50 protein-coding genes and 1 riboswitch are annotated in these 51,138 nt (G+C 71.9%); of the genes, 18 read left to right on the top strand and 32 right to left on the bottom strand.

The window, feature by feature from the left end; genetic code table 11:
* Positions 1 to 1,389 (bottom strand): ATP-binding protein (locus G3I54_RS03405; protein ID WP_164610926.1); only part of this gene is annotated, 1,389 nt, incomplete at its 3' end.
* 422 nt (positions 1,390 to 1,811) lie between these two features.
* On the opposite strand from G3I54_RS03405, the gene G3I54_RS03400 reads away from it, so the two are divergent.
* Complete coding sequence (locus tag G3I54_RS03400) at positions 1,812 to 3,257, top strand: glyceraldehyde-3-phosphate dehydrogenase (RefSeq protein WP_137228475.1); 1,446 nt, start codon at positions 1,812 to 1,814, stop codon at positions 3,255 to 3,257.
* Positions 3,258 to 3,327: 70 nt separating this feature from the next.
* On the opposite strand, the gene G3I54_RS39250 is transcribed toward G3I54_RS03400, so the two are convergent.
* The 4 genes from G3I54_RS39250 to G3I54_RS03380 all read right to left on the bottom strand — a co-directional run bounded on the left by G3I54_RS39250 (position 3,328) and on the right by G3I54_RS03380 (position 5,637).
* A complete protein-coding gene (locus G3I54_RS39250) occupies positions 3,328 to 3,519 on the bottom strand; it encodes a hypothetical protein (protein WP_239144213.1) in 192 nt (63 codons plus the stop codon).
* A gap of 62 nt (positions 3,520 to 3,581) precedes the next feature.
* On the bottom strand, positions 3,582 to 4,511 hold the full coding sequence (locus G3I54_RS03390) for an oxidoreductase (RefSeq protein ID WP_164610924.1): 930 nt from the start codon (positions 4,509 to 4,511) through the stop codon (positions 3,582 to 3,584).
* A gap of 94 nt (positions 4,512 to 4,605) precedes the next feature.
* Complete coding sequence (locus tag G3I54_RS03385) at positions 4,606 to 5,034, bottom strand: pyridoxamine 5'-phosphate oxidase family protein (RefSeq protein WP_164610922.1); 429 nt, start codon at positions 5,032 to 5,034, stop codon at positions 4,606 to 4,608.
* Between the two features lie 132 nt (positions 5,035 to 5,166).
* Positions 5,167 to 5,637: a hypothetical protein gene (locus G3I54_RS03380; RefSeq protein WP_164610920.1), complete on the bottom strand. Its 471-nt coding sequence runs from the start codon at positions 5,635 to 5,637 to the stop codon at positions 5,167 to 5,169.
* 120 nt (positions 5,638 to 5,757) lie between these two features.
* Between G3I54_RS03380 and G3I54_RS03375 the strand changes: the two genes are divergently transcribed.
* Entirely contained in the window at positions 5,758 to 6,255 is a 498-nt protein-coding gene (locus G3I54_RS03375; protein WP_164610918.1) for a hypothetical protein, read from the top strand.
* Between the two features lie 114 nt (positions 6,256 to 6,369).
* On the top strand, positions 6,370 to 7,131 hold the full coding sequence (locus G3I54_RS03370; protein WP_164610916.1) for a MerR family transcriptional regulator: 762 nt from the start codon (positions 6,370 to 6,372) through the stop codon (positions 7,129 to 7,131).
* Positions 7,132 to 7,193: 62 nt separating this feature from the next.
* Here the strand turns inward: G3I54_RS03370 and G3I54_RS03365 are convergent, their stop codons facing one another.
* Together G3I54_RS03365 and G3I54_RS03360 are read right to left on the bottom strand one after the other, a co-directional pair.
* Positions 7,194 to 8,411, bottom strand: coding sequence for an MBL fold metallo-hydrolase (locus G3I54_RS03365; RefSeq protein WP_164610914.1), 1,218 nt, complete (start codon positions 8,409 to 8,411; stop codon positions 7,194 to 7,196).
* Between the two features lie 102 nt (positions 8,412 to 8,513).
* Positions 8,514 to 8,954, bottom strand: coding sequence for a PPOX class F420-dependent oxidoreductase (locus tag G3I54_RS03360; RefSeq protein ID WP_164610911.1), 441 nt, complete (start codon positions 8,952 to 8,954; stop codon positions 8,514 to 8,516).
* Positions 8,955 to 9,069: 115 nt separating this feature from the next.
* Between G3I54_RS03360 and G3I54_RS03355 the strand changes: the two genes are divergently transcribed.
* Entirely contained in the window at positions 9,070 to 9,726 is a 657-nt protein-coding gene (locus G3I54_RS03355) for a TetR/AcrR family transcriptional regulator (RefSeq protein WP_164610909.1), read from the top strand.
* A gap of 61 nt (positions 9,727 to 9,787) precedes the next feature.
* Here the strand turns inward: G3I54_RS03355 and G3I54_RS03350 are convergent, their stop codons facing one another.
* Positions 9,788 to 10,789: a DUF6745 domain-containing protein gene (locus G3I54_RS03350; RefSeq protein WP_164610907.1), complete on the bottom strand. Its 1,002-nt coding sequence runs from the start codon at positions 10,787 to 10,789 to the stop codon at positions 9,788 to 9,790.
* A gap of 103 nt (positions 10,790 to 10,892) precedes the next feature.
* Entirely contained in the window at positions 10,893 to 11,219 is a 327-nt protein-coding gene (locus tag G3I54_RS03345; RefSeq protein WP_007449868.1) for a hypothetical protein, read from the bottom strand.
* Positions 11,220 to 11,394: 175 nt separating this feature from the next.
* Between G3I54_RS03345 and G3I54_RS03340 the strand changes: the two genes are divergently transcribed.
* Genes G3I54_RS03340 through G3I54_RS03315 form a run of 6 tightly spaced genes read left to right on the top strand, consistent with a single transcriptional unit; the run spans position 11,395 to position 17,665 of the window.
* Complete coding sequence (locus tag G3I54_RS03340) at positions 11,395 to 12,357, top strand: STM4015 family protein (protein ID WP_164610905.1); 963 nt, start codon at positions 11,395 to 11,397, stop codon at positions 12,355 to 12,357.
* An 11-nt stretch (positions 12,358 to 12,368) separates the two neighbouring features.
* On the top strand, positions 12,369 to 13,328 hold the full coding sequence (locus G3I54_RS03335; RefSeq protein ID WP_164610903.1) for an STM4015 family protein: 960 nt from the start codon (positions 12,369 to 12,371) through the stop codon (positions 13,326 to 13,328).
* The gene (locus G3I54_RS03330) at positions 13,309 to 14,466 is read left to right on the top strand and encodes an STM4014 family protein (protein ID WP_164610901.1); all 1,158 of its coding nucleotides are present in this window, start codon (positions 13,309 to 13,311) and stop codon (positions 14,464 to 14,466) included. The genes G3I54_RS03335 and G3I54_RS03330 overlap by 20 nt, the downstream gene beginning before the upstream one ends.
* A gap of 43 nt (positions 14,467 to 14,509) precedes the next feature.
* Complete coding sequence (locus G3I54_RS03325; protein ID WP_164610928.1) at positions 14,510 to 15,355, top strand: STM4013/SEN3800 family hydrolase; 846 nt, start codon at positions 14,510 to 14,512, stop codon at positions 15,353 to 15,355.
* Positions 15,352 to 16,734 (top strand): STM4012 family radical SAM protein, encoded by a 1,383-nt coding sequence (locus G3I54_RS03320; protein WP_164610899.1) that lies wholly within the window; start codon positions 15,352 to 15,354, stop codon positions 16,732 to 16,734. Before G3I54_RS03325 ends, G3I54_RS03320 begins: the two co-directional genes overlap by 4 nt.
* A 7-nt stretch (positions 16,735 to 16,741) precedes the next feature.
* Complete coding sequence (locus G3I54_RS03315) at positions 16,742 to 17,665, top strand: STM4011 family radical SAM protein (RefSeq protein WP_164610897.1); 924 nt, start codon at positions 16,742 to 16,744, stop codon at positions 17,663 to 17,665.
* An 11-nt stretch (positions 17,666 to 17,676) separates the two neighbouring features.
* Here the strand turns inward: G3I54_RS03315 and G3I54_RS03310 are convergent, their stop codons facing one another.
* Complete coding sequence (locus G3I54_RS03310; RefSeq protein ID WP_164610895.1) at positions 17,677 to 18,504, bottom strand: SGNH/GDSL hydrolase family protein; 828 nt, start codon at positions 18,502 to 18,504, stop codon at positions 17,677 to 17,679.
* Between the two features lie 161 nt (positions 18,505 to 18,665).
* Positions 18,666 to 19,622, bottom strand: a complete 957-nt coding sequence (locus tag G3I54_RS03305) for a LysM peptidoglycan-binding domain-containing M23 family metallopeptidase (RefSeq protein WP_164610893.1) — start codon at positions 19,620 to 19,622, stop codon at positions 18,666 to 18,668.
* Between the two features lie 3 nt (positions 19,623 to 19,625).
* A riboswitch (cyclic di-AMP (ydaO/yuaA leader) is annotated at positions 19,626 to 19,786 on the bottom strand.
* A 443-nt stretch (positions 19,787 to 20,229) separates the two neighbouring features.
* On the opposite strand from G3I54_RS03305, the gene G3I54_RS03300 reads away from it, so the two are divergent.
* Entirely contained in the window at positions 20,230 to 21,042 is an 813-nt protein-coding gene (locus G3I54_RS03300; protein ID WP_164610891.1) for a tyrosine-protein phosphatase, read from the top strand.
* A gap of 19 nt (positions 21,043 to 21,061) precedes the next feature.
* Here the strand turns inward: G3I54_RS03300 and G3I54_RS38835 are convergent, their stop codons facing one another.
* The 17 genes from G3I54_RS38835 to G3I54_RS03220 form a co-directional block, all read right to left on the bottom strand.
* Positions 21,062 to 21,235 (bottom strand): DUF6126 family protein, encoded by a 174-nt coding sequence (locus G3I54_RS38835; RefSeq protein WP_203685451.1) that lies wholly within the window; start codon positions 21,233 to 21,235, stop codon positions 21,062 to 21,064.
* 64 nt (positions 21,236 to 21,299) lie between these two features.
* Complete coding sequence (locus G3I54_RS03295; RefSeq protein WP_030623236.1) at positions 21,300 to 21,908, bottom strand: XRE family transcriptional regulator; 609 nt, start codon at positions 21,906 to 21,908, stop codon at positions 21,300 to 21,302.
* A 66-nt stretch (positions 21,909 to 21,974) separates the two neighbouring features.
* Positions 21,975 to 23,372 (bottom strand): aspartate aminotransferase family protein, encoded by a 1,398-nt coding sequence (locus tag G3I54_RS03290; RefSeq protein WP_164610890.1) that lies wholly within the window; start codon positions 23,370 to 23,372, stop codon positions 21,975 to 21,977.
* A 90-nt stretch (positions 23,373 to 23,462) separates the two neighbouring features.
* Positions 23,463 to 24,482, bottom strand: a complete 1,020-nt coding sequence (gene hpnH / locus G3I54_RS03285; RefSeq protein ID WP_164610888.1) for an adenosyl-hopene transferase HpnH — start codon at positions 24,480 to 24,482, stop codon at positions 23,463 to 23,465.
* 5 nt (positions 24,483 to 24,487) lie between these two features.
* Positions 24,488 to 25,135 (bottom strand): 1-hydroxy-2-methyl-2-butenyl 4-diphosphate reductase, encoded by a 648-nt coding sequence (locus G3I54_RS03280; protein WP_164610886.1) that lies wholly within the window; start codon positions 25,133 to 25,135, stop codon positions 24,488 to 24,490.
* Positions 25,135 to 27,135 carry a squalene--hopene cyclase gene (gene shc / locus G3I54_RS03275; RefSeq protein WP_164610884.1) on the bottom strand — a complete coding sequence of 667 codons (2,001 nt, stop codon included), beginning with the start codon at positions 27,133 to 27,135 and terminating at the stop codon, positions 25,135 to 25,137. Before shc ends, G3I54_RS03280 begins: the two co-directional genes overlap by 1 nt.
* Before the next feature lie 107 nt (positions 27,136 to 27,242).
* Positions 27,243 to 28,346 carry a polyprenyl synthetase family protein gene (locus G3I54_RS03270; protein ID WP_203685450.1) on the bottom strand — a complete coding sequence of 368 codons (1,104 nt, stop codon included), beginning with the start codon at positions 28,344 to 28,346 and terminating at the stop codon, positions 27,243 to 27,245.
* On the bottom strand, positions 28,343 to 29,728 hold the full coding sequence (hpnE, locus tag G3I54_RS03265; protein ID WP_164610881.1) for a hydroxysqualene dehydroxylase HpnE: 1,386 nt from the start codon (positions 29,726 to 29,728) through the stop codon (positions 28,343 to 28,345). The genes G3I54_RS03270 and hpnE overlap by 4 nt, the downstream gene beginning before the upstream one ends.
* Before the next feature lie 118 nt (positions 29,729 to 29,846).
* Positions 29,847 to 30,788 carry a presqualene diphosphate synthase HpnD gene (hpnD, locus tag G3I54_RS03260; protein ID WP_164610879.1) on the bottom strand — a complete coding sequence of 314 codons (942 nt, stop codon included), beginning with the start codon at positions 30,786 to 30,788 and terminating at the stop codon, positions 29,847 to 29,849.
* Between the two features lie 8 nt (positions 30,789 to 30,796).
* Positions 30,797 to 31,708 (bottom strand): squalene synthase HpnC, encoded by a 912-nt coding sequence (hpnC, locus tag G3I54_RS03255; protein ID WP_164610876.1) that lies wholly within the window; start codon positions 31,706 to 31,708, stop codon positions 30,797 to 30,799.
* 407 nt (positions 31,709 to 32,115) lie between these two features.
* Positions 32,116 to 32,901: an ABC transporter ATP-binding protein gene (locus tag G3I54_RS03250; RefSeq protein ID WP_164610874.1), complete on the bottom strand. Its 786-nt coding sequence runs from the start codon at positions 32,899 to 32,901 to the stop codon at positions 32,116 to 32,118.
* A complete protein-coding gene (locus G3I54_RS03245; protein WP_030076413.1) occupies positions 32,894 to 33,823 on the bottom strand; it encodes an ABC transporter permease in 930 nt (309 codons plus the stop codon). Before G3I54_RS03245 ends, G3I54_RS03250 begins: the two co-directional genes overlap by 8 nt.
* Before the next feature lie 101 nt (positions 33,824 to 33,924).
* Positions 33,925 to 34,797: a glycosyltransferase gene (locus tag G3I54_RS03240; RefSeq protein WP_203685456.1), complete on the bottom strand. Its 873-nt coding sequence runs from the start codon at positions 34,795 to 34,797 to the stop codon at positions 33,925 to 33,927.
* Between the two features lie 8 nt (positions 34,798 to 34,805).
* Entirely contained in the window at positions 34,806 to 35,585 is a 780-nt protein-coding gene (locus tag G3I54_RS03235; RefSeq protein WP_164610871.1) for a CDP-alcohol phosphatidyltransferase family protein, read from the bottom strand.
* Entirely contained in the window at positions 35,563 to 36,624 is a 1,062-nt protein-coding gene (locus G3I54_RS03230) for an iron-containing alcohol dehydrogenase family protein (protein WP_164610869.1), read from the bottom strand. Before G3I54_RS03230 ends, G3I54_RS03235 begins: the two co-directional genes overlap by 23 nt.
* The gene (locus G3I54_RS03225; protein WP_164610867.1) at positions 36,612 to 37,349 is read right to left on the bottom strand and encodes a phosphocholine cytidylyltransferase family protein; all 738 of its coding nucleotides are present in this window, start codon (positions 37,347 to 37,349) and stop codon (positions 36,612 to 36,614) included. The genes G3I54_RS03230 and G3I54_RS03225 overlap by 13 nt, the downstream gene beginning before the upstream one ends.
* Positions 37,346 to 39,106, bottom strand: coding sequence for a DUF5941 domain-containing protein (locus G3I54_RS03220; RefSeq protein WP_164610865.1), 1,761 nt, complete (start codon positions 39,104 to 39,106; stop codon positions 37,346 to 37,348). The genes G3I54_RS03225 and G3I54_RS03220 overlap by 4 nt, the downstream gene beginning before the upstream one ends.
* 317 nt (positions 39,107 to 39,423) lie before the next feature.
* Here G3I54_RS03220 and galE point away from each other — a divergent pair, with 317 nt between their 5' ends.
* The 4 genes from galE (at position 39,424) to idi (ending at position 43,772) form a co-directional block, all read left to right on the top strand.
* The gene (galE, locus tag G3I54_RS03215; RefSeq protein ID WP_164610862.1) at positions 39,424 to 40,401 is read left to right on the top strand and encodes a UDP-glucose 4-epimerase GalE; all 978 of its coding nucleotides are present in this window, start codon (positions 39,424 to 39,426) and stop codon (positions 40,399 to 40,401) included.
* 180 nt (positions 40,402 to 40,581) lie between these two features.
* The gene (locus G3I54_RS03210) at positions 40,582 to 41,523 is read left to right on the top strand and encodes a cation diffusion facilitator family transporter (RefSeq protein WP_164610860.1); all 942 of its coding nucleotides are present in this window, start codon (positions 40,582 to 40,584) and stop codon (positions 41,521 to 41,523) included.
* A gap of 239 nt (positions 41,524 to 41,762) precedes the next feature.
* The gene (locus G3I54_RS03205) at positions 41,763 to 43,031 is read left to right on the top strand and encodes a bifunctional class I SAM-dependent methyltransferase/N-acetyltransferase (protein WP_164610858.1); all 1,269 of its coding nucleotides are present in this window, start codon (positions 41,763 to 41,765) and stop codon (positions 43,029 to 43,031) included.
* Positions 43,032 to 43,178: 147 nt separating this feature from the next.
* Complete coding sequence (gene idi / locus G3I54_RS03200; protein ID WP_030076395.1) at positions 43,179 to 43,772, top strand: isopentenyl-diphosphate Delta-isomerase; 594 nt, start codon at positions 43,179 to 43,181, stop codon at positions 43,770 to 43,772.
* A gap of 27 nt (positions 43,773 to 43,799) precedes the next feature.
* On the opposite strand, the gene G3I54_RS03195 is transcribed toward idi, so the two are convergent.
* Entirely contained in the window at positions 43,800 to 44,255 is a 456-nt protein-coding gene (locus G3I54_RS03195; protein WP_164610856.1) for an ATP-binding protein, read from the bottom strand.
* Positions 44,256 to 44,401: 146 nt separating this feature from the next.
* A complete protein-coding gene (locus G3I54_RS03190; protein WP_030076392.1) occupies positions 44,402 to 45,025 on the bottom strand; it encodes a DUF308 domain-containing protein in 624 nt (207 codons plus the stop codon).
* An 80-nt stretch (positions 45,026 to 45,105) separates the two neighbouring features.
* On the opposite strand from G3I54_RS03190, the gene G3I54_RS03185 reads away from it, so the two are divergent.
* Positions 45,106 to 45,870 (top strand): enoyl-CoA hydratase-related protein, encoded by a 765-nt coding sequence (locus tag G3I54_RS03185; RefSeq protein WP_164610854.1) that lies wholly within the window; start codon positions 45,106 to 45,108, stop codon positions 45,868 to 45,870.
* Between the two features lie 47 nt (positions 45,871 to 45,917).
* Here G3I54_RS03185 and G3I54_RS03180 read toward each other — a convergent pair whose 3' ends face one another.
* Positions 45,918 to 46,553 (bottom strand): DJ-1/PfpI family protein, encoded by a 636-nt coding sequence (locus G3I54_RS03180; RefSeq protein WP_164610852.1) that lies wholly within the window; start codon positions 46,551 to 46,553, stop codon positions 45,918 to 45,920.
* Positions 46,554 to 46,644: 91 nt separating this feature from the next.
* Positions 46,645 to 47,616: a GlxA family transcriptional regulator gene (locus tag G3I54_RS03175; RefSeq protein WP_203685449.1), complete on the bottom strand. Its 972-nt coding sequence runs from the start codon at positions 47,614 to 47,616 to the stop codon at positions 46,645 to 46,647.
* 126 nt (positions 47,617 to 47,742) lie between these two features.
* Here G3I54_RS03175 and G3I54_RS03170 point away from each other — a divergent pair, with 126 nt between their 5' ends.
* Both G3I54_RS03170 and G3I54_RS03165 read left to right on the top strand, forming a co-directional pair.
* Entirely contained in the window at positions 47,743 to 48,612 is an 870-nt protein-coding gene (locus tag G3I54_RS03170) for a hypothetical protein (protein ID WP_164610847.1), read from the top strand.
* Positions 48,613 to 48,826: 214 nt separating this feature from the next.
* On the top strand, positions 48,827 to 51,138 hold a 2,312-nt coding region (locus tag G3I54_RS03165), incomplete at its 3' end, for a Tex family protein (RefSeq protein ID WP_164610845.1).

Below are 51,138 nucleotides of genomic sequence, written 5' to 3'. Positions count from 1 at the left end.
CTGCCCGGGGCCGGGCGCGCGCGAGCCGTTGGTGGGCGGCTGGGCCGGGGCCGTCCGCCGGGGCGTTCCGCTTCCGTTCCCGGCCTCGACGGGCGGCCGGTGCACGGCGCCGGGGGGCGGTACGGGCACGGCGTCGGGCGACGGCGGGGCGTCCGGGTCGGTCCCGAGCAGCGACTGCGGAAGGACCAGCACCGCCTGCGTACCGCCGTAGATGTTGCTCTGGAGGCGGACGGCGATGCCGTGGCGGCGGGCCAGGGCCGACACGACGAACAGGCCGATCCGGCCGTCCTGGAGCAGATGGGCCACGTTGACCTGGTCGGGGTCGGAGAGCAGGGCGTTCATCCGCTTCTGCTCGTGGTCCGGCATCCCGAGACCGCGGTCCTCCACTTCCAGGGCGAGCCCGGCGGTGACGTGCTGGACCCGCAGCAGCACCTGGGTGTGCGGGGCGGAGAAGACCGTGGCGTTCTCGACCAGCTCGGCCAGCAGGTGGATCACGTCGGCGACGGCGTGGCCGCGCAGGGTGCCGTCCATCGGCGGGACCAGCTTGACCCGGGGGTACTGCTCGACCTCGGCGATGGCCGAGCGGAGCACCTCGGTCATGGTGACCGGGTTGCTCCACTGCCGCCGGGAGACGGCCCCGCCGAGTACGGCGAGGTTCTCCGCGTGGCGGCGGATCCGGGTGGCGAGATGGTCGACGTGGAAGAGGCCCTTGAGGAGGTCGGGGTCCTCGACCTCGTGTTCCAGCTCGTCGAGGATCTGGATCTCGCGGTGGACGAGGGATTGCAGCCGTCGCGCGAGGTTGACGAAGACCTCGACCTTCTGTTCGTTGCCGGTGCTGCTGAAGAGCTGGGAGGCCTGGACGACGGAGGCTACGGCGGCGTCCTGGGCCCGTGCCATCTCCTGTCCGAGCAGGTCGAAGGCGTCGGCCCCGGGCGCGGCTGGTTGCGGCGGCCGCCGGGCGGCGACGGTTTCGCCGTTGCGGAGCTGTTCCATCACCCGTTGCAGCTCGGCCTGGCCCTGGGCGCTGGCCCGGCGGAGCGCGAGGGCCCGGTCGAGGACCTGGCCGGCCACGCGGTTGGCGCCGAGGTAGGCGGCGGCGACGGCGGCGACGGCCAGGGCGGCCGATCCGCCGAGCGCCGCCCAGAGGCTGGGCGAGGAGCCGACGGCTCCGGCGCGGACGGTGAAGATGACGGCCGCGGCTCCGCTGAGCACCGCGGCGATGGCCGGGAGCAGCGCGGTCCGCAGCAGCTGGGGGCGTATGCGGGCGTCGGGGGAAGGCCCTGCGGCGCGCGGCCTGCTCGTGGCCGAGTGGGCGCGCGTGCCGGGGCGGCCGTGCCGCCCGCCCTCACGGCGGTCCGGTCGCGCTTCGGGTGCGCGAAGTTGAGACATCAGCGTCCTCGGTACAGGGGGCACCGGGGATCGGCGGTCGTGCCGGCGTTCATGAGGTGGCCCCTACGGTGGTCGGTCAGGCTCCGGTCATCGGTCGGGCAGGCCCGAACGTTATGAGCCCACCGTTGATCACCGGGCACACACGGTAGTCGTCAATGACGTATGCGCGACGGGCAGTTGTCGAACTTGCCCGCCATCCGTCCCACTCTGGTATGACCGCTCGCACGCGCGCCCGATTGCGCCGCGTTGACCCCGAATCGCCCCGCCCCGCAGACGGCTGCCCACATGCTGGACACATCGAGAGCGGCGAGGTCGCGCAAGGGCCGCCGGTTCCGGGTTTACGCGCAGGTAGGGCACCGCCCGAAGGGGCGGAAGGCGGTCCGGTTACCATATGAGCGCCGCCTAGCTCGAAAGATAAACTTGTGACTGTCAATGACGACTCGTTCACCAACTGGATGCACCGCGAGGAGATCGCGGAGTCGATGATCCCGATCATCGGGAAGCTGCACCGCGAGCAGGACGTCAATGTCCTGCTGCACAGCCGCTCCCTGGTGAACAAGTCGGTGGTCAGCATCCTCAAGACCCACCGCTTCGCCCGGCAGATCGCCGGTGAGGAACTCTCGGTCACCGAGACGATGCCGTTCCTGCGGGCGCTGACGACGCTCGACCTCGGCCCGTCCCAGATCGACATAGGCATGCTGGCCGCGACGTACCGGGCCGACGGGCGCGGGCTCTCCGTAGAGGAGTTCACCGCCGAGGCCGTCGCCGGGGCGACGGGCGAGAACAAGATCGAGCGCCGTGCGTCGCGTGACGTCGTGCTCTACGGCTTCGGCCGCATCGGCCGTCTGCTGGCCCGTCTGCTCATCGAGAAGGCCGGCTCGGGCAACGGCCTGCGCCTGCGGGCCATCGTCGTCCGCAAGGGCTCCGGCCAGGACATCGTCAAGCGCGCCTCGCTGCTGCGGCGCGACTCGATCCACGGCCAGTTCCAGGGCACGATCACCGTCGACGAGGCGAACAGCAAGATCATCGCCAACGGCAACGAGATCAAGGTGATCTACTCCGACGACCCGACAACGGTCGACTACACGGCGTACGGCATCAAGGACGCCATCCTGATCGACAACACCGGCCGGTGGCGCGACCGCGAGGGCCTCTCCAAGCACCTCCAGCCGGGCATCGCCAAGGTCGTGCTCACCGCGCCGGGCAAGGGCGACGTCCCGAACATCGTGCACGGCGTCAACCACGACACGGTCAAGCCGGACGAGCGCATCCTGTCCTGCGCGTCCTGCACGACCAACGCCATCGTGCCGCCGCTGAAGGCGATGGCGGACGAGTACGGTGTGCTGCGCGGGCACGTCGAGACGGTCCACTCGTACACCAACGACCAGAACCTGCTGGACAATTACCACGGTTCCGACCGTCGTGGCCGTTCGGCGGCGCTCAACATGGTCATCACCGAGACCGGTGCCGCCTCGGCCGTCGCGAAGGCGCTGCCCGACCTCGACGCGCCGATCACCGGCAGCTCGATCCGCGTCCCGGTGCCGGACGTCTCGATCGCGATCCTCAGCCTGCGGCTGGAGCGCGAGACCACCCGTGAGGAGGTCCTCGACTACCTCCGCAACGTGTCGCTGGCCTCGCCGCTCAAGCGCCAGATCGACTTCATCAGCGCGCCCGACGCGGTCTCCAGCGACTTCATCGGCTCGCGCCACGCCTCGATCGTCGACGCGGGCGCCACCAAGGTCGACGGCGACAACGCGATCCTCTACCTCTGGTACGACAACGAGTTCGGCTACTCGTGCCAGGTCATCCGGGTCGTCCAGCACGTCTCCGGCGTGGAGTACCCGACCTACCCGGCCCCGGCGGTCTGACCCCGGCACGCTCGTACGGTACGTCGCCCGGTGCCCGGCAGGTCCTCCTGCCGGGCACCGGGCGTTCGTCTCAGCGGGCGGCGGGAAGCAGCCGTGGTGCGCGGACGGCGTGAGGGGTGCGGACGAACTCGACGACCAGGCGCTCGCAGGCCCGCTCGGCGATCAGGCGGTCCAGCGGGGCCAGGGGGGCCAAGGGGGCCAGGGGGTCCGAAGAGTCCAGCAGATCCGGGGAGGCCGGCGGTTCCGGCGTATCGGTGTCCATCGCCTTTTCCTATCAACCCGCCCCGGGGCCGCACGACATGACTTCGGTGGCCCCGTCACGCGTCACACGGCGTCGGCGTCCAGTCCGGTCAGCCGGGCCGACTCGTCCCACAACGCCCGTGCCATGGCCGCGTCCTGGGCGCGCTGCGACTTGCGGGCGGGCGCGGGCGCTCCCCGGGACTCGCCGAGGTGGGCGGGGCCGTAGTAGGAGCCGCCCGGGGCGTCCGGCAGCGTCGCCGCGTACAGAACGGGCAGCGCCCCCACCGAGGCGGGCTGGGTGTAGATGCGCGAGGCCCGCTCCAGCTTCGCGGCCCAGTTCCGCCCGGCCAGACGCGGTCCGGCCTGCCCCAACTCCGTTGCCGACAGGCCGGGGTGGGCCGCGAGCGCGGTCAGGTCCCGGCCGGCGGCGCGGGACCGCCGGTCCAGTTCGTCGGTGAACAGCAGGTTGGCGAGCTTGGACTGACCGTAGGCCCGCCACTTGCGGTACGCGCGCTCGGCGTTGAGGTCGTCGAGATCGATGCGGCCGATGCGGTGGCCGAGCGAGGAGAGGGTCACCACGCGCGCCGGCCCCTGGAGGCCGAGGACGGGCAACAGCCGGTGCGTCAGGGCGAAGTGGCCCAGGTGGTTGGTGCCGAACTGCATCTCGAACCCGTCCGCCGTACGCAGTGGCGGCAGAGCCATCACCCCGGCGTTGTTCACCAGCAGATCGAGCCGCCCGTCGACCTCCTTCGCGATGGCCTCCGCGGCCTCGGCCACACTGCTCAGATCGGCCAGATCGAGGCGGACGAGCCGGGCGTCCGAGCCGGGAGCGGCCCGGCGGACGGCGTCCACGGCGCGTCGGCCGCGCTCCGGATCGCGGCACGCGAGAAGGGTGCGGGCGCCGGAGCGGGCCAGCACGAGAGCGGTCACCGCGCCGATGCCGCTGTTGGCGCCGGTGACCACGGCGGTGGTGCCGCCGAGGTCGGGCATGTCGTCGAGAGTCCAGGAACGCATGGGGCACGCCTCCCCCGTACCGGCGTCGCCACACGTGGAAGGCCCCCGCCGACACCGCGGCGGACGCGACAGCGGGGGCCGTGGCGTCCGCGGCTCAGACCTGGCCGAGGTCCGAGCTGACCCAGCGCTCGGGGCGCAGGGTGATCACGACCTGCTCGCCGTGGTTCTCCCAGGCGAACTCCACGTAGCCGGCGACCTTCTCGGCCGGAAGGTAGCGCGCCGACACCTCCTCCAGGTCCGCTCGGGTGGCGGGGCGGGTGTCGACGACGGGCCCCTCGACGGAGACGTACCGAATGGTCGGCTCCAGCCGGTCGACCAGCAGTGTGAACCGGCCCGCGGCCGCGATCAGTTCCGCCTTGCGCGAGGTGCGGCCGGTGAGGATCCGGACGTCGCCGCCCGCTTCGTACTCGTACCAGATCGGCACGCTGAGCGGGGCCCGGTCTCCGGCACCCGACGCGACGGCGAGTGCGGCGACATGGGGTTCGGCGAGGAACTGTTCGCGCTCTTCACGGGTGAGTGCCACTGCACGCTCCTTCGTACGGGGATTCAGGGGCTGACCCAGTGTGCCCCGCGCTCCGGGCGTGTCCGCCGTCACCGGCACCGGAGCGGGCGGCGTGTCGTGCGCGGGCCTCCGCCCGGCCGCCCGCACGTGTCGCTACGCGGCGCTCGAAGCGTTCTCGGACCGTCGCACCACGGCCGCCCCGCGCAGTGCGACGGCGCACCAGACGGCCACCAGCAGCAGCGCGACCGCGGCCAGACCGGCGACTTCCATGGGCTCCGGCCGCCAGCCGAGCGAGAGACGCGTACCGATCAGGACGGTCCCGATGAGGGCCTTCTCCGGTTCGTAGACCGGAACCCTGGCCGCCACGAACCGCAGCACGGCGGCGAGGACCAGGCCTATCGCGGTCCAGGCGAGCAGATAGGGCCAGAGCGGTCCCGGAGCGGCGGGCGGCAGACCGAACTCCTCCGGCCCGATGCGGAACAGGGCTCCCACCCAGCCGAGCGCCACTCCGGCGGCGGTGACGGCCGCCACCCACAGCGCATGGCGCCACCACGGGCCGGGGCGGACGCTCTCGTCGTCGTCGTCATAGCTGTCGGCCGGGTCCGGAGACTCAGGAAGATCCATCACGCTTGATGAGACGCGCACCGGGCGGTGATCGTTGCGTTGTCCCGGCGAAAAAGACCGCGCAGGTGCGTCGCGAACCGGCCCAACGGCCGGGAACAACCGACAACTAGGCTCCCGGACATGAGCAAGGACCATGACGACGAGCCGATATTCATCCGCTCGAACTGGGGAACCAGCCGCTATGTCTACAACCCGAGAAACCCGGTCGGGGCGGGCCTCATCATCGGATCCCTGCTGTTCGCCGCCGGAGGCATCTTCTACCTCTACGCGAGTTCTTCCTGGAGCGAGGGCGAGTTGCGCGACGCCGTGCGGGTGGCCGTGCGGAACCTGGAGTCGGAGCCGCAGACCCTCGGCTCCTGGACCGGCGGTTACGACAGCATGATCCGCGACGCGCTGGAGGAGAGCGGCGAAGGCCCCTCGAACGGCGGCGTGGTGTACGTCGAGGACGCGGACAACCCCTACGACGAGGACGCGGACCGCTCCGTCGACCGGTTCGAGGTCACGGCGAAGGACGTCGACGCCGCGTTCTGTCTGAGCGTGTCGCCGCCGGAACCGGAACCGGGACTGACGAGCATCCAGGTCAGCCTCTCCATCACCGTGGAAGAGGGCGATTGCTGAGCCCGTCCGGTGCGGATCCGGGCTTGAAATTGCCGCTGCGGCAGCTTCTACGGTCATGACCAGGGCCGGAGAGACCGGCCCGGTGAAGCGCTCGTGAGGGAGTGGGAAGTGGCGATGGACTGGCCGATCGCGGAGGTCGCCCGGATGTCCGGGGTGACCGCCCGGACCCTGCGGCACTACGACGAGATCGGCCTGCTGCCGCCGGCCCGGATCGGCTCCAACGGCCACCGCTACTACGAGGAGCACCAGCTTCTGCTGCTGCAGCAGATCCTCGTACTGCGCGCGCTGGACGTCGGGCTGCCGGAGATCGGCAGGGTCCTCGCCGACCAGGTCGACACGGTGGAGGCCCTGCGCGGACACCATCTGCGGCTGCTCGCCGAGCGGGACCGGCTGGACACCCTGGCCGCGACCGTCTCCCGCACGATCGCCGAACTGGAACAGTCCAGAAGGGACGGCACGCCCATGACCGCCATCAACCGACCGGAGAACCTGTTCGAGGGCATTGACGCCTCGCTGTACGAGGCGAATCTGCGCGACTTCCCGGGCCTGCACGAGAAGGCCGGCCGGCTGGCCGCCACCACCACACCGGCCGAGGCCGAGGCGGGGCAGCGCGAGCGCACGGCGCTGATGATCCGGCTGGCCGAGCACATGGCCGCGGGCGCCCCGGCCGACGCCGAGCCCGTGCAGGCCGAGATCGACGCGCAGTACCGGGCGCTGATGGCGCTGCACCCCGTATCCGCCGACGAGTACCGCGCGATCGGGCGGTCCTGCGTGGACAACGAGCAGTGGCGCGCCGCGTACGAGGCCATCGCCCCGGGCCTGGCGGAGTACCAGCGGGACGCGATCGAGGCCTACGCGGTGTCCCGGCTGGGCTGAGTCGCCGAAGGGCCGCCGCCGGGCGAACCGGCGGCGGCCCCGAGCCATGGGCCGGTGAGCGGTCAGCGCTCCCCGGCGAGGTCCAGGTCGCCCCGGGCCGCCGCCTCGGGGCCGGGACCGGGACCGGGGCCCGCCTGCTCCTCGGTGCGGCGCCACGGCCGGGCGAGCGTCGCGGACAGCGGTCGCCACCACGGCTCCGTGGGGAGGGCTCCTGCCGGTTCGAACGGTTCGCCCGGCCGGGGGAACGCCACCGCCTGGCCGGCGTCCTCGCCGGCGTCCTTCGTCCACTCGCCCGGCTCCGCCCAGGCGTGCGGGGCCAGGTTGAAGGTGCCCCAGTGGATCGGCAGCAGCACGCCGTGCGGGCTGCCGCCCTGGAGGTCCAGATGGGCGCGCATGCCTTCGGCCGGGGTCATGTGGATGTCCGGCCAGTACTCCGAGTACGCGCCGATCTGGATCATGGTGGCGTCGAAGGGCCCGTGCTCGGCCCCGATGTCCCGGAAGCCCGGGAAATAGCCGGTGTCCCCGCTGTGGTAGATCCGGTGCTCCGGACCCGCGACGGCCCACGACGCCCAGAGCGTGTGCTGCCCGTTGCGCAGCCCGCGCCCGCAGAAATGGCGTGCGGGGGTGGCGGTGAGGCTGATTCCGGCGACCGTCGCGGTCTCGTTCCAGTCGAGCTCGTGCATCCGGGCCGCGGGCACACCCCAGCGCTCCAGATGGGCGCCGACGCCGAGCGGCACGGCGAAGACCGTGTCCGTGCCGGCCAGGGCGCGGATCGTCGGCAGATCGAGGTGGTCGTAGTGGTCGTGGGAGATCACGACGACATCCACGGGGCCGAGCGCGGCCAGCGACAGCGGAGTGGGGTGCAGGCGCTTGGGCCCGGCGAACGGGAACGGGGAACAGCGCTCGCCCCAGACCGGGTCGAACAGGATCCGCCGGCCGTCGATCTCGGCCAGCACGCTGGAATGGCCCATCCAGGTCAGCCGGAGCCCGGAGGCGGGCGGTGTGGCCAGATCGGCGAGGGTCGTGGCGTGGACCGGCACGGTGCCCGTCGGCATCCGGCGGGCCCGCTGCTCCTTGTGGAAGTAGATCTTGGCGAATTCGACGGTGGAACCCGAGGGCCTGGTCCGGGCCCCCACCGGGTTCTGGAACGCTCCGTCGACGAAATGGGGCGAGCGGCGGATGCGCTCCATCCGCGCTCCGGCCGGGTCGGCCCCGAAGGACTCGGTGCGCATGGAGCGCAGTTTCGTGCGGAGCGGAAGCAAGTAGTCAGCGCCGGTCACAACATCTCCTGAGGGAGTCGGTGTCGTCTCATTATGGTCGGCCTGTACGACAGGGCGAGCAGAAGATGCTGAACGGGGCAGCCGCTCCGGCCGGTGGCGGCGTCAGCCACGCTGCTGCCCGTATACGTGGTCGATGTGCAGGGTGAGCAGCACCCTGCGGTCCTCGACCATGGCCCGCCGGTAGTCGTCCCAGTCGGGGTGCTCGCCCTTGACGTCCCGGTAGAGCGTGATCAGGGCCTCCACGGTGGCGTCGTCGGGCGCCGCGGCGGGCGGGGTCAGCTCGGCGGTCGCGTCGGCCACGGTCCAGGCCCAGCGGTCGTCACTGGTGACGTGGTAGCTCGCCCGGGGGTCGCGCCGCAGGTTACGGGTCTTGGCCCGGCCCTCGGTGATCGAGACGCGGACCACCCGCTCTTCGGGATAGAAGGCGTGATTGACGTTGGACAGCTGGGGTCGCCCGTCCTGCTTCAGCGTGACCAGAACACCGCCGTCGTGCTCGCCGAAGAGACGGAGCAGTGCTTCCTGTGCCGGTTCGATTCGCGTCATGCAGGGTGCAACGTCCGGGCCGGTCGGAGGATTCCGGTGCGCCGGGCCTTCCGCACCGGATCCGTCGGCTGTCGTCCCACCATCGCTGACCTGGCGTATTGGTTAGGGTGGCCCGGTGGCTAGAGTCCGATTGAGCGTGGCGGAGCGGCGTGAGGAGCTGCTGCGCGCTGCGGTCGAGCAGATCGAGGTCCGCGGGGTCTCGTCCGTGCGGATCGCCGACGTCGCCTCGGTGCTGGGGGTGAGCAACGCGCTCGTGCTCTACCACTTCTCGACCAAGGAGAAGCTGGTCGCGGCGGCGTTCGCCTACGCGGCCGAGGCCGACCTGGCCCATCTCCGCAAGCTGCTGGCCCGGCGCACCACCGCCGTACGACGGCTGCGGGCGGCCGTGCGGTGGTACGCGCCGACGGGACAGGCCAAGGGCTGGCGGCTGTGGATCGAGGGCTGGGCGGCTTCCCTGCGCGACCCCGCCCTCCGAGAGGTCGCCGGCGACCTCGACCAGCAGTGGAAAGCGGAGCTGGCCCAGGTCATCGAGGAGGGCGCGGCCGCCGGTGAGTTCCGGTGCGAGGATCCCCGCTCGACGGCCTGGCGGCTGACCGCCCTGCTGGACGGGATGGCGGTGCAGACGACCTCGTACGCCGGTCCGCTCTCCCGGGCCACCATGCTGCGGTGGACCGATGAGGCGCTCGCCCGTGAGCTGGGCATCGACCTCGCGGAGCTGACCGGGTCGTCGGCCGCCGACCCGCACGACACGGACCCTTCCGCGACCGCCTGACGGCCGCGCTCCCGGAACGCCCGGCTCCCGGGCGGACAGCTGACCGCCACCGCCCGCCCCCTCAGGTCTGGCGCACCGGTGCGTAGGCCGCCCCCTCCAGCCCGAACGTCCAGGCGACCCCGTCCTTCGCGGTCCGGGTGGCGGGCGGCACACGCAGCCAGTAGGTGCGGTACGTGCCGTCCGGCTCGGGGGTGGAGTTGACCACCTCGACCATCACCACGTCCTCGTCGCCGTCGAGGGCGATGCGCCAGAGGATGCCCGTCTCGTCGCGGTGGACGGGCTCGGCGCCCGACTCGGCGAGATAGCGGTCGTAGCCGTAGTACTCCAGCATCACGCGGCGCAGCTCCGCGTTCTCCTCGGCGCGGATCCGCTCGGGCGTGAGCGAGGACAGCTCGGCGAGGAACGCGGCCGGAACGGGCATACCACGCCAGGCGTGCAGGGCGAACCCGTCCCCGTAGGCGAGAGCCGGCCCCTCGCCGTGGTCGAGCCGGCCCGCCTCGTCGCGGTGGAGGACGTCGGGCCGCTCGCTGATGACCACGGCGTTCTCGTAGGGCCACCACCAGCCGGCGTTGCGGGCCACCTCGGCGAGGCCCGTCAGCCGGTCGCCGCGCCCGTCGAAGGCGGCGAGCCAGGCGGCGTCGTGCTGGCCGAGCACGGCGTCCAGGAGCACCAGCCGCACGGCGCCCTCGTCCTCCGGCCGGGGCGCCAGGTCGGCGACGACACCGGTCCGTATCCGGTCGGCGAGCGCGGCCGTGGTCTCCCACAGCTGGGCTCCGGTGGCGGACCAGAGCGCCGACCAGCCCGCCGGGCCCAGCTCGTCGTACATCCGGCGGCGTTCCTCGGCCCACGGGCGGGTGCGGACCTCTTCACGCACCGACCGTCCGGCGTCGGTCAGCTTCTCCACCGTCCCGACGGCGGCCCGGGGCGATGCGGCCCAGATGATCCGGTCCGGCTCGGCCAGGCCGGCGGTGCGGTAGGCGCGGCGTACACCGGCCTCGGCCGCCGCCCGGTCAGCCCGGCCGGTCGCCGCCGCCACGCTCCGCCAGGAAGTCACGTTCTGCATCGGTTGTCCCCGTCCCCTGCTGTGCTCGTTCGCTGTTCTCGTACTGAACTGAAAGGCCGTGCTCGTACTGCGTGGCTGTGCCGGCTCCGGCGTGCCCGAGTGGTCAGTCCGCCACGATGCGGATCGCGCCCGGTGCGTACTCCCGCTGCCGCACGACGCGGAACCAGCCCTTGGGGAGCGGGATCACCGCGTGCTCCTCGTGCACCACCCGTCCGCCCTCGGGGAGATGGAGCAGCATCGGGCCGAACTGCCCCGCCTCCCGGATCAGTCGGCCGGGGCCCTGCACGGCGTGCGCGTGCCCGGTGACCTCCCCCAGCGCGAGCACCAGCCGCCCCCGCCCGTCGCGCAGTTCGCCCGGGGCCTCCAGGAAGGGGGCGGGCACCGCCGACTCCTCCAGCTCCATGATCAGTACATCGCCCTGCCGGTACACAGACGTCTCCCCTCGTCGCGGCACCCGCTGTGCCGACCCTGCGAAAAACGCTACGGGCAGGGTCTGACAACAGCCCCCGGCCACGCCCCTGGACGGGTCCCGGCCGCGGCGTTGTCAGTGCGGCTTGATAAACCTTGCGGACATCAGCCGTCCTCAGGATCAGGAGCTCAGGGCCATGTACGGTGCGCAGCATCTGCACGAGTTCGGCGGCCTTCCGGCCGTCGACTTCCAGCACACGACCGACGGGGGCTCCCGGCCCGCCGCGGATGCCGTGGCCTGGCGCGTCTCCGTCGATCCGTACGGAGGCGACGAGGACCGGGACCGGCCCTGGGCGGAGGAGTTCGCCGCCTTCCTGGACTCGGTCGCCCCGGCCGGGGTCCGGGCCCTGATCATCGGTCAGTGGGGTGAGGCCTACGAGGAGAACTCCTCCGTGCCGATCGGTCTGCTGATCGCCGCCGCCGACCGGCTGACCTCGCTGGAGGCGGTGTTCATCGGGGACCTGGAGGCGGAGGAGGCCGAGATCACCTGGATCCAGCAGTCCGATGTGACGGCGCTGCTGGCGGCCTTCCCCGCGCTGACGGAGCTCGGGGTGCGCGGCGGCAGCGACCTGCTGTTCCCGCCGACGAAGCACGAGCGTCTGCGGGCGCTGACCGTCCAGGCGGGCGGGCTGCCCGTCGAGGTGGTGCGCGGTGTGCTGGACAGCGAACTGCCCGCGCTGGAGCGGCTGGACCTCTGGCTCGGGGTGTCCGCCTACGAGGGGAACACCGACGTCGCCGACCTCGCTCCGCTGCTCTCCGGCACCCGTTTCCCCCGGCTGAACCACCTGGGCCTGCGCAACAGCGAGATCCAGAACGAGATCGCCGCGGCCGTCGCCTCCGCTCCGGTCGTCGCCCAGCTGCGGGTGCTCGACCTCTCGAACGGCACGCTGGGCGACGAGGGCGCGGCCGCCCTGCTGGAAGGGCAGCCGCTGACCCACCTGGAAGCCCTCGATCTCCACCACCACTTCCTCAGCGGGGCGATGGTGGAGCGGGTCCGTTCCGCCCTGGAGCCGCACGGCGTGCGGGTCGATCTCTCCGAGCAGTGCGAGCCCTGGGGCGACCGGGGCGCCGAGGGCCGCTACACCGCCGTCTCGGAGTAGGGGCACGCGTCATGACGTATCTCGGCATTCGGCACTTCGACCGGTTCCACGGTCTGCCGGTCCACACCCCCGCGCCCTCGTCCGGTGCCCTGCCCGCCGCCGACACCGTGGCCTGGCGGCTGGAGTGCGCGTACGACGAGGACACCGACTTCACCGCCCTGTGGGGCCAGTTCGTGGACACGGTGGACACGGAGCGGGTCCGGGCGCTCGTCATCGGCCCCTGGTGGCGTGAGGACTACACGCCGTTCGCCGAGGTGGCGGAGCTGCTCGTCGCCGACGCGGCGCTCTTCCCGGCGCTGCGGGGGCTCTTTCTCGCCGATGTGGTGAGCGAGGAGTGCGAGGTGTCCTGGCTGCGCATGTGCGACATCACCCCGGTGCTCGAAGCGCTGCCGCTGCTGGAGGAGTTCGCCGTGCGCGGCTGCGGCCAGGAGGGGCTCGGGCTGCGACCGGTGCGTCATACGTCGCTGAAGTCGCTGCGCTTCGAGTCCGGCGGGCTGCCCGGCCGGCTGGTGCGGGCCGTCGGCGCGAGCGAGCTGCCCGCGCTGGAGCGGCTGGATCTGTGGTTCGGCAGTTCGTGGTACGGGGGCGACGCCACGGTCGACGACATCCGGCCGGTCCTGTCGGGCGGTGTGTTCCCCCGGCTGCGCCACCTGGGGCTGCGCAACAGCGAGATCCAGGACGAGATCGCCGCGGCCGTGGCCTCCGCGCCCGTCGTCGCCCAGTTGGAGACCCTGGCCCTGTCCATGGGCACCCTGAGCGACACGGGCGGCGAGGCACTGCTCAACGGGCAGCCGCTGAACCACCTGTCCACGCTCGACCTACGCCACCACTACCTCACCGAGCCGGTGCTGGACCGCATCAGGGCCGCGTGCGCCCCGGCCGTCGTCGAGGCGGGCGAGGCCGAGGACGACTACGCCGACCCGGACGACGAGGACGACGAACCGGAGCGCTATGTGGCGGTCAGTGAATAGCCCCGGCGACGGACCGCTGCCGCGCTTCGCGGTCGTCGGCAATCCGGACAACCGCCGGGTCGCCTTCTTCCAGGAGGCCGTGCGCACCGCCGGCCTCCCGGCGGCCCGGGTCGTGTCCTGGCTCCAGGTGCTGCGCGGCGAGGCGGTGTTCGGGCCCGGCGAGAGCGTACGGATCGATTCGCCCGGTGAGGACGCCGAGGTGGAGCGGCTGCTCCGCGGGGTCGACGACCCGACCCGGGTGGAGGGTTCTGCCCGGTGGTACGCGCGGTTCACCGCCGCGGTGGACGCGGTGGCGGGCGCGGCCTCGGCCGCGGGCGCCGAGGTGCTGGGCTCCCCCGGTGACATCGCCACGCTCTTCGACAAGCGGCTGTGCCACGGGCTGCTCGACCGGGCGGGGATCTCCGTGCCCGCCTCGCCGACGTCCGGCCCGGAGGCGGCGCCGGTGCGCGGCTGGTCCGACGTACGGGAGGCGCTGCGCGAGCACCGGATGCCCCGGGCGTTCGTGAAGCTCGCGCACGGCTCCTCCGCCTCCGGGGTGCTGGCGGTGGAGACGGCGGGCCCCGGCCGGGTGCGGGCGAGCACCTCGGTGGAACGGGACGCGTCGGGGCGGCTGTTCAACTCGTTGCGGGTGCGGCGCTACACCTCCGAGCGGGAGGTCGGCGCGATCGTGGACGCGCTGGCCCCGGACGGGCTGCACATCGAGCGCTGGCTGCCGAAGGCGTCCCAGCGGGGGCGGGCCGCGGATCTGCGGATCGTGGTGATCGGCGGCCGGGCGACGCACGCCGTGGTGCGGACGAGCACGAGCCCCATGACCAATCTGCATCTCGGCGGCGCGCGCGGTGACCTCGACGAGGTCCGGGCCGCCGTGGCGGCGGCGGGCGGCTGCTGGCGTGAGGCGCTGGCGATGTGCGAGCGGGCCGCGGCCTGCTTCCCCGGGACGCCCTGTGTGGGCGTCGATCTGCTGCCCACGGCCGGCTGGCGGCGCTTCGCCGTCGGCGAGGTCAACGCCTTCGGCGATCTGCTGCCCGGACTGACCGGTCTGCCGGGCAGCGGGGCCGAGGGCCTGGACACCTATGCGGCGCAGGTCGCCGCCGTACTGGACCGAGCAAGGAACCACCGTGCTGTCACCGCTTCCTGATCCCGACCCGTCCCACGCGCCCGGCGGGTCCGGGCGGCCCGACATGGGCGAGGTCGTGGGCAGCCACGATCTGCTGCTGGTCACCCTGGACACCCTGCGCCACGACGTGGCCGTCGAGCTGGCGGCCGCCGGGCGCATCCCGAGCCTCGCCCGGCATCTGCCCGGGGGCGGCTGGGAGGAGCGGCATGCTCCGGGCAGCTTCACCTACGCCTCGCACCAGGCGATGTTCGCCGGGTTCCTGCCGACGCCCGCCTCCCCCGGGCCGCATCCGCGGCTGTTCGCGGCGCGGTTCGCGGGCAGTGAGACGACGGCGGACGGCACGTTCGTGTTCGACACGCCGGATCTGGTGTCGGGGCTGGCCGCCGAGGGCTATCGCACGGTGTGTATCGGCGGGGTCGGCTTCTTCAACCGCCAGGGGCCGCTCGGTTCCGTGCTGCCCGGGATGTTCCAGGAGAGCCACTGGGAGCCCGGCTTCGGCGTCGCATCGCCGACCTCGTTCGAGGAGCAGGTGGCCCGGGCCGAGGAGGTCGTCGCGGCGCTCCCCCGGGAGCAGCGGCTGTTCCTCTTCGTCAATGTGTCCGCCCTGCATCAGCCGAACTGGTTCCATCTGCCCGGAGCGACCCGCGAGGCGGGCGACTCCCGCGCCACGCACGCGGCGGCCCTGGAGTACGTGGACCGGCACATCGGCCGGCTCTTCGCCGCGGCGAGCAGCCGCCGCCGTTGCTTCGCCATCGTCTGTTCCGACCACGGCACCGCCTACGGCGACGACGGCTACACCGGTCACCGGCTCGGCCACCCGGCCGTCTGGACCGTGCCGTACGCCCACTTCTTCCTCGAACCGCCCGCACCGCTCGAACCCGCATCGCCAGAACCGGGGGCCGCCCGATGACGCTCACCACCAGCACTCCGGTGCCGCCCGCCGTCCGGCCGTACGAGAGTTACGTCTACGCCTATCCGCACAAGACGGCCTACCGGCCGCTCCCGGACCGCCCGTCGCTGCGGTCGCTGTGGGCGGCGGAGCCCAAGGACGCGCTCTCCCTCTATCTCCACATACCGTTCTGCGAGGTCCGCTGCGGCTTCTGCAACCTCTTCACCCGGATCGGCGCGCCCGAGGAGCTGACGACGCGCTATCTGGACGCGCTGGAACGGCAGGCCGTGGCCGTCCGGGACGCTTTGGGCGACGAGGAGCCGGTGCGGTTCGCGGCGGCGGCGTTCGGCGGCGGGACGCCGACCTTCCTGACCGCCGGGGAGCTGGAGCGGCTCTGCGACATAGCGGAGAAGCGGATGGGCGCCGAGCTGAGCGCGGTCCCGCTGTCCGTGGAGACCTCGCCCTCCACGGCGACGGCGGACCGGCTGGCGGTGCTGGCCGACCGGGGCACGACCAGGGTCAGCATCGGCGTGCAGAGTTTCGTGGACGAGGAGGCGCGGGCGGCGGTCCGCCCACAGCGCCGGGCCGATGTGGAGGCGGCGCTCGGCCGTATCCGCGAGGCCCGGATCCCGGTGCTGAACATCGATCTGATCTACGGCATCGACGGGCAGAGCGAGCGCAGCTGGCTCGCCTCGCTGGACGCGGCGCTGGCCTGGCGGCCGGAGGAGCTGTATCTGTATCCGCTGTATGTCCGCCCGCTCACCGGTCTGCACCGCCTGGGCGTGGCGTCCGGCGCGGAGGCGCAGGCCCCGGAGGATGCCGCCTGGGACGAGCAGCGGCTGCGGCTGTACGCGGTGGGGCGGGACCATCTGCTGGCGCACGGCTACGAGCAGGTGTCGATGCGGATGTTCCGGCGGACCGACGCCCCTCGGGAGCAGGAGGGGCCCGAGGACTACGCCTGCCAGACCGACGGCATGATCGGCCTGGGCTGCGGGGCCCGTTCGTACACGGCGGCCCTGCACTACTCCTTCGACTACGCGGTGGACATGCGGGAGATCCGGTCGATCATCGACCGTTTCACCGCCACCGAGGACTTCTCGCGGGCCGAGGTCGGCCGGTATGTCGACGTCGACGAGGCGCGCCGACGCCACCTCCTCCAGTCGCTGCTCCAGGCGGCGGGGCTGCCGGTGGCGGACTACCGGGCGCGGTTCGGTACGGATCCGGGCGCGGACTTCCCGGCCGAGCTGGCCGGGTTCGCGGCCCGGGGCTGGCTGGACGACTCGGCCCCGGAGGGGCTGCTGCGGCTGTCCCCGTCGGGTCTGACCCACTCCGACGCGCTGGGTCCGGCGCTGTTCTCCCCCGGGGTGCGGGCCGCGATGGCCGCGTACGAGCGGAAGTGAGCCGGACATGGACCTGACGATTCTCTACCGGGGCCCGCTCGCCTCCTGCGACTACGACTGTCCGTACTGCCCGTTCGCCAAGCGGCGGGACAGCCGCGCGCAGCTCACGGCGGACCGGGAGGCGCTGGAGCGGTTCACCGGCTGGGCGGCGGCACAGACCGGCGACCGGCTGTCCGTGCTGTTCACCCCGTGGGGCGAAGGGCTGGTGCGTTCCTGGTACCGGCGGGCGCTGACCGAGCTGTCGCGGCTGCCGCACATCGGCCGGGTCGCGATCCAGACGAACCTGAGCGGCCGCACCGACTGGCTGGCGGACGCCGATCCGGCGCGGATCGCGCTGTGGTGCACGTACCACCCGGGGCAGACGCCGTACGACCGGTTTCTGGGTAAATGCCGGGAGCTGTCGGCGAAGGGGATCCGCTACAGCGTGGGGGTGGTGGGCTTCGACGCCCATCTGGAGGAGGCGCGGCGGCTGCGGGCGGCGCTGCCCGAGGAGGTCTATCTCTGGGTGAACGCCGCCGAGGGCCATACGTACACCGACGAGGAGGCGGCGCGGTGGACGGAGCTGGATCCGCTGTTCCCCTACAGCCGTGATCCGCACCGCTCGGCGGGGCTGCCCTGCCGGACGGGCGAGTCGGTGATCTCGGTGGACGGCGACGGCACGGTGCGGCGCTGTCACTTCGTCAAGGCGGAGCTGGGCAATCTCTACGACGGCAGCTACCGCCGGGCGCTCGGCCCGCGGGCCTGTCCGCTCGCCGTGTGCGACTGCCACATCGGCTATGTGCATCTGGAGACGCTGCCGCTGTACGACGTGTTCGCGGGCGGCGTCCTGGAGCGGATACCGGCGGGGCGCCCACCGGGCGCGGGCACGCCGCCGGACGGGCTCGTGGTGCCGAACCCGTCCCGGCGTGCGCTTCCCCTGCTGGAGCCCTGAGCTCCCGGCCGCTACAGCGGCAGCAGGTCGGGGCGCTTCGCCTCGACGTGGTCGCCGGAGGACTCGCCGCGCAGCCGTCGTCCGATCCACGGCACCAGGTATTCGCGGGCCCACTGGATGTTGTCGCGCCGCTCGTCGAAGGGGCTGCGCTGGGCCTGCGGAGGCCAGGGCTGGTCGGGGTCGGCGGGCACGTCGTGGCCGAGGACCTGGGCGGCGCGCAGGGCAACCCGGGTGTGGCCCTCGGGCGACAGATGCAGCCGGTCGGCGTCCCACGCGCGCCGGTCCTGGACCGAGCGCAGCGACCACAGGTCCAGCACGGGGCACTGGTAGCGGTCGGCGATGGCCCGCAGATGGACGTTGTACGTGGCGATCTTGCCGCGCATGTGGCGCAGCACCGGAACGCCCCGGGTGTCGAAGCCGGTGGTGACCATGACCGTGCCGACGGCGTTGCTCAGGTCGGCGACCGCCCGCTCGAAACGCTCGGCGAGGTCGTCGGGGTCGGTGCCGGGCCGGATGATGTCGTTGCCGCCCGCGCAGAAGCTGACCAGGTCGGGGGCCAGCTCCTTGGCGCGGGGGATCTGCTCCTCGACGATCTGGTCGAGGAGACGTCCTCGTACGGCGAGATTGGCGTAGCGGAAGTCCCCGTGCGGGGAGTCCTCGGGGCCGGCCTCCGCGTCGGGGGCCGGGAGCCGGTCGGCGAGGAGGACCGCGAAGCGGTCCGCCCAGCCTACGAAGGTCCCGTCGGGGCCGGGGTCGCCGACGCCCTCGGTGAAACTGTCGCCAATCGCCGCGTACGACCCGATGATGTGCTGCTGGTTGTTTCTCGAATCGTCTGCCACAAGCACTTATCCTGCATCGTTCGATGTGACCTACGCGACCGTAATACGGGGTTGACGGGTGGTGAGATAGACCACCCGGTCAGGTTTTGGTAAAGCCGGAATAAAGAGAGGGGCGGTGCGCCGCCGCGCACCGCCCCTCGGATACTTCTCGTCGCGCTCGGTCAGACGGAGACGCCGTGCTGACGCAGGTACGCGATCGGGTCGACGTCCGAGCCGTAGCTCGGGCCGGTGCGGACCTCGAAGTGCAGGTGCGGGCCGGTGGAGTTGCCGGTGGAGCCGGAGAGGCCGATCTGCTGGCCGCCGGTGACGGTCTGGCCGACGGAGACGTTCAGCGAGGACTGGTGGGCGTACTGGGAGTACATGCCGTCCTCGTGCTGGATGACGACCTCGTTGCCGTACGAGCCGCTGTTGCCGGCCGAGACGACGGTGCCCGGGCCGATGGCCAGGACGGGGGTGCCGGAGGCGGCCTGGAAGTCCGATCCGGTGTGGTAGCCGCTGGACCAGCTGGCGCCCGAAGCGCGGTACTGGGTGGTGACGTTGGCGCTGGCCAGCGGGGCCGACCAGCCGGAGCCGGTGGCCTCGGAGGAGCCGGTCTGCGCGGAGTCGCCGGAGCCCTCGGAGTCGTCGGCGGAGATGGTGTCGCCCTTCGGGGCTTCCTTCGGCGCGGCCTTCGGGGCCGGAGCGGCCTTCTTCGGGGCGGCCTCGGGAGCGGCGGACTTCTCGGCCGGGGCGGAGCCCTTGGCGCCGAGGGTCAGCTTCATGCCCGGGTGGATCAGGCTGGGGTTCTCGCCGACGGTGGAGCGGTTGTCCTGGTACAGCTTCTCCCACCCGCCCTTGAGCTGGTGCTCGGCCGCGATCTTCGACAGGTAGTCGCCGGAGACGACGGAGTACGTCTTCGGGGCGGTCTTCGACGCGGCGGGGGCGGCCGACGGGGCGGTGTGCGCGGCGGCGACCGAGGCGGCGGCGGGCTTCGCGGCCGGAGCGGCCTGGTCGGCGGCGCTCGCGACGGTGGCGCCGATGAGCGGCAGGGCGAGTGCGGCGCCGCCGGTCCCCGCGACGAGGACGCCGCGGGAGATCGGGCCGGACTTCGGACGACGGTGCTTACCCTTTGCGGGCATGGGGAAGTTCCTCTCCGGCGCCTGCGAGGTGAGCTGTCGGGTTCGGGCTGGAGATGCCCGGTCGCGTTGCGGCGACTTCACCCCGAGCCGGTCCGGATCACTCCGGATCGGCGGCTTACCTGGTTCCCCCGCTCCTGCCACACGTGAGTGGGTGGGTGCGAATTCCGGGCGGCGGCAGGATTAGGCGGTCCGTCCGGATTGCGGCGACCGTAAACCGGTCAGGACGAGCGGAACAAGCCATCGGTTGCGCGCCGGAATCATCGATTCGATATCGCCCCGGATTTCCCGTCACACTCCGTGGATTACGGATCTTGGATTTCCGTACGGGCAACGGGAATACCCCCGGGCGCGCTCGCCACGGTCCGTCACGGATATGATCCCGCTCACCTCCGGAATCCCATCTCCCCCATTAGCGGGGCATGTTCTGCGAAATACACCAATACGGACATGCCGCCGAGAGTGCTCCTGACGCCGGGTCAGCCCGGCCTCGACGGCACCCCGCGACGGGGTGGCGACCGTGATGATTTTCTGTCGAATCGATGTCGTATCGTCACGGGAGCGCCCTCGCCGGCGAGCCGCGCCGACGCCAGAGATCCCAGGAGCCACCGTGACGCAGCAGGTGCCGCAGGTCCCGCCGACAGAGACCGTGCTGACCGGAGTCCGCAACTTCCGCGACGTGGGCGGGCTCCCCACCACGGACGGGCGGCGCACCGCCTTCGGGCGGCTCTACCGCAGCGGCCACCTGGCGCACGCCACCGCCGAGGACGCGGCCTTCCTCGGCGGGCTCGGACTGCACACGGTCTTCGACTTCCGCCACTCCGCCGACCACCGCCTCGACGGTTACGACATCGAGCTGCCCGGTGTCCGCAATGTCAGCATTCCGCTCTCGGACCCGGCCGACGGCGCGGAGTTCTGGCGGCTGGTGGGCGACGGGAACATCGAGCAGCTGCGCTCGGTCCTCGCCAACGGCAAGGGCGTCGACCGCATGATCCGGATGTACCGCGCGACGATCGAGGACCGCACCGCCGAGCACAGCCGGGTGCTGCACGCGCTGGCCGAGGACAGCGTCCCGGCCCTGATGCACTGCGCGGCGGGCAAGGACCGGGCCGGCCTCTCGATCGCGGTCGCCCTGCTGGCGGTCGGCGTGGAGGTGGAGGCGATCGAGGAGGACTACCTCAAGTCCAACGACCTCCACCGCCGCTACAACGTGAAGCGCTCCGACGCGTCCGACGCGGGCATGTCGCCCGAGGTGATGGAGCTGCTGGACCCGCTCTTCGGGGCGCGGCCCGCCTATCTCGCGGCGGCCTTCGCGACCATCGAGGAGAACTGGGGCACGACGGACCGCTACCTGGCCGAGGGGCTGAAGATCTCCGCCGACACCCGGGAGCGGCTGCGCGAGCGCCTGCTCGACCAGGACTGACCCGTCCGCCGGCGGGCCGTCACTTGCTCCCGGCCACCACGAAGAGCAGGTAGAGGAAGGCCGCGATGACATGGCCCGCCACCAGATAGGCGAAGAGCCGGATGATGACGCCGCGCGGCATCCGCTTCTCCTGCGGGTCCTCGTTCGCGCGACGTCCGGGGCCCAGCGGGTCGTAGTGTTCGGAATCGGACATGACGGTCCTCTCTGTCGGCCTCGCGGCCGGTGGAGCGAAGGATGGAGCCGGCGGGGACGGCCGGTCAGCGCGCGTGGAGGGCGTTGCCGAGGCAGAGCTCGGCGGCGGGACTCTGCAGCAGGGTGTGGACGAAGAGCAGCTCAGCACCGCCGCGGTCGACGGCCGCGATCCGGTGCGGGGTGAGCGAGTCGAAGTGGGCGCTGTCGCCGGGTTCGAGGTCGTGCACGGTGTCGCCGAGCCCGACCCGCAGCCGCCCCTCCATGACGTACAGCCACTCCTCGCCGGGATGGACCCGGACCAGGTCGCCCTGGGCCCCGTACGGAACACGTACCCGCAGGGCCTGCATCGCGCGGCCGGAGCCGCCGGCCTGCCGGTACATCCAGCCGTCCGCCTCCGCCCCCTCGAAGCCGCCGCCGCGGACGATCGCGTCCCGTTCGGGCGGCTGCTCGCCGAGGAGCTCGGAGACCGTCGTACCGTAGATACGGGCCAGCCCCAGCAGCATCGGCAGCGAGGGCTGTCGGCGGCCGGTCTCCAGCCGGGAGAGATGGGCCGGGGAGAGTCCGGCCCGCCGGGCGGCGGTCTCCAGGGTGAGACCACGGCTTCGGCGCAGGTCACGCAGTCGGGGTGCGACGCCGGGGAGCTCGTCCGGCACCCCTTCGTCCGGAGGGTTCATGCCTCCATTGGGCCAGGATCTTTCCTCCGGGGCAAATAACTTGCCCCGGAGGCAAAGCGGCATCCGTCAGCGGTTGGCCACGGCCTGCTTGACCAGCGTCCGGCCGAAGTCCCACATCAGTCCGCCGCCGCTGTGCGCGTCGTCCATGACGGAGGTGAACGCCGCCACGAAGCGCTCCACCTCCGCGTCGCCGATGACCAGCGGCGGGATCAGCTTGATCACTTCCAGGTGGTCGCCGGAGACCTGGGTGAGGATCCGGTGCTTCTGGAGCAGCGGCACCACGACCATCTGAGCGAAGAGCCCCTTGCGGGCCGCCTGGAGCATGGTCCAGCGGCTGCGGAGCTTCAGCGACGACGGCCGGCCGAACTCGATGCCGATCATCAGCCCGCGCCCGCGGACCTCGTGCAGCAGCTCGTAGCGGTCCACCAGGGCCGCCAGCCGCTCGCGCAGCAGATCGCCGGTGCGCCGGGCGTTCGCGACGGTCTCCTCGTCCTCCATCACCGTCAGGACGGCGAGCCCGGCCGCCATCGCCTGCGCGTTGGAGCCGAAGCTCGCGGAGTGGACGAGGACCCGGTCCATCGAGGAGTAGACCTTGCGGAAGATCCAGTCCTTGCCGAGGGTCGCGCCGACGGGCACATAGCCGCCGGAGAGCGCCTTGGCCACGCAGACCAGATCGGGCTCCACGCCCTCCTCGTGCTGGTAGGCGTAGAAGTCCCCGGTCCGGCCCAGGCCCGTCTGCACCTCGTCGGCGATCAGGAGCGCCTTGTGCCGGTGCAGCAGCTCCTGCGCCTGACGCAGATAGCCGGGCGGCGCGGCGTGCACGCCCTTGCCCTGGATCGGCTCGACGACCAGGGCCGCGACATCGCCCCGCTTCAGCTCGCGGCGCAGCGCGTCCAGGTCGCCGAGCGGCACGGCCGTGTCGGGCAGCAGCGGGGCGAAGCCGTCGCGGAAGCCGCTCTCCCCGTTGACCGACAGCGATCCGGTGGTGAGCCCGTGAAAGGCGTGGTCGCAGTAGAGGACCCGGGGCTTCCCGGTGGCGTACCGGGCGAATTTCAGCGCCGTCTCGACCGCTTCCGTGCCGCTGTTCCCGAAGAAGACGCGGTCCAGGTGCGGGCTGTGGGTCAGCAGCTTCTCGGCGAGCAGTCCGGGCAGCGGCTGGCAGTCGAAGCGGGTGAGGTCGGCGAGCTGGGCGTCCAGGACGTCGTGCAGGGCCTGCCGGACGACGGGGTGGTGGCGGCCCAGGCCCATGACGCCGAACCCGGCGAGCATGTCGAGGTAGTCGTTGCCGTCCGCGTCCCAGAAATACGCGCCCTCGGCCCGCTCGTAGACCTTGTCGAAGCCGATGGTGTGCAGCATGCGCGGCAGCTGGTGGTTGAGGTGGCGCGCGTGCAGCTCGTACCGCTCGGCCCCGCGCTCGGCGAGGAGCCGCGTCAGATCGAAGCCCTGGGATCCGCCGTCCGTCATCGCCCGCTCTTCTCCTTCGGATGTGCTGCACCGTGCGGCCGGCCGCCCGGGGAACCCGCGGCGGCCGGCCGTACCTCGTCGGTCACCGGCTCACCGGTTGCTGGTGATGGTCTCCCGGGCCGCGCGCAGGGATTCCTTGAGGGACCCCATGGTGGCGAGCACCGCCGTGGGCTCGTAGCCGCAGTGCGCCATGCAGTTGGCGCAGCGCGGGTCCTTGCCGCGGCCGTACTTCTCCCAGTCGGTCTCCTCGATGAGCTGACGGTACGTCGGTACGTAGCCGTCGCTCATCAGGTAGCAGGGGCGCTGCCAGCCGAAGAGCGAGTAGTTCGGAATCGCCCACGCGGTGCACGGGAAGTCCGCCTTGCCCTCCAGGAAGTCCAGGAAGAGCGGCGAGTGGTTGAGCCGCCAGCGGGCCCGGTTGCCGCCCGCGAAGGCCTTCTTGAAGAGCTCTCGGGTCTGCTCGACGCCCAGGAAGTGCTCCTGGTCGGGAGCCTTCTCGTAGGCGTAGGCGGGCGAGATCATCATCTCGTCGACGTGCAGGTCGTCGTTGAGGTAGTTGAGGACCTCGATGATGGTCTGCGGGGTGTCGGTGTTGAAGAAGGTGGAGTTGGTGGTGACGCGGAAGCCGCGCCGCTTGGCCTCCTTCATCGCGGCGACGGCCTCGTCGAAGACGCCTTCCTTGGCGACCGACTCGTCGTGCCGTTCGCGCAACCCGTCGATGTGCACGGCGAAGGCGAAGTATGGGGACGGGGTGAACTTGTCGAGCTTCTTGCGCATCAGCATGGCGTTGGTGCAGAGGAAGACGTACTTCTTCCTCGCGACGAGCTGACGCACGATCTCGTCGATCTGCGGATGCATCAGCGGTTCGCCACCGGCGATGGACACCATGGGGGCGCCGGATTCGAGCACCGCGCCCACCGCCTGGGCGACCGGCATGCGCTGCTTCAGGACACCGGCCGGGTGCTGGATCTTGCCGCATCCCTCGCAGGCGAGGTTGCAGGCGAACAACGGCTCCAGCTCGACGATCAACGGGAACTTCTCACGCTTGCGGAGCTTCTGTTCGAAGAGATACGTCGCAACCTTGATGGTCTGGCGGAGCGGCATGGCCATCTAGCTCACCTCCTGGGGAGCAGTAAAGATCGGTGCCATTCGTAGAAAGCCGGAAGGACGGCACGAAGAACGCGGAACGCCGATATTCCACCGCGTACGGTGCCGATGCGGACGAGCTCATGCTCTGGAGCGTCCACGACCACCCGGACGGCCGCAACCGGGCGCGGTCCGTGACACAGGGCGGTACGCAGTGTCGCGGCGGACTCCATGTCCACCGCGATGGCTCCGCCCGCCCGCAGCGCGGCCCGCTCGGAGCCCCGTACGACGTGGTCGGAGCCGGTCAGCGGGCCGGTGTGGACGGTGCGGCCGGGTACGGCCCTGGCGAGTGCGGCGACCAGGACGCCGGTGCCCGTGCAAGGGGTGGTGCCGTCCACGTCCCGGGTCTCCTCGGCGACGACCAGGTCGCCGGGGTGCATCCCCGGCACGAGGCCGGCGCAGAAGCCGGAGGCGATCACGGCGGCGTCAGGAACCCCGTCGGGGCCCAGGAGGCGCGCCACGGCCGTCTCCGCCGCCCGGGGGCCCATTCCGGTGCGCAGGACCCGAACCGGGCCCGGGGCGCCCCTGCCGCTGCGCAGGGCCACCTGCTCGATGCCGAGGGCGCAGGCGACCAGCAGCGGCGTCACGAGGCTCCCGGGCCCTCTCGGATCGCCCATCAGGCCCCCTCGGCGGCGTCCGCGCGGTCGGCGAACGGGTCGCCGTACACATAACGCCCGAGTGCGGTGAGCGGGAAGACCTGGCGGTAGAGGTGGTAGTTGATGGAGAAGTCCCAGGGGAAGCCGGTGCCGGTGAAATACGGCTCGTCCCAGGAGCCGTCGGCCTGCTGCGCCTCGGTCAGCCAGGTGACGCCGCGGGCGACCGAGCGGGTGTCGCGGCGGCCCGCGGCGAGGAGGGCGAGCAGCGCCCAGGCGGTCTGGGAGGCCGTGGACTCACCGTGCCCGATCCACTTCTCCTCCTGGTAGGAGCGCAGGTCCTCGCCCCAGCCGCCGTCGTCGTTCTGGACGGACTCCAGCCAGCCGACGGCCCGGCGGATCGCGGGGTGTCCGGCGGGCAGTCCGGCGGCGATCAGGGCGGGCACCACGGACCCGGTGCCGTAGACGTAGTTGACGCCCCAGCGGCCGAACCAGGCACCGCACGCCTCCTGTTCGGCGAGCAGCCACTCGATGCCCTCGCGGGTACGGGGGTGGTTCGCGAGGCCTTCGACGGCGAGCATCTCCACGACATGGCCGGTGACGTCGGCCGACGGCGGGTCGATGACCTCGCCGAAGTCGCAGAAGGGCAGGCGGTTGGGGAAGGGGCTGGTGTTGTCGGCGTCGAACGCGCCCCAGGCCCCGTTGCGGGACTGCATCCCGAGGTTCCAGCGGACCCCGCGGTCGATGGCCGCCTGCATCCGGGCGGGGTCGGGGTGGCGCACCCGGCGCAGCGCCAGGACGACTTCGGCGGTGTCGTCGATGTCCGGGTAGTTGTCGTTGTGGAACTCGAACGCCCAGCCGCCGGGGGCGAGTTCGGGTTTTCGCACCGACCAGTCTCCGGGTCTGGTGATCTCCTCGGCCAGCATCCAGTCGGCGGCCTTCACCAGGGCGGGGTGGTCGGGTCTGAGGCCGGCGTCGGCCAGCGCGATGGTGGCCAGGCAGGTGTCCCAGACGGGCGACTGGCAGGCCTCGACCATCCGGGCGCCGTCCTCGCGCCGGACGGCGAACCGGTCGAGCGAGGCCAGCCCGGCCTTCATCACCGGGTGGTCGAGGTCGTAGCCGAGGAGATGCAGCGCGATGATGGAGTAGACGGCGGGCGGCTGGATCCCGCCCCAGCAGCCGTCGTTCTCCTGGCGCTCGATGATCCACCGCGCGGCCAGGTTCATCGCCACGCGGCGCAGCGGGCGCGGGGCGACCTTGTGGTAGAGGTGCAGCCCTTTGTCGAGGCGCTGGAAGAGCCCGTCCCAACTGGTGGGCGGAGCGAGCTTCCTGGCCGGGTTGGGGTGGTCCGGGTCGGTGTGCAGCTCGTCCAGGGCGAAGGGCGCCGGGCGCACCGGGCGTTTCGCGGAGACGACGGTGAGCGGCACGATGGTCTGGCGGGCCCAGCAGCCGAAGTCGTAGATGTTGAGCGGGACCCACTTGGGGAAGAACATCAGCTCGGGCGGCAGTTCGGGGAGGTCGTCCCATTTCCACCAGCCGAACAGGGCCAGCCAGATGCGGGTGAAGACGCGGGCGGCCGCGATGCCGCCCTGCTCCCTGATCCAGCCGGAGGCGCGGGCCATGTGCGGTTCGTCGGGGCGGTCCCCGGCCAGCCGCAGGGCGACGTACGCCTCGATCGTGGCGGAGAGGTCGCCCGGTCCGCCGTAGAAGGTGTTCCAGGTGCCGTCGCCGAGCTGTTCGCCGCGGATGAACAGGGCGGCCGCCCGGGTCGTCTCGGCGTCCTGGATGCCGAGGAACTGACGCAGGAGCAGGTCCTCGGCGTCCATCGTGACGTTGGTGGCGAGGTCGCCCTTCCACCAGCCCTGCTCGTCCTGTCTGCCGAGGAGGTGCTCAACGGAGCGTTCCGCGGCCCGTCGCGCGGCGGCGGTCACGTCGTCCGCGGCGGTTGTCGTGTCGGTCGGATCGTCGGCCGGGGCCCCGGAGAGTTTCGCGGCCCCGGCCGATCCGTCGGTCGTCGCTGTCATGAGCTTCCCCTTACGTGCAGTCGGTTCTCTGCTGTGCTGGGGTCTCCGTCGGCCGACGCCCGGTGAGGGGCGCCGGCCGGCGACTGCGAGTCATATGCGAAGAGTGGTCATCTCTTTCGTACCACCACGAAGTCGGCGAGCTCGGTGAGCTGCTCCCTCACCCGGTGGGGCATGTCGACGGCGTGCAGCGCCTCGATGGCGACCGCGTGCTGACGACGAGCTTCCTGGGCGGTCCACTCACGGCCGCCCGCCTCCTCGATGAGTGCCGCGCGGGCGGCGAACTCCTCTTCGGAGAAGCTGTCGAAGTCGTTGCTCTTGGCGTCGGCGGCGAGCAGTTCGCCCAGCCGCTCGGACGCCTCGCCGCCCGCGGCGAGCGCCGCGACGACGGGCAGGGACTTCTTGCGCTGACGCAGATCGCTCCAGGTCTGCTTGCCGGTGGACTCCGGGTCGCCCCAGATGCCGAGGAGGTCGTCGACGGCCTGGAAGGCGAGGCCGAGGTGGTAGCCGTACGCCTCCAGCGTGTCGGCGGTGCGGTCGTCGGCGCCGCCGAGCACCGCGCCGATGGAGACGGCGCAGGCCAGCAGCGCGCCGGTCTTGTTGCCCTCCATCTCCAGGCACTCCTCGACGGTGACCCGCTCGCGGTGCTCGTAGGAGATGTCCTGGGCCTGCCCGTCGATGAGCTTGCGGGTGGCGGTGGTCAGCCGGCGGGCCGCACGGCCCGCCTCGACCGTGCCGAGCTCCAGCAGCAGGTCGTAGGCGAGCGCGAAGAGCGCGTCACCGACCAGGATCGCCTGGGCGGGGCCGTGCACCTTCCAGACGGTGTCGCGGTGGCGGCGCTGCTCGTCGCCGTCCATCAGGTCGTCGTGCAGCAGCGAGAAGTTGTGCACGAGTTCGACGGCCACCGCGCCGGGGATGCCGGCCTCGGCGGGGGCGCCCGCCGCTTCGGCGGACAGCAGGGCGAGCGCGGGGCGCACGGCCTTGCCGCCGTCGCCGTCCGAGGGCCGTCCCTCGGCGTCGATCCAGCCGAAGTGATAAGCGGCGACGGTGTCCATGGGCGGCGCGAGCCGGCCCACGGCAGCCCGCAGGACCGGCGCTGACAGGGCTCGTCCGCGCTCCAGAAGCGCGGTGACGTCCGCGGTGTCCGCCACGGTGTCGAAAGCCGGATTCGCCGGGGTCACAGACTCTCCTCTTGTTCCGGTGGTACTGCTCATGCCGCCTCCTGCAGCGGATGTCCAAGGGGGCGGCCGAGGTCATGGAGGGCCGCGTCGGCGGCACCGGCGCCGCTGCGCACGGCGCCCTCCATCGTCGCGGGCCAGCCGGTGGCGGTCCAGGCCCCCGCCAGCTGAAGGCCGGGCAGCCGGGTGCGGGGGCCGGGGCGCAGCCGTCCGACGCCCGGGGCGGGCGCGAAGGTGGCGGTGCGCTCCCGGGTGACGAAGAAGTCGCGGATGCCGGCGCCGCGGGCGGCGGGCAGCAGCCGCTCCAGCTCGGGCAGATAGCGGGAGCGCAGTTCGGCGACGGGCAGGTCGATCTCGTCCTGGGCGGCCGACTGCGAGACCGCCAGATACTGCCCGGGGCCCGTCAGCCCCGAGGAGTGGGTGCGGTCGAAGACCCACTGGATCGGGGAGCCGATCGCGGCGAAGAACGGCCTGCGCAGCACCTTGCGGTCGTAGATGACATGGACGTTCAGGATGGGCGCGTTGTCGATGTCGAGCAGCAGGTCCGGTTCGTCCAGGGCGCCCGCGGGCAGCAGGTCGTGGGTCTCGGTCTGCGGCACGGCCAGCACGACGGTGTCGGCGGTGATCCGCTCCCCCGCCGTCTCCACGCTCCAGCGGCCGTCCTCGGTACGGGTGAGGGAGCCGGCCTTGGCGCGCAGCTCGGTGCGGACGCCCGCGGTGTCCAGCGCCTTGCGGGCGAGGGTGTCGTGGAGCTCGCCGAGCGGCACGGTGGCCCAGCCGATGTCGGCGGCGCCGGGCTCGGAGAGCAGGCCGGTCTTGAAGACCTTCGCGGCGAGCGCCATGGAGGCGTTCGGGGCGGTGGCGTTCAGTGTGGCGACGCCGACGAGGTCCCAGAGCGCCTCGATGGTCCGCTCCGACTGGCCGTGCCGGCGCAGCCAGGTGGCGAAGTCGATCCGGTCGAGCTCCGGGTCGGCGGGGTCCAGGCGGCCGAGCGCGAGGGCGGCCCGGCCGACGCCCGCCTTCTCGGCGAGCGAGAGGTGCGGATAGGCGGCGAGCCCGCCGGCGACGTGCAGCGGTACGGGCAGGCCGGTGCGGCGGATCCGTCCCAGGCGCGGTCCGGCGGCCCGGCCGACATCCAGCACGGGCACGTCGAGGCGGTCCTGGAGCGGGGCCAGGTGGGCGGCGTCGATCCGGTCGAGGAACCAGCGGTAGCCGGTGCAGCAGCGCAGGTAGACGTGCTGGCCGTTGTCGACGGTGAGGTCGCCGCGCTGGAAGGAGAAGGCGAGGCCGCCGAGGCGGGGCCGTCCTTCCAGGAGGGTCACGTCGAGTCCGGCGTCGGCGAGGCGGAGCGCCGCCGTGACGCCGGCGAGGCCGCCGCCGACGACGACGGCGACGGGGCGCGGGGTGTCGTCGCTCATGCGTGCCCCTCCCGTCGGGTCGTGGCCGTCTGCCGGGTCCTCACCCTGGAGATCGTCGCAGTCAGTGACGCGTCGGGCCACCGGAGGGTTGCCCGGCGGCCGGAGGTCCCGGAATCCATCAGGCTCGCCCCCTGGCGGTGAGCCGCGAGATGTGGCGGGCGTCCAGGCCGGACAGGCCGCGCACCGCGACGTAGGCCTTCTCGTGGCCGGGCAGCGAGACCCGTCCGCGCAGGACGGCCTCGGGGTCGCGCTCGATCCGGTCGAGGAGGCGGCGATAGATTCCGGCCATCGCCGCGACGCAGGCGCCGCTGCGGCGGTCGAGCATCGGCAGCAGCCGGTAGCCCTCGGCGAACAGGGCGCGGGCGCGGCGGACCTCGAAGTGGATGAGGCCGGCGAAGTCGGAGCCGGGGGGCGGGGTGGTGCGGTGGAAGCCTGCGGAGCAGCCGAATTTGGCCAGGTCGTCGGCGGGCAGATAGGTGCGTCCGTTGCCGGCGTCCTCGCGGACGTCGCGCAGGATGTTGGTGAGCTGGAGGGCGAGGCCGAGGGTGTCGGCGTACTCCGCGGCGCGCTCGGCCCCATGGGCGCCCGGCGCGGTGCCGAAGACGCCGAGGCTGAGGCGGCCGATGGCTCCGGCGACGCACCGGCAGTAGGACTTGAGGTCGTCCCAGGTCTCGTAGGTCGCACCCCGGACGTCCATCAGGACGCCGTCGATCAGCTCGTCGAGCCCGCCGAGCGGGAGCGGGAAGCGGCGGGCCGCGTCCGAGAGCGCGACGGCCACCGGGTCGGTGTCGTCCTCGTCGACCGCGTCCTTGCGGATCCGCTCCAGCAGCTCGCGGGTGCTCTCCAGCCGGGTCCGCTTGGTCTCCGGGTCCAGCTCGCCGTCGCCGATGTCGTCGACCCGACGGGAGAAGGCGTACAGCGCCGACATGGCCTGCCGCTTCTCGTACGGCAGCAGCCTGATGCCGTAGGCGAAGTTACGGGCCTGCTGTCCGGTGACGGCCTCGCAGTAACTGTATGCGGCCTGCACCGGCGGCGACATGTACGTCGTCTGTCCCTCCACGGTCCGACTCACCTCTCTCCACGCGCTCTTCGCAAGACGATTCCCACTTCGCGCAGCAGGCTGGGCTTGGTGGGCTTGGGCGGTCCGGGCAGTACGTCGAACCCGGCGGCCGAGATCGCCGTGAGCGCGCTGCGCCCGCCCCCGACGAATCCGGCGAGGAGCAGCTTGAGCCTGCCGTCGACGCTGCCCACCAGCGGGGGGCCTTCGTTCAGCAGGTCGCTCGCTCGCTGGGCCTCGTACGCGATCAGGGCGCGCACGGAGGCTCCGGCGGTGGGCGCGGCCAGGTCGGTCTCGGTGACCCGGAAGCGCTCCATGTCGTCGGCGGGCAGATAGATCCGGTCGCGTGCCAGGTCCTCGGCCACGTCCTGCAGGTGCTCGACGATCTGGAGCGCGGTGCAGACGGCGTCGGAGCGGCGGACGCGTTCCGGGCTCGCGGTGCCGGTCAGGGCGAGGACCAGGCGGCCGACCGGGTTCGCCGAGAGCTCGCAGTAGGCGGCGAGCTCGGCGTACGTGCCGTAGCGGCGGATCTTCTGGTCCTGGCGGTTGGCCTCGATCAGGCCGAGGAAGGGCTCGGGGGTGAGCGCGCGGCGCCGCACGGTGGGGCGCAGGTTGCGCAGCAGCGGGTGGCGCGGCTCCTCGCCAGTGGTGGCGAAGACCCGGTGGAGGTCGGCCTCGAAGGCGTCGAGCATGGCGAGGCGGTCGTCGCTCTGCTCCGGCTCCAGACCGAGGTGGCGGGCGTCCGCGCCGCCGGGGGCGAGGTCGCCGTCGCCGATGTCGTCGACGAGCCGGGCGAATCCGTAGACCGCCATCAGGTCGTCGCGCCAGGCGCGGGGCAGGAAGAAGGGCGCCACGGGGAAGTTCTCGTCCGCGGCCTTGCCGAGAGTGGCGTCACCGATGCGCGCCTCGGGGGTCGAGGTCACTGCGGACCGCCCGGCGCGGGGACGGCGAAACCACGTCGGAGCTGGAGATCTTCCGTCATTGCCGTCACATCTCCCGTTCTACACTGCTGACCCAAAACAACCCTTTTCGGACACGCCGCTCATTCTTCCGAGTGCACTGCGGCAGAGCGGGCGGTGCCGGGGCGTATCGCCCTACTTGCCATGAATCAGCACCGCTACAGCTTACGTTGTACAGCTCACAGGGGACCGGCGGGGTGGAACGCCCACCGCCGCTTCCCGGCCGTGCCCGTCAACCTTCCCCGTGTACGGCGGAATTGACGTCATCCGCCGGGAGGAGATCGCCCCTGGGGGCCTACTGCGGACGGTCTGCCGGACACCGCACGGCCCCCGCCGGACCGGTCCGGCGGGGGCCACGGGGAGAGCTCGGGCTACTTGCCCGTTTCGCGCTCGTACGCCTTGAGGACTTCCTCGGTGGGGCCGTCCATCAGGAGCTCGCCCTTCTCCAGCCAGAGCGCACGGTCGCAGGTGTCCCTGATCGACTTGTTGTTGTGGCTGACCAGGAAGACCGTGCCCGCCTCCTTGCGCAGCTCGCGGATCCGCTCCTCGGAACGGACCCGGAATTTGCGGTCACCGGTGGCCAGCGCCTCGTCGATCATGAGGACGTCGTGGTTCTTGGCAGCGGCGATCGAGAAGCGCAGCCGCGCGGCCATGCCGGAGGAGTACGTCCGCATCGGCAGGGTGATGAAGTCGCCCTTCTCGTTGATCCCGGAGAACTCCACGATCTCCTGGTAGCGCTCGCGGACCTCGTCCCGGCTCATGCCCATGGCCAGGCCGCCGAGGACGACGTTGCGCTCACCGGTCAGATCGCTCATCAGCGCCGCGTTCACACCGAGCAGCGAGGGCTGACCGTCCGTGTACACATGGCCGGATTCGGTCGGCAGCAGACCGGCGATGGCGCGCAGCAGCGTCGACTTGCCGGAGCCGTTGGTGCCGATGAGACCGATGGCCTCGCCGCGGTAGGCGGTGAAGGAGACGCCGCGCACCGCGTGCACCTTCCGGACGCCGCGCGGCTCGCCCTTGCCCCGCCGCATCATGCGGCTCAGCGCGGCGGTGGCACTGCCCCGGCCGCCGCCCGTGCCGTTGACGCGGTACACGATGTGCACATCGTCGGCGATCACCGTGGGGATGCGCCCCTGTGCGTTGTCCTCAGCCACGGCCGTACCGTTCCTCTGCCTTCCAGAAGTACACGAATCCCACGACGCCCAGCAGCACGGCCCAGCCCAGGCCGACGGCCCAGACGTGGTCGGGCAGGTTCTCGGAGCCGTATCCGTCGATCAGGGCGAAGCGGACCAGGTCCATGTAGACCGCCGCCGGGTTGTACTGGAGCACGTCGGCGATCCAGGCCGGCTTGTCCTTGAGCATCACCGGGATGGAGAACATGACGCCCGAGGCGTACATCCAGGTCCGCATGACGAACGGCATCAGCTGCGCGAGGTCGGGGGTCTTGGAGCCGAGCCGGGCCATGACGAGGGCCAGGCCGGTGTTGAAGAAGAACTGGAGGATCAGGGCGGGGATCACCAGGAGCCACGACAGCGAGGGGTAGCTGCCGAAGATGACGGCGACCGCGACCAGCACGATCATCGAGAACAGCAGTTGCTGGAGCTGCTGGAGCGAGAAGGAGATGGGCAGCGAGGCCCGGGGGAAGTGGAGGGCCCGGACCAGCCCGAGGTTGCCGGAGATCGCGCGGACGCCGGCCATCACCGAGCTCTGGGTGAAGGTGAAGACGAAGACGCCGGTGACCAGGAACGGCACGAAGACGTCGTGGGGAATCCCCTCCCTGGTCCCCAGGATCAGCCCGAAGATCAGGTAGTAGACACAGGCGTTCAGCAAGGGCGTGACCACTTGCCACAGCTGGCCGAGTTTGGCCTGGCTGTACTGCGCGGTCAGCTTCGCCCGGGAGAAGGCCAGGATGAAGTGGCGTCGGCCCCAGAGCTGTCGCATGTACGCGAACAGCCCCGGCCGGGCGCCGCTCACGGTCAGGCCGTACTTGGCGGCCAGCTGGGCCGCGCCGAGGCCCTCGTCGGCGGACGGCGGGGTCCCGAGGGCTACCCCACCGTCGTGGGTCGTGTCACTCACAAGTTGAAACTCTCGTCTTCACGCGCAGCCAGTCGCGGGCGCGGCTCAGGCGGACAGGTTCCGGAAAGAAAATACGCCTCATGCTCTCAGAGGAAAGCCTCTCAGATGACCGGAGGTCGGCCCAGCCTCGTCAGCCGCCACACCGTACGCCACTTCATCGGACGCCGAGGCCCGCAGGGCGTCGACCAGCCTTCCCGGAAACCGCCGAACCATGCCTTCAGCGCGGGCGGTGACGGACGCCTCACCAGCGTCAGCAGCAGCCAGACCCCGAGGTAGAGGGGGACCAGCGGGGCTGGCAGGTTCCGGCGGGCGAGCCAGACCCGGTTACGGGCGACCATGCGGTGGTAGACCGCGTGCCGGGACGGGGCGGTGGTGGGGTGGTTCAGCACCATGTCGGCGCGGTAGTCGATCATCCACCCCGCGTCCAGCGCCCGCCAGGCCAGGTCCGTCTCCTCGTGCGCGTAGAAGAAGTCCTCCGGCAGCGGGCCCACCTCGGCCAGGACCCGGGTGCGTACAGCGTTGGCGCCGCCCAGGAACGTCGTCACGCGCGAGGAGCGCATCGGGTCGGCGGCCCGCAGCCGGGGCACGTGCCGCCGCTGGGTGGCGCCGGTGTCCGGGTCGGCGATCCGGAAGGTGACGATCCCCAGCTTCGGGTCGGCCTCGAACGCCTGCCGGCAGAGCTCGGCGGTGTCCCGGTTCGGCAGCAGCCCGTCGTCGTCCAGGAAGAGCAGCGCGTCCACGTCCGCCCCGCAGGGGCCGAACGCCTCGATGCCGACATTGCGGCCGCCGGGGATGCCCAGGTTCTCGGGCAGTTCCACCGTGCGCACCCCGGCGGGCACGTCGGGGACCGGGGCGCCGTTGCCGACCACCACGACCTCGATCCGGTCACCGTGCTGGGCGGTGACCGAGTCGAGGAGGGCGCGGAGTTCGTCCGGGCGGTTGCCCATGGTGATGATCACCGCGCCCAGCTTCATGGGAAGGGTCACTTCAGCCTGCTGGACGCCAGGACGGACACCAGGTGCAGCAGGGTCTGCAGCAGCGCGATGCCGGCCATGACCGCCACGGTCAGGCGGGTGTAGAACAGGTCGCCCCCGATCGCGTCCACGACGGCCACCACGAGGATCACCAGCGAGGCCTCGATGCCGAGGATCAGCCGGTGGAACTTGAGCGCCGCCGCGGCCTTGCGGGCCAGCGCCATGCCGGAGGAGCGCGGTTCGGACGCCGCCTCCTTGACCGGCGGCATCCCGCCCTGGTGGCGGGCCACGCCCACCAGGTCGGTCTCGGCCTTGATCAGGATCGCGCCGAGCGCGGCGAGGGTGCCGAGGAAGGCCCAGAGCCAGTCGATCCGGCCCTCGCCCCAGATGTCGGCGGCGCGCAGGCCGAGGCCGACGAGCACCGCCGCGTCGCACAGGTAGGCGGCGACCCGGTCCAGATAGACCCCGCTGAGCGAGTACTGCTTCTTCCAGCGGGCCAGCTCGCCGTCCACGCAGTCGAACAGCAGGTAGAGCTGGACCATCAGCACGCCGAGCACGGCGCCCCAGACGCCCGGCACCAGCAGCGCCGGGGCGGCCAGCGCACCGGCCAGCGTCATCACATACGTGACCTGGTTCGGCGTGACCCGGGTGTTCACCAGGTAGCGGTCCACGCGCAGCGAGACCTCACGCATGTACATACGCCCGGCCCAGTGCTCGCCGCTGCGCCGGTCCTTGACCCCCGGAGGGTGAACGACCGGACGGAGTTCAGCTACTGATGGTCGTCGCATAGTCGGCGTACGCGTCCCTGATCTGGTCGGTGGACAGGTTGAGGTGCTCCAGGATCGTGAAGCGTCCCGGACGCGTCTGCGGCGCGTAGTCGACGGCCTTGACGAACTCGTCGACGCTGAACCCGATCTCCTCCGGCAGGACCGGCAGACCGTGGCGGCGCAGTATCGATGCCATCAGGAGCGACTCCTGGCGGGCACCGCGCAGATGCATGGCGAAGCAGGCGCCGAGGCCGACCTGTTCGCCGTGGCTGGCCGCGCGCTGGGGGTAGAGCAGGTCGAAGGCGTGGTTGATCTCGTGGCAGGCGCCGGACGCCGGACGCGAGTCGCCCGCGACCGACATCGAGATGCCCGTCAGCACGAGCCCCTCGGCCAGCACCTTGAGGAAGGCGTCGTCGCCGACCCCGCCGGGGTGGCGCAGCACGGCCTCGCCGGCCTGGCGGGCCATCGCGGCGGCCAGGCCGTCGATCTCCTCGCCGTTGACCTCGTGGGCCAGCTCCCAGTCGGCGACGCAGGAGATGTTCGAGATCGCGTCGCCGATGCCGGAACGGACGTAACGGGCGGGCGCCTCACGGATCACGTCGAGATCGATGACCACGGCGATCGGGGTGGGCACCCCGTAGGAGCCGCGCCCGTTGTCGTTGTCCAGCGTCGCGACCGGCGAGCACAGGCCGTCGTGCGAGAGGTTCGTCGCGACGGCGACCAGGGGCAGCCCGACCCGCGCCGCGGCGTACTTCGCCACGTCGATGATCTTGCCGCCGCCGAGGCCGACGACGGCGTCGTACCGGTTGCCCTTGATGCCGTCGGCGAGCTTCACCGCGGAGTCGATCGTGCCGTCGGAGACCGGATACCAGTCGGCACCCGGCAGGACCGGAGCGAGCCGCTCCCGCAGGGCGCGCCCGGAGCCGTCGCTGATCGCGATGGCGAGCTTGCCCGAGGAGGAGATCCGCTGATCGGCCAGGAGACCCGCCAGATCGTCCATGGCGCCGCGCCGGATGTCGACGACGACCGGGGACGGAATGAGCCGGGTCAGTACTGGCACGCGATCTCACGGCCCTTCTTGAGGTCGTCGTGGTTGTCGATCTCGACCCAGGTCACGGTGCCGATGGGGGCCACGTCCACGGTGAAGCCGCGGTTGACCAGCTCCTGGTAGCCGTCCTCGTAGTAGAGGTCGGGGTCGCGCTCGAAGGTGGTCTTCAGCGCGTCCGCCAGCTCCTCGGCGGCCTCGGCCTCGATGAGGGTGACGCCGATGTACTCACCGGTCGCGGTGGCCGGGTCCATCAGCTTCGTGATGCGCTGGACTCCCTTGCCCTCCTCGGTGATGACCTTCATCTCCTCCTCGGCGAGGCTCTTCTCGGTGTCCAGGGCGAGGATGATCTTCTGGCCCTTGCCGCGGGCGTCCAGGAGGGTCTTCTCGACGGAGACCGGGTGCACGGTGTCGCCGTTGGCGAGGATCACGCCGCGCTTGATGACGTCACGGGCGCACCACAGGGAGTAGGCGTTGTTCCACTCCTCGGCCTTGTCGTTGTCGATCAGCGTGAGGGTGAGGCCGTAGGTCGCCTCCAGCTCGGCCTTGCGGGCGTAGACGGCCTCCTTGCGGTAGCCGACGACGATCGCGACCTCGGTGAGTCCGACCTCGGCGAAGTTGGCGAGCGTGAGGTCGAGGACCGTCTTGTCGCCGTCGACAGGGACGAGCGCCTTGGGCAGCGTGTCCGTGTAGGGGCGCAGACGTCGTCCTGCACCGGCTGCCAGTACGAGGCCGATCATGCGAGTTCTCCTTCGTCGTGTACGGCGGGCGCCGAGGAGGACACCCAGAAGCGGATGGACTCCACGAGCACCACCAGAGCCACGGCGACCGCGAGCGCGGTCAGGGCCGTGGTGAAACCTGAGGTGTGGGTGAGTACGGCGGCGAGGACGGCCACCAGCGCGGTGCGGCCCTCGTGTCCACCGATCGTCCGCACCAGCCACTGGGGCGGCGCGCCGGTGCCTCCGCGAATGCGGTACACCGTGTCGTAGTGATGGTAGGCGACGGCCGAGACCAGCCCGAAGGCCGCCGGAACGGCGTGCGGGACATCGCTGCGGGCCGCCAGCACAAGGATCGTGACGTACTCCGCGGCCCGGAAGAACGGCGGCACCAGCCAGTCGAGCGCGCCCTTGAGCGGGCGGGCGACGGCGAGTCCGGAGAGGACCACGTACACCGCCGCGGCGGCGACGGTGAGCCAACTGCCGTACGGGAGGAAGAGCGCCGAGCCGATCATGACGAGCGTGCCGAGCAGGGCGACGGCCGGGGCCGTGAACGCGCCCCGGAGCCCGGGGGCGACCGCCGCGACGCCCTGGGCGAGCGGGCCGGAGTCGGCGAGGTCCGCCAGGGCCTGCGCGGCGCGGTCGGTACGGCGTGCCTTGCGGGTCAGCGAGCGCAGCAGGCGGCCGGCCGTGGTGTAGCAGGCGGCCAGGGCGCAGCCGACGAGCAGGGCGTAGAAGACGATGCGGGGGGTGGTGAGCGCGGTGAGCACCGCGATCATGGCCCAGCGCTCGCCGATCGGCAGCACGATCATCCGGCGCGCCCAGACCGTCCAGCCGACGTTGTCGAGCTTGTCGGAGAGGGCGGCGGTGGGGCTGGTGTTGGCGACCGCGTCGTGGTTGGCCTCGTTGAACGAGAAGTCCACGACATGGCGGCAGGCCTGGAGGACCATCGCGCCGAGCGCGAGGGCCCATACATCGTCACTGTCGCCGCCGCGTACGGCGCCGATGGCGAGGCCCGCGTAGTACGCGTACTCCTTGGCACGGTCGAAGGTGGCGTCCAGCCAGGCACCCATCGTGGAGTACCGCAGCGAGTAGCGGGCGAGCTGCCCGTCGGTGCAGTCCAGCACGAAGGAGACCAGCAGCAGGATGCCGGCGGCGACATAGCCGCCCCGGGTTCCGGTGGCCGCCGCGCCCGCCGCGATCAGCGCGGTGATCAGCGAGGCGGTGGTGACCTGGTTCGGGGTGAGGTTGCGGCGGGCGCACCAGCGGGCGATGTAGCGGGAGTAGGGGCTGATGCAGAAGGTGGTGAAGAAGCCGTCGTGGGCCTTCACCGCGCTGCGCAGCCGTACGGCCTCGTCGTCGACGGAGGAGAGGTCCGCCTCGGCGGCGGCCCGCTGCTCCGGGTCCGTGGGGACGGCCGCGACGAGCGAGCCGAGGGCAGGGCGCTGTACGGCGGTGCCCTCGGCCTCCAGCGCGACGGCGAGCCGGCCGGGGACGGTGCGGTCCTCGGGCGCGGGGTCGGCCTCCGGCTCGACGACCGGGGCGCCCGCGCCGACCGCGGCGGTGGTGCGGCGCAGGGCGCGCAGCAGGGCGCCGCGCGCCTCGGGCTGGGCGGTGAGCGCGCCGGGGACGGTGGCGGCGGCGAAGCGCGGGTCGGTCAGTCCGAGCCGCAGCGCGTGGACGTGGCCCACGAAACGCGGGTCGACGAGGGCGACCCGGCGGCCGGCCGGAACGGCGGCGAGAAGGGCTGCGGCGTCACCGGCGTCGACGGCGGTCTGCACATCGAAGCCCAGGGACCGCAGATCGTCCGCGAGCGACGACCCGGGTACCGGCGTACCGGTGAGGATGGCGGTCGACAGACGAACTCACTCCTTGGCACTGACGGGGACGACACACGGCCGCACGGCCACGGGACGGGTCGGCGGCGTGTCGGCTGAGGCTATCCGATGAACGGAAGGCTGAGTTCACCACCCGTTTGTGCGCTGTTCGGGTGGATCCGCAAGCGCGGTCGCCGTTCGCGATCATCATCATCGATCGGGGGCCCGGCCCACAAACCCGCGGGGCGGGCCGCGGACGACGGGCCCTTAGGCTGACGGTCATGACATGGCTGATCACAGGCGGGGCGGGTTACATCGGGGCACACGTGGCGCGGGCCATGGTGGCGGCGGGCGAGCGGGTCGTGGTGCTCGACGACGGCTCCAGCGGCATCGTGGACCGGCTGCCCGAGGAGGTGGCCCTGGTGAAGGGCTCGGCCTCCGACCGGGCCCTGCTGGACCGGGTGCTGGCCGAGCACGCGGTGAGCGGTGTGGTGCATCTCGCGGCGAAGAAGCAGGTCGGCGAGTCCGTGGAGAAGCCGCTGCTGTACTACCGGGAGAACGTCACGGGGCTGGGTGTGCTGCTGGAGGCCGTGGTCGCCGCGGGGGTGCGGCGCTTCCTCTTCTCGTCGTCGGCGGCCGTCTACGGCGTACCGGACGTGGACCTCATCACCGAGGAGACGCCCTGCCTGCCGATCAACCCGTACGGCGAGACCAAGCTCGCCGGGGAGTGGCTGGTGCGGGCCACCGGGAAGGCCCACGGGATCTCGACCGCCTGCCTGCGGTACTTCAACGTGGCGGGCTCCGCCGCGCCGGAGCTCGCGGACACCGGGGTCTTCAACATCGTGCCGATGATCTTCGAGCGGCTGACGCGCGGCGAGGCCCCGCGGATCTTCGGTGACGACTACCCGACGCCGGACGGCACCTGCATCCGTGACTACATCCATGTCGCCGACCTGGCGGAGGCGCATCTCGCCGTCGCGCGGCGGCTGGACAGGGCGGACGCCGTCGACCTGACGCTGAACGTCGGCCGGGGCGAGGGCGTCTCGGTGCGGGAGCTGGCCGAGGTGATCGGCGAGGTGACGGGGCACGGCCTGAAGCCGGTGGTGGAGCCGCGCCGGGCCGGTGACGCGCCGAGGGCGGTGGCGTCGGCCGCGCGGATCTCCGAGGAGCTGGGCTGGACGGCACGGCGCAGTGTGCGCGAGATGGTGGAGTCGGCCTGGGAGGGCTGGTGTCTGCGCCATCCCGAGGCCCGCGCGTGATCGGTTCCAGGTGGTGCCGGTGATCGTGTCAACGCTCTGACCTGCGGAACGTTTCCGCAGGTCAGAGCACATGACAACGGTGTTCAGTCCCGTGTTGCCCCATACCCCCCACCCGTAGTTCACTGGCCTGGTCGGGGCGGTTTCGCCCCGGCGCGTCCTACGGACCTGGAGGCGTTTCGCATGGGGGCTGGCCACGATCACGGACATACGCACGGCGGGCCGCCCCCGACCGGCACGGCGGCCGCCGCGTACCGGGGCAGGCTCCGGGTCGCCCTCGCGATCACGCTGAGCGTGATGGTGATGGAGATCGTCGGCGGGGTGCTCTCCGACTCGCTGGCCCTGATCGCGGACGCCGCCCACATGGCCACCGACGCCCTGGGGCTCGGGATGGCGCTGCTCGCCATCCACTTCGCCAACCGTCCGGCCGGCCCGAACCGCACCTTCGGCTTCGCCCGTGCGGAGATCCTGGCGGCGCTCGCCAACTGTCTGCTGCTGCTGGGCGTCGGCGGCTATCTGGTCTTCGAGGCGGTCGAGCGGTTCATCACCCCCGCCGAGACCAAGGGCGGTCTGGCCATCGCGTTCGCCGCCGTCGGTCTGGTGGCCAACGTCGTCTCCCTCTCCCTGCTGATGCGCGGGCAGAAGGACAGCCTGAATGTGCGGGGCGCCTATCTGGAGGTGCTGGCCGACACCCTGGGCTCGCTCGCCGTGATCGTCTCGGCGGGCGTCATCATGGCGACCGGCTGGCAGCCCGCCGACCCGATCGCCTCCCTGGTGATCGGCCTGATGATCGTCCCCCGGACGGTGAAGCTGCTGCGGGAGACCCTGAACGTGCTGCTGGAGGCGGCGCCCAAGGGCGTGGACATGGCGGAGGTACGGGCCCACATCACGGCGCTGCCCGGCGTCCTGGACGTCCACGACCTGCACGCCTGGACGATCACCTCGGGCATGCCGGTGCTCTCCGCGCATGTGGTGGTGCGCCAGGAGATGCTCGACTCGATAGGGCACGAGAAGGTGCTGCACGAGCTCCAGGGCTGCCTCGGCGACCACTTCGACGTGGAGCACTGCACCTTCCAGCTGGAGCCGAGCGGCCATGCGGAGCACGAGGCGCACCTCTGCCACTGAGGCGCGCGCCCCTGGGCGCGGGCGGGGCGATGCTAGGGTGGTTTCGCTGAGACGTTCGAGTCTCGCGGTGGAGCGGAACCCGGTGTCACCAGGACCTTTCGAGAGGAGCTGAGGTTGATGACGGTCGCGACGACGCCTTCCCGGCGCAGCAATCGGTCCTTCCTCATCTCCAGGGTTTCCGGCTAGGTCCACCTTCTTCCCGGATCGGGTCGGAGCCCTCACACCCAAGGGTTCCCACGTTGACCGACCACACTGACGACGCCTCGCGCACCGAGGCGTTCTTCACCCTGCACCACCGTCTTCCCCGGCAGAGCCCCGGCTCCGACGCGACCACGCGCCGGCTGCTCGCTCTCGCCGGTCCGCTGCCCGACCGTCCGCGCGTCCTCGACCTGGGCTGCGGTCCGGGCCGTGCCGCTCTGCTGCTCGCCGCCGAGGCGGGCGCCGAGGTGACCGCGGTCGACCTGCACCAGCCGTTCCTGGACGAGCTGCGCGAGGCGGCCAGGGCCCGTGGCCTCGACGACCAGATCCGTACGGTCCGGGCCGACATGGGCGACCTCACCGGCCCCGCGTTCCCGGAGGGGTCCTTCGACCTGATCTGGGCCGAGGGGTCGGCGTACTGCATCGGGTTCGACACCGCCGTCCGCGACTGGCAGCGGCTGCTGGCCCCGGGCGGCGCGATGATGATCTCCGAGTGCGTCTGGACCACGGACGCGCCGTCCGCCGGGGCGCGCGGCTTCTGGGACCGCAACGGCTCCCTGCGCACCCGGTCGGAGACCACCGCGGCGGCCGTCGCCGCGGGCTGCACGGTCGGCGCCGTGCTGCTCCAGCCCGAGAGCGACTGGGACGAGTACTACGTACCGCTCGCCGAGCGGGTCGCGGACACCGCCCCGGCCACTCCCGGTATGGAGTGGGCGCTCGCGGCCACCCGCGAGGAGCTGGCGGTACGGCGGGAGCACGGCACGGAGTACGGCTACGCCGCCTATGTGCTGCGCCCGGCCGATCCCCGGTGGGCCACCCGGCCGGAGACACCGGCGGACCGTACGGCCGTGCACGCGGTCAACACGGCCGCGTTCCCGACCCGGGACGAGGCCGACCTCGTGGACGCGCTGCGGGCCGACGCCGAGGCCTGGCTGCCGGATCTCGGTTACGTCGCCGAGGCCCCGGACGGGTCTCTCGCGGCGTACGCGCTGCTGACCCGCTGCCGGGTCGGCGACGCCCCGGCGCTCGCGCTGGCCCCGGTGGCCACCTCTCCCGCCCACCAGCGGCAGGGTGCGGGGCAGGCCGTGGTGCGGGCGGTGCTGGACGCCGCCCGGGTGCGCGGTGAGGCACTGGTGCTGGTGCTCGGTCATCCCGAGTACTACCCGCGCTTCGGTTTCGTGCCGGCCTCGCGCTACGGGATCCGGCCAGGTTTCGAGGTTCCGGACGAGGCGATGACGGCCCTGGTACTGGACGATTCCGTCCCGGTTCCGGCGGGCATGATCCGCTATCCGGCAGCCTTCGGGGTCTGACGGCCCGTCCGTCCCGCCGCGCTCGCAGGGCGCGGCGGGACGGACATGCCCGGACCCGAAGTGCGGACAAGCGGCTTTTGTACGGCAGACTTGACCGGACTCCAGGGGCCCGGCGCACGAGGCCGGGGACCAAAGCGAAGGATGGGTATGCCGACCACACCAGCCACCGCGACGCACAGCTCGTCGAACGGCACCGCAGAAGCGATCATGCTCGAACTGGTCGACGAGAACGGCACCACGATCGGCACCGCGGAGAAGCTGGCGGCCCACCAGGCCCCCGGGCAGCTGCACCGCGCGTTCTCCGTGTTCCTCTTCGACGAGCAGGGGCGGCTCCTGCTCCAGCGCCGGGCACTCGGCAAGTACCACTCCCCCGGTGTCTGGTCGAACACCTGCTGCGGACACCCCTATCCGGGCGAGGCCCCGTTCGCGGCCGCCGCCCGGCGTACGTACGAGGAGCTGGGGCTCTCGCCCTCGCTGCTGGCCGAGGCGGGCACGGTCCGCTACAACCACCCGGACCCCGCTTCGGGTCTGGTGGAGCAGGAGTTCAACCACCTGTTCGTGGGAATGGCTCAGGAGGCCCTGAAGCCGGACCCCGAGGAGGTCGGGGAGACGGCCTTCGTGACGGCGGCGGAGCTGGCGGAGCGGCACGCGCGGGCGCCGTTCTCGGCGTGGTTCATGACGGTGCTGGACGCGGCACGGCCGGCGATCCGTGAGCTGACGGGGCCCTCGGCGGGCTGGTGACGCTCCGCCCGGCCGGGTACGGGGCGGTCAGAGCTGCGTCTTCAACGGCAGCGCCGCCCAGATGATCTTGCCGCCGCTCGCGGTGTGCTCGACGTCGCAGGTGCCGCCCGCCTCAGCGGTGACCACCTTGACCAGCAGCAGGCCCCGGCCGCCGGTCTGCGCGTAGTCCGTCTCCAGGGCGGTGGGGCGGTAGGGGTGGTTGTCCTCGACCGAGACTCTGACCCAGTCGGCGGCGATGGCCACCTCGACGGCCAGCTCGGGCGAGAGGAGCGCCGCGTGCTTGACGGCGTTGGTGACCAGCTCCGAGACGATCAGCAGCAGCCCCTGGAGGATGTCCTCCTCGATCGGCACGCCCTGCCGGCCGAGCAGATCGCGTACGGCGTGCCGGGCGCTGGGCACGGACGCGTCCACGGCGGGGGCGGTGAAGCGCCACACCCCCTCGTACGACACGGGGTCGGCGGGGGCACTCCCGAGGCTCTCCATCGTCCGGCACCAGCTCTCACTCGCACTGCACTGACCGTCGAGTAAAGAGTGTTGGGAATGGCTTGGTCCGGACCGTGCCACTGATCGGAAGTAGCCAGGTATCGGCGCTATTCGACCGAACGGGCACACCTATGCAAGCCCAGGGACTACTTCTGCTCTTCTTCTGGTGACTTGATCGGCTCGTCCGAGGTCGGGGCAGTTTCATCGAGCCGCTCCGAGACCATGCTGACGATGCGTCGGCCGCCGATGCCGATGGCGATCAGGCCGAGCCCGTCGAACAGCAGGGCCAGCGAGAAGAAGCAGCCCAGAACGTACAGACTGCTGTGCGGCCAGTCGAACAGCACCAGCAGCCCCAGCAGCAGCCCGAAGGCCCCTTGGAGCAGCGTCCACCCCATCTGCGGGCCACGCACCACGACGCTGCCGACCAGCCGGAAGACCCCGCCGGTCAGGAAGAGCAGGGCGGCGAACATGGTGAGCGCCTCGGCCGTGCCCTCGGGGTGCTTGATGACGACGACGCCCGCGGCGATGTTGAGGGCCGCGACGACCACGCCCAGCCAGAAGTAGTTGGTGCCGCGCGACTCGATCGCGTGCAGCAGTCCGACGAGACCGCCGACGAGCAGCAGCCAGCCGAAGAGCAGCATCGAGGTGAGGGTGGCGACCCCGGTGTAGACGAGGCCGATGATGCCCGCGATCACCAGCAGTGCGCCGAGCAGCGCGAGCCAGCCGAAACTGCGGCTGAGCTTCCTGCCCTCGGCGGTGGGTTCGTTCATCGACAGCTCCTCACGGTGCCTGTCCGGCTCACGACCCCTTCTTGATCATAGGTTCGAACCACCCGGATAGCATCCGGCCCATGGACCGTACGGAACCCCGCCTGATCCCGTCCGTCGAGCGCGGCGTCGCCACCGTCGTGATCGCGAACCCCGCCAAGCGCAACGCGATGACCGCCTCGATGTGGCGGAGCCTGCCGGAGCTGCTGGAGCGGCTGGCGGCCGACCCGGCGGTCCGGGTCCTGGTGCTGACCGGGGCCGGTGACACCTTCTGCGCCGGGGCGGACATCTCCACGCTGCGGGAGAGCGCGGACACCGCCCAGGGTCTGGCGGTGGCGGCCGAGGAGGCGCTCGCCGCGTTCCCCCGGCCGACGCTGGCCGCGGTGCGCGGCTACTGCGTGGGCGGCGGCAGTCAGCTGGCCGCCGCCTGCGATCTGCGGTTCGCGGAGGAGGGCGCCTTCTTCGGGGTCACCCCGGCCAAGCTCGGCATCGTCTACCCCGCCTCCTCGACCCGGCGGCTGGTCGCCCTCGTCGGCCCGGGCACGACCAAGCATCTGCTGTTCTCCGGCGAGCTGATCGACACCGAACGGGCGCTGCGCACCGGCCTGGCCGACGAGGTGCTGCCCGCGGGCGGCCTGGACAAGCGGGTCGAGGAGTACGTACGGGTCCTCGCGTCCCGGTCCCAGCTGACCCAGGCCGCGGCGAAGGAGTTCGCCGCGGGCCGGGCGGACCGGGACGCGTACTGGGCCGGTGAGGCGCGGAGCAGCACGGACACGGCGGAGGGCGTCGCCGCCTTCCTGGAGCGGCGCGCACCCCGGTTCACCTACACCACGGGCCCTACCGGGTGACGTGATGCACCGCTGGCCCTACCGGGTGAGGCGGTGCGCCAAGGCCCCTACCGGGTGATGTGGCGGCTCCTGGCCCGCCACTCCTCGACCAGGGCGGCGGGGGCCTTCTGCGGCGAGCCGCAGTCGTAGGGCGGCTGCGGGTCGTACTCCGTGAGCAGCTGCACCGAGCGCGCCACGTCGTCGCCGGCGATCCGGCCGAGCAGGGTCAGCCCCATGTCGATGCCGGAGGAGACCCCGGCGGCGGTGACGTACTTGCCGTCGAGAACGACCCGCTCCCCGGTGGGCTCGACGCCGAACTCCTTCAGCACCTCCAGCGCCAGCCAGTGCGAGGTGGCCCGACGCCCCTTCAGGAGTCCGGCCGCCGCCAGCAGCAGCGATCCGGTGCAGACCGAGGTGGTCCAGGTGGTGGTGGCGTCGACCGCGCGCAGCCAGCCGAGCAGCGCCTCGTTCTCCATCTGGTCGCTCTGGCCGGGGCCGCCCGGCACGATCACCAGATCCGGCGACGGCACCTCGGCGAGTGTCTTCTCCGCGACGAGCGCGAGGCTCCCGCTGTCGTTGCGGACGGGTCCGGTCCGTTCGGCGACGAAGACGGTCTCGGCGCCGGGCGCGCGGCTGAGGATCTCGTAGGGGCCCACCGCGTCCAGGGCGGTGAAACGGTCGAAGAGCAGGATGGCGATCTGCACGGGAACTGCCTCTCGGTTCGGTCGGACGGGCGAACGGACGGACCGGATGGTCGGGCCGGCCGGTGGTGCGTTTCAGGTGTCAGGTGTGGTGTCAGGTGCCGGCTGCGGGCGTGCGGAAGCGGCGACGGTATTCGGCCGGCGCCGTCGCGAGGGTCTTCACGAAGGCCCGGCGCATGGCCTCCGGAGTGCCGTAGCCGCTGGCGCGGGCGATCCGCTCGACGCCGTCGGCGGTGTCCTCCAGGAGCCGGCGGGCGTGCTCCAGCCGGACGCGTTCGACGTACCGCCCCGGGGTCGTGCCGGTCTCCGCCCGGAACGCGCGGGCGAAGTGCCGGGGCGAGAGCCGGGCGCGGGCCGCGAGGGCGTCGACCCCGAGGTCGGCGTCCGGGTGCTGGGCGATCCAGTGCTGGACCTCGCGCAGCGGTTCGCGCTGTGCGGTCTGGGCGCTGAGCTGGGCGCTGAACTGGGCCTGGTTGCCGGGGCGGCGCAGGAACACCACGAGGTGCCGGGCGATGTTCAGCGCGAGGTCCCGCCCGTGGTCCTCCTCGACCAGCGCGAGGGCCAGATCGATCCCCGCGGTGACGCCCGCCGAGGTGGCCAGCCTCCCGTCGCGTACGAAGATCGGCTCCGGATCGACCCGGACGGCCGGGTGGTCGCGGGCCAGCCGCTCGCAGTAGTTCCAGTGGGTGGTGACCCGGTGCCCGTCCAGCAGGCCCGCCTCCGCCAGCAGCAGCGCCCCGGTGCACACGGAGACGAGCCGCTCCGCCCGCGGCGCGTGCTCCCGCAGCCAGCCGGTCAGCTCCGGCTGGGAGCCCCGGGTGCCCTGCCCGCCGGGCACCAGCAGGGTGTGCGGGGCGGGCGCGTCGGCCAGGCTGCTGTCGGGCACCAGGGTCAGGCCACTGGTGGACCGGACCGGGCCGCCGTCGAGCGAGGCGGTCCGCAGGTCGTAGGAGACGCCGGGCGACCGGGAGGCGCCGGAGAAGACCTCCATCGGGCCGCTCACGTCGAGGCTCTGGACACCGTCGAAGAGGACGACGAGCACGGTTCGCTGCTTCACGTCCGTCATCCTGGGCGACGGGCGACGATGGCCGCAATGACGAGCACCCCACCTTTCCTGCCATCGCCCTTCCCCCGCCGGGCCACCCCTCCCCCGGGGTTCCCCTCCGTACCGACCAGTCGGTAACGTGCCTGTATGAGTACTCTCCCGGCCCGCGCGGAGCGCCGCTGCCACAACGCCGTCAACCCGCTGCACTCGTGCCTCTTCTTCTCCCCCGACCTGGGTGCGGAGATGGCGAAGATCGGCATCGAGGACCCCAGCGCCGCCTACTTCGCGACCCGGGCCGCCGCGCTCGGCGCGGTGGGCGCGGGGACCGTCAGCGCCACCTTCTACAACTTCAACCCCGCGCTGGTGGCCCGCCATGTGCCCGCCGTCTGGGAGACCGCCTCTCCCGAGGTGGTCCTCGGGGCCCGGCTGCGGGCGGCGGACTCGACGCTGCGGCGGCTGCTCGGCGAGGAGATCATCGCCTCCGCCGAGATGGCGGAGGCGGCCCGGCTCGCGCTGCGCGCCACCGAGGCCTGCACCCCGCACGCCCGTCCGCTGTACGCGGCGCACGCGGACCTGCCGGTGCCCGAGGAGCCGCACCTGGCGTTCTGGCACGCGGCGACCCTGCTGCGCGAGCACCGGGGCGACGCGCACCTGGCCGCCCTGCTCGCCGCCGATCTGGACCCGCTGGAATCGCTCGTCAGCCACACCGCGACCGGCAAGGGCATGGCGATCCGCTGGATCCTGTCCTCCCGGGGCTGGCGTCGCGCCGACTGGGAGGCGGCGTCCGAGCGGCTGCGGAAGCGCGGGCTGCTGGAAGGCGGCGAGGAGTTGGCGCTCACCGAGGCCGGCACGGCACTGCGCGCGGAGGTCGAGCAGGCGACGGACCGCATGGACACGGCCCCGTACGAGCACCTGGGCGCGGAAGGCGTGGAGCGGCTCACCGAACTGGGGCGCGGCTTCCTGTTCACGGCCGCCGCGGCGGGCGCGTTCCCGGCCTCGGCGACCGGCCAGGGCTGACCCACGACAGCCCCCGGGAAGCGTGCCGCACGGCCCGGGGCCCTCGCACACGGCGCCGGGGCTCCCGGGCGTGTTGCCCGAGGTCACGCGACACGGCCCCCGGCCACCCGGCACAATGCAGGCCTGGGGGGATGCCCCCGGCAAGCAGATACGTGCTCATCACGACACGAGCACGGCCAGCACAGCCAGTACGAGAAGGCGAGTCGGGAAAACCGTGACGACGTCCATCGAAGGCAGGATCGCCGAGGAGCTCGGCGTACGTGAACGACAGGTCAGGGCCGCCGTCGAGCTGCTCGACGGCGGATCGACCGTGCCGTTCATCGCGCGCTACCGCAAGGAGGCGACCGAATCCCTCGACGATGCGCAGCTGCGCACGCTGGAGGAACGGCTGCGCTATCTGCGGGAGCTGGAGGAGCGGCGCACCGCGATCCTGGAATCCGTACGCGAACAGGGCAAGCTCGACGCGGCGCTGGAGGCGAGCATCCGGGCCGCGGAGACCAAGGCGCGCCTGGAGGACATCTATCTGCCGTTCAAGCCGAAGCGGCGGACGAAGGCGCAGATCGCCCGGGAGGCGGGGCTCGAACCGCTGGCGGACGGGCTGCTCGGCGACCCGTCGGTCGATCCGCTCGCGGCGGCCGCCGCGTTCGTGGACGGCGACAAGGGCGTCGCGGACGCGGCCGCCGCGCTGGACGGCGCCCGGTCGATCCTCACCGAGCGGTTCTCCGAGGACGCCGACCTGACCGGCGAGCTGCGCGAACGCATGTGGACGCGCGGCCGGCTGGCGGCGAAGGTACGTGAGGGCCAGGAGGAGGCGGGCGCGAAGTTCGCCGACTACTTCGACTTCGCGGAGCCGTTCACCGCGCTGCCCTCGCACCGGGTCCTCGCGATGCTGCGCGGCGAGAAGGAGAATGTGCTCGACCTGGTCCTGGAGCCGGAGGAGCCGGAGGCGGCCGAGAAGCCCGGCCCTTCCTCGTACGAGAACATGATCGCCCGCCGCTTCGACATCGCCGACCGGGGCCGCCCGGGCGACAAGTGGCTGGGCGACACCGTGCGTTGGGCGTGGCGGACCCGGATCCAGGTGCACCTGGGCATCGACCTGCGGCTGCGGCTGCGCACGGCGGCGGAGGACGAGGCGGTACGGGTCTTCGCCTCGAACCTGCGCGATCTGCTGCTCGCCGCCCCGGCCGGCACCCGCGCCACCCTCGGCCTCGACCCCGGTTTCCGTACGGGGGTGAAGGTCGCGGTCGTCGACGCGACCGGCAAGGTGGTGGCCACCGATGTGATCCACCCGCACGTGCCCGCGAACAAGTGGGACCAGGCGCTGGCCAAGCTCGCGCACCTCGCGAAGGAGCACGCGGTCGACCTGATCGCGATCGGCAACGGCACCGCGTCCCGCGAGACGGACAAGCTCGCCGGTGAACTGATCGACAAACAACCGGAGTTGAAGCTCACCAAGGTGATGGTCTCGGAGGCGGGCGCCTCCGTGTACTCCGCCTCCGCGTTCGCCTCGCAGGAACTGCCCGACATGGACGTGTCGTTGCGCGGCGCCGTCTCCATCGCGCGACGGCTCCAGGACCCGCTTGCCGAGCTGGTGAAGATCGACCCGAAGTCGATCGGCGTCGGCCAGTACCAGCACGACCTGTCCGAGGTGAAGCTGTCGCGTTCACTGGACGCGGTCGTCGAGGACTGTGTGAACGGCGTCGGCGTGGACGTCAACACCGCGTCCGCACCGCTGCTTTCACGGGTTTCCGGGATCAGCTCGGGGCTCGCCGAGAACATCGTCGCGCACCGGGACACCAACGGCCCCTTCCGGTCCCGCAAGGCGCTCAAGGAGGTGGCGCGGCTCGGCCCGAAGGCGTACGAGCAGTGCGCGGGCTTCCTGCGTATCCGGGGCGGCGACGACCCGCTGGACGGCTCCAGCGTGCACCCCGAGGCCTACCCGGTGGTGCGGCGGATGGGGAAGAGCGCGGGTGGCGAGGTGGCCTCGCTGATCGGCAACGCGGAGGCCCTGCGGTCGCTGCGCGCGGCGGACTTCGTGGACGACATGTTCGGGCTGCCGACCGTGACGGACATCCTCAAGGAGCTGGAGAAGCCGGGGCGCGACCCGCGTCCGGCGTTCCGCACGGCGACCTTCAAGGAGGGCGTCGAGAAGCTCGGCGACCTGGAGCCCGGCATGGTGCTGGAGGGCGTCGTGACGAACGTCGCCGCCTTCGGCGCGTTCGTCGACATCGGCGTCCACCAGGACGGTCTGGTGCATGTCTCGGCGCTGTCGAAGACGTTCGTGAAGGACCCGCGGGACGTCGTGAAGCCCGGCGACATCGTGAAGGTCAAGGTCATGGACGTCGATGTGCCGCGCAAGCGGATCTCGCTGACGCTGCGTCTTGACGACGAGCCCGGTGCGGGCGGTTCCGGCGGCGGGCAGCAGGGCCGCGGCGAGCGCGGCGGCCGGCCCCCGAAGCAGCGCCAGGGGCAGGGCCAGGGCCAGCCGTCCGGTGGCGGTCAGGGCCGGCAGGGCGGCGGCGGCCG

This window comes from Streptomyces sp. SID14515 (assembly GCF_010548505.1).
GTDB classification, from domain to species: Bacteria; Actinomycetota; Actinomycetes; order Streptomycetales; family Streptomycetaceae; genus Streptomyces; species Streptomyces caviscabies.
The sequence above is the reverse complement of the archived record's forward strand: the minus strand, read 5'-3'. Positions and strand labels throughout refer to the sequence as shown.

What these genes read in the sequence shown, in the direction of transcription:
- hpnE (WP_164610881.1), bottom strand. Translation starts at nt 29,728, where the DNA reads ATGAGCGACGACACCCCGCGCCCCGTCGCCGTCGTCGTCGGCGGCGGC.
- G3I54_RS03195 (WP_164610856.1), bottom strand. Translation starts at nt 44,255, where the DNA reads ATGGAGAGCCTCGGGAGTGCCCCCGCCGACCCCGTGTCGTACGAGGGG.
- G3I54_RS03320 (WP_164610899.1), top strand. Translation starts at nt 15,352, where the DNA reads ATGACGCTCACCACCAGCACTCCGGTGCCGCCCGCCGTCCGGCCGTAC.
- G3I54_RS03290 (WP_164610890.1), bottom strand. Translation starts at nt 23,372, where the DNA reads ATGACGGACGGCGGATCCCAGGGCTTCGATCTGACGCGGCTCCTCGCC.
- G3I54_RS03325 (WP_164610928.1), top strand. Translation starts at nt 14,510, where the DNA reads ATGGGCGAGGTCGTGGGCAGCCACGATCTGCTGCTGGTCACCCTGGAC.
- G3I54_RS03225 (WP_164610867.1), bottom strand. Translation starts at nt 37,349, where the DNA reads ATGATCGGCCTCGTACTGGCAGCCGGTGCAGGACGACGTCTGCGCCCC.
- G3I54_RS03190 (WP_030076392.1), bottom strand. Translation starts at nt 45,025, where the DNA reads ATGAACGAACCCACCGCCGAGGGCAGGAAGCTCAGCCGCAGTTTCGGC.
- G3I54_RS03390 (WP_164610924.1), bottom strand. Translation starts at nt 4,511, where the DNA reads ATGCGTTCCTGGACTCTCGACGACATGCCCGACCTCGGCGGCACCACC.
- G3I54_RS03305 (WP_164610893.1), bottom strand. Translation starts at nt 19,622, where the DNA reads ATGCCCGCAAAGGGTAAGCACCGTCGTCCGAAGTCCGGCCCGATCTCC.
- G3I54_RS03340 (WP_164610905.1), top strand. Translation starts at nt 11,395, where the DNA reads ATGTACGGTGCGCAGCATCTGCACGAGTTCGGCGGCCTTCCGGCCGTC.
- G3I54_RS03330 (WP_164610901.1), top strand. Translation starts at nt 13,309, where the DNA reads ATGTGGCGGTCAGTGAATAGCCCCGGCGACGGACCGCTGCCGCGCTTC.
- shc (WP_164610884.1), bottom strand. Translation starts at nt 27,135, where the DNA reads ATGACAGCGACGACCGACGGATCGGCCGGGGCCGCGAAACTCTCCGGG.
- G3I54_RS03210 (WP_164610860.1), top strand. Translation starts at nt 40,582, where the DNA reads ATGGGGGCTGGCCACGATCACGGACATACGCACGGCGGGCCGCCCCCG.
- G3I54_RS03175 (WP_203685449.1), bottom strand. Translation starts at nt 47,616, where the DNA reads ATGACGGACGTGAAGCAGCGAACCGTGCTCGTCGTCCTCTTCGACGGT.
- G3I54_RS03280 (WP_164610886.1), bottom strand. Translation starts at nt 25,135, where the DNA reads ATGGGCGATCCGAGAGGGCCCGGGAGCCTCGTGACGCCGCTGCTGGTC.
- G3I54_RS03370 (WP_164610916.1), top strand. Translation starts at nt 6,370, where the DNA reads ATGGACTGGCCGATCGCGGAGGTCGCCCGGATGTCCGGGGTGACCGCC.
- G3I54_RS03170 (WP_164610847.1), top strand. Translation starts at nt 47,743, where the DNA reads ATGAGTACTCTCCCGGCCCGCGCGGAGCGCCGCTGCCACAACGCCGTC.
- G3I54_RS03295 (WP_030623236.1), bottom strand. Translation starts at nt 21,908, where the DNA reads ATGAACCCTCCGGACGAAGGGGTGCCGGACGAGCTCCCCGGCGTCGCA.
- hpnH (WP_164610888.1), bottom strand. Translation starts at nt 24,482, where the DNA reads ATGGCCATGCCGCTCCGCCAGACCATCAAGGTTGCGACGTATCTCTTC.
- G3I54_RS03315 (WP_164610897.1), top strand. Translation starts at nt 16,742, where the DNA reads ATGGACCTGACGATTCTCTACCGGGGCCCGCTCGCCTCCTGCGACTAC.
- G3I54_RS03185 (WP_164610854.1), top strand. Translation starts at nt 45,106, where the DNA reads ATGGACCGTACGGAACCCCGCCTGATCCCGTCCGTCGAGCGCGGCGTC.
- G3I54_RS03335 (WP_164610903.1), top strand. Translation starts at nt 12,369, where the DNA reads ATGACGTATCTCGGCATTCGGCACTTCGACCGGTTCCACGGTCTGCCG.
- G3I54_RS03270 (WP_203685450.1), bottom strand. Translation starts at nt 28,346, where the DNA reads ATGAGCAGTACCACCGGAACAAGAGGAGAGTCTGTGACCCCGGCGAAT.
- G3I54_RS38835 (WP_203685451.1), bottom strand. Translation starts at nt 21,235, where the DNA reads ATGTCCGATTCCGAACACTACGACCCGCTGGGCCCCGGACGTCGCGCG.
- G3I54_RS03380 (WP_164610920.1), bottom strand. Translation starts at nt 5,637, where the DNA reads ATGGATCTTCCTGAGTCTCCGGACCCGGCCGACAGCTATGACGACGAC.
- idi (WP_030076395.1), top strand. Translation starts at nt 43,179, where the DNA reads ATGCCGACCACACCAGCCACCGCGACGCACAGCTCGTCGAACGGCACC.
- G3I54_RS03240 (WP_203685456.1), bottom strand. Translation starts at nt 34,797, where the DNA reads ATGAAGCTGGGCGCGGTGATCATCACCATGGGCAACCGCCCGGACGAA.
- G3I54_RS03375 (WP_164610918.1), top strand. Translation starts at nt 5,758, where the DNA reads ATGAGCAAGGACCATGACGACGAGCCGATATTCATCCGCTCGAACTGG.
- galE (WP_164610862.1), top strand. Translation starts at nt 39,424, where the DNA reads ATGACATGGCTGATCACAGGCGGGGCGGGTTACATCGGGGCACACGTG.
- G3I54_RS03235 (WP_164610871.1), bottom strand. Translation starts at nt 35,585, where the DNA reads ATGCGACGACCATCAGTAGCTGAACTCCGTCCGGTCGTTCACCCTCCG.
- G3I54_RS39250 (WP_239144213.1), bottom strand. Translation starts at nt 3,519, where the DNA reads ATGGACACCGATACGCCGGAACCGCCGGCCTCCCCGGATCTGCTGGAC.
- G3I54_RS03350 (WP_164610907.1), bottom strand. Translation starts at nt 10,789, where the DNA reads ATGCAGAACGTGACTTCCTGGCGGAGCGTGGCGGCGGCGACCGGCCGG.
- G3I54_RS03360 (WP_164610911.1), bottom strand. Translation starts at nt 8,954, where the DNA reads ATGACGCGAATCGAACCGGCACAGGAAGCACTGCTCCGTCTCTTCGGC.